The sequence below is a fragment of the Wolbachia endosymbiont of Tribolium confusum genome (genome assembly GCF_020405475.1).
In the GTDB taxonomy this organism is placed as follows: Bacteria; Pseudomonadota; Alphaproteobacteria; order Rickettsiales; family Anaplasmataceae; genus Wolbachia.
Map to the genome: position 1 here is coordinate 57,672 of NZ_JAIZNT010000004.1, position 57,671 is coordinate 115,342.

Genomic DNA, 57,671 nt, shown 5'->3' on the forward strand with positions numbered 1-57,671 from the left:
TATCAAATTTTATTCAACAAGAATGCCATAGAAGCTAACCATTATTTGACAATAGAGCAAAATAATTTAAAATAAATAGTCATATTAATATAAAAACAATGAAAAGAACATTTCAACCAAAAAATTTAAAAAGAAAGCACAGACATGGATTTCGTTCACGTATGTCAACAAAAGCTGGAAGAAAAATTCTTAATAAGCGTCGTTCATTAGGGTGTAAAAAATTATGCGCATAGTAAGCATAAAAAAAAAGAGTTTTCCTTTGCTTTTAAAAACAGATTAGCACCTGACAGTCTTTTTTATCGAGGGGTATATATATCACTATATGCTATAAAAGAAAGAGAACCTGAAAAGTATATTCATGTTATTAGAGTAGGTCTGGCTATCAGTAAAAAAGTCGGAAAAGCAGCAAAAAGAAATAAAATAAAAAGGCAATTACGAATGCTAACTAAAGTTAGCATTTCTAATATAAGTAATGTAGGATACTATTACATAATACTAACCCATAAAAACATTATGCAAGCAGGCTATAAAAATTTACAAAAAGACCTCAATATTTGCTTAAAGAAAGATAAAATAAGAAGAAATTTTCACTAAAGTATTTACAGCTATATTTTTTATGATAAGATAAGTAAAGTTTTTAAAATAAATTAATAGGTGTGGGTGCTTGATGGTAGAGAGTATAAGAAAACAAGATAAAAAGCTCGATACAAATAATGCTAAGGAGAGTTTTTATAAATATAGAGAGTCTAGCTATCGTACACAATGGGGAATGGCATTTGAACAAAGCCTATACTTAGAACAAAATAAGGATAATCCTAGAGGGAAATTGCTAAATTTGAATATAGAAGCAACTTATTACAATAAAAGAATAGTTTGATAGAAGTAAAAGTACCCGTTCAGGAGAGTGGTTCAAGAAACGATAGGCAAGGGATTGTATAGTTCTCTTTGTTTCCATGTTAAGTAATAATGAAATTATCTTTTCAAGTTCCTAGGGGAGTGTTAAATAAACTGTGTCAAACCACATTTTTAGCTCAACTGAATTTTCAATCTGTTGGGAAAGAAAATATCGAGCTGAGATATAGTTAATGCCCAATTAGGCAAAGCCATTACCCATTTTTGCTCTACTTTTTTTATAGCACAATATACCTGTTTGTACAAGGCGTTTGTGTTGGTAAATGAGCCCTTGGTTTTGGTGAATTTCCTAATTTGCCTATGTAGCCCCTCTATGGGATTAGTAGTATAGATTATCCTCCTAACTGGATCGGAATACTTAAAATAACCAGATAGGTTTTCCCAATTATTCTGCCAAGATTTTATAACCATAGGGTACTTTGTGCCCCATTTTTCATCTAATTCCAACAGATAATTCTCGGCAATTTCCTTACTTGAAGCTTGATATACCTTCTTTAAATCACTCAAAAAACTCTTTGCATCTTTACTAGCTACATACTTCAGTGAGTTACGTATCTGATGCACTATACACATCTGCACTTCTGCATTAGGGAACACACCGTTTATTGCTGCAGGAAAGCTTTTTAGCCCATCTACACATGCAATTAGAATATCTTCCACTCCTCTCTCTTTGAGATCATTTAGTACTCCCAACCAGAAGTTAGCTCCTTCACTTTCAGCTAAATAAAAACCTAATACTTCTTTTCTGCCATTTTGATCTATACCTAATATATTATACATACATTTACTTACACAATGCCCGTCCTCCTTGACTTTAAAAAATATTCCGTCCATGAAAACTATCGGATATACAGACTGCAGCGGACGACTACGCCATTCGTTGATTACTGGTAGCAGTTTGTCAGTAATACTTGATATCTCTGCCGCCGATATTTTGTGATCGTAAATTTCCTCAATATGTGACGCTATATCTCTGTATCCCATGCCACTGGCAAATGTGCTTAAGACCTTTGCTTCAAGTTCTGGATGTAGGCTTGTTTGTCTTTTTCTAACTATTTGGGGTTCAAAGCTTCCTTCCCTGTCTCTAGGTGTTAACAACTCAAATGAGCCTCCACTCGTGCGTAAAGTTTTTGCGTTTCTCCCATTTCTTCGGTTATTTTCTTCACTTTTAGCTGACATGTGGCTTTCTATTTCACCTTCCAGACTTGCCTCTAGCAACCTTTTTATAAACGGTGTTAATGCTCCATCTCTTCCCGTCAGCGGCCTTCCTTCTCTTATCGATGATAGAATATTTGCTTCCAGTTCTTTATAGTCTACCAAACCGGTAGTTCTGTTTACTTGACTCATGTCAAACCTCCATTTTTTTATATCAATTATATTTTTATTTCTTGGTTTGACACAGTTTATTTAACACTCCCATATAAAAAAATGGAGGTTTGACACAGTTTATTTAACACTCCCCAGTTTGAAAGTAATTATAAGAAAAAGTGATTGTGAACAAACCCTATAATATCCTTGATCTCTTTTATATTGTTATTTGCAATCTCTGCTGCTTTTTCTGTACCTTTCTTTAACATTTCATGTAAATGGAATTGGTCTTTTAAAAGATCATTCATCCTCTCACGTATAGGTGATATAACGCTGATGATTAAGTCAGCTAACTCTTTTTTAAAGTTCTTCATGTCATGTTTATCCACTTTTTCACACACTTTTTCTACATTTAAATCACTAAGCACTGAATAAATATTTATCAAATTGCTTATTTCTGGACGACATTTTAAAGTAGAAAAATCAAAGCCTAGAATTGAATCTGTTTTTGCTTTTTCTATTTTCTTGACAATTAAGTCATTTGTATCGTTAAGGTTAATGCATGAATATTCTGAAGGATCAGATTTGCTCATCTTGCTTGCTCCATCTCTTAAGCTCATTATCCTTGATGTACAATCCAAAGTTAAGATTTCAGGTATGATGAAATGACTACATTTATAATGATTGTTAAAAGCTGATGCAATATCACGTGCAAGTTCTAAATGCTGTTTTTGATCATCGCCAACAGGAACATATTTAGTTTGATACAGCAATATATCCGCAGCCATAAGTACTGGGTAGCTATATAACCCAAGAGAAGCTTTTTGTTTATCGCTTCCAGCCTTATCTTTGAATTGAGTCATACGATTAAGCCAACCAATTGGTGTATAGCACCCTAGCAGCCAGCCCAATTCTGCATGACCACTAACTGCGGATTGATTGAAAATAATCGACTTTTCCGGATCTATTCCACATGCAATATAAGTTGCTGCTGCTTTAAAAATATTATTTTTTAATTCATTTGCGGGAAGCTTATTTGCTGTGATTGCATGCAGATCAACAACACAAAAAAGAGATTTATATTTATCCTGCAAGCCTATCCACTGCTTAATTGCACCAAGATAATTGCCCAAGTGTAATACTCCACTTGGCTGAATACCTGAGAAGACAACTTCTGTCATACCTTGAGTGTTTTATTAGTTACTTTCGCAATCAGCAGATTTTTTAGAAAGAATAACCATTGCAGGACGAAGCAACCTATTTTTAATGGTATAACCAGTTTGTAGTACTTCTACAATAGTGCCAGGCTCTTTTTCATTATCTTCTCTTTCCACAACAGCTTGATGTAAATTGCTGTCAAAAGAGTTACCTATTGGATCTATTTCTTCTATTCCATGTTTTTTTAGATCACTCACAATCTTTTGGTGCGCCACTTTTATTCCTTCATGAATAGGATCATCATCTTTCAAGTTTTCCATTGCTTTTTTTAAATTGTCACAAGAGTCGATCATATCACGTGCAAATTTTGTGACTGCATAATCACTTGCATCGCTAATTTGCTTTTGCATTATACGTTTAACGTTTTCATTATCCGCAACAGCGCGACGTAAATGATCTTCAAGCTGAACTGCACGTTCTTTTAATATATTAAGCTCTTCACTTAAATCACCTGTTTGCTGATCTTCTTGGTCATCCCCTTTTCGTTTACTGACCATATCTGCAAATTTCTTTTTTTTCTCTTTATTACTATCTGACATATCATTCACCCTTACAAACTTAATAAATATATAACAATCAATCTAAAAATATCAAGCGTTAGCTATCCTTGTCTTTCTATGCTTGCATTTAAAAAGTCAATCAAAGCAGTTTTATAAAGAGAATCAGAAAAAGTATCAATATTACTTTGCGCCATATTAATATAGTGTTTAGCTTCTTCCATAGAAACATGAATGGCATTATGATGATTAATATATTGTAATGCTTGGTCAAAATTGTGTCTAGCTGAAGAAAAAGATTTCTCCCAGAATTTTTGTTCTGATGGGCTGCCTTTTTCATATGCTATAATAGAAGGTAAAGTAACTTTACCTTCAAAGAAATCTTTTCCAAGTTGCTTTCCTAAAGTGCCTTGATTAGCAGTATAATCTAGCACGTCATCAATTATTTGGAATGCCATACCAAAATTAAACCCGAAATTCCTTAGCCTCTCTGTTTCGTCACTTGTGGCTCCAGATACTACTGATGCAGCCTCGCAGCATGCAGAAAATAAAGATGCTGTCTTTTCTCCAATGATATTAAAATAATTTTTCCTAATTGTGTTAGGGTCAAAACGCGTTGTCATCTGCTTTATCTCACCCTTGACAAGCAAATTAGATGCCTTAGATAAAATAGAGAGAACACTTAAATTCCCACATTCTATAAGCCATCTAAATGCTAAGGTCAATAATAGATCACCAACTAAAATGCTTGATTTATTCCCCCAAATTTTATTTGCTGTTGCAACTCCATGGCGTGCCTTACTTTCATCAAGCACATCATCATGAAGTAAAGTAGCGTTGTGTATAAATTCTACCGATGCAGCAATGTTGACCCTACTCTCTCCAGAGTAATTCAGCATTTTACACATAATAAAAATGAGCTTAGGCCTTATCTTTTTTCCTCCTGAATTAATAAGATGAGATGTAATATCGGTAGCAAGCTTAGTACCTTCATCATTGACATTTTTGAAGATAAAGTCATTCATAGCCAATAAATCAGAAGATATAATATCATCTAATTTACTACTTTTTGTTAAATCAGTGTTTAGCATTTAAGAGGACTTATGCTTCTTGCCCTTGTACTTTCTCAACTTTTTTCTTTTCTATTTTTTTCGATTCTGTTTCTAAATCTACTATGCCTTTTTTAATGAACCACATTACCCTTTCAGTTACTTGCGCTCCTACACTTAGCCAATGTTTTAATCTATCAGCTTTTACCACAACACGATTTTTATTGTCTTTTGGCAACATTGGATCATATTGTCCTATTCTCTCAATAAAGCGCCCATCTCTTGGTGCTCGTGAGTCGGCTACAACTATCCTATAAAAAGGACGTTTCTTTGCCCCAAACCTTGCTAACCTTATTTTAACTGCCATGTCAACCTTTATTCATATATTAATTACAATTTAAATACAATAAACAGCTCAAGTCAAACTAATTGTACCTCTTTTACCTAAAAATACAATATAGCCCCCTCCAATCACTCATAAAAGAAAGATAATAAACTTTTTTATATATCATCAATCATAGCATGATTAATTTCTACTCTATACTTTGATTTTAGATAGCTAATTAACTGTTCCTTTAGCGATATCATCACACGTTTTCCGGTGTCAAGCATGTTTAATTTACCATTTGATGAATGCATTTCTTTTAGAACGCCTATTATAATTTCATTATTGTATTGAATAGGATCTGTTACCGAATTAGTTGTTTTCATATTGAAAATCTCTTCTATGAAAGAAAAAGGGTAGTTTTGTTCATTGCGTTGTATTTGCTGGCCTTTAACCAATTTTATACCTTGTATTTCTTCCAAATCTGTCTTTTCTCTTAGTTGAACTGCTACTTCTTGTCCCATTTTAAACATTCTTTCTTTTATAAATTCACTACGCCAAAGCTTTATGGCTGATTCCCTACTTTCTTCAAAATTTTGTAATTTAGGAGGAACGATATCACTGATTTTTACACCAACAACAGTATCTCCAACACCCTTAAAATAACTCTTCTGATCTTTCTCGCGTGAAAAAATGAAAGAAATGAAATCACTGGAATTTCCTACTTCATTACCACTTTGGTCTTTTCCACTAGCATCTACTGGACCAATGGTTTGTATAGGTAAATTGTAATTATTGGAGATTTCTTCAATCGTTGCACCATTGTATATCTTATAATTCACTTGGTTTATGAAATCATTGACTTTTTCAAAAGACTTTTGATTGGTTAAAACTGACCTTATGTCTTTTTTTAAATCAACCAAGTCTTCATCAGAGATTTGATGTATGCTTTCTACCTTTATTACGTGCCATCCAAAATTGCTTGTTAAAACTTCACTTACTTCACCTGTTTTGAGAGCAAATACCTTTTCTCTCATATTTTCAGGTAAGAAATCCTTAGTTATATTATTTACTCTGGTTTCATCGAGTTTCACTTTATTAAACTCTTCTATTATTTGTTCAAAGCTTGCTTTACTTTCTTCAAGTGCTCTTCTTGCTATTTCAGCTTTTTCTTTGGTAGGAAATATCACATTGAATATGTCTCTTTGATTTTTAAGTTCCTGATGTTCTATTATACTATCAACCTCTTCATCTGAAATTCTGATTTGATCTTCAAAATATTTTTGATCCAGAGAAATGTATTGCGCAGTTCGATACTCAGGGTAATAAAAATTGGACTTATTTCTTTCATACAAATCAAGTAAGGCTTGATCATCTGGTTCAGGAACGTCTGTAATTGCATCCTCAGTTATTTTAACAACATCAACTACTCTAGTTTGGTAGCGATTTTTGTATATCTGCTCATCAACACTCTCACCAAAAGTTACCGGATAACTATCTTTAAATAACGAAGTCATGAACATCATTGCAGGCAGGATTTTCTCTAGTTTTTCTATATATTCCTTTTCTGTTATATGCAGGCTATTTAGAGTTTGATGGAATTTATTATGGTCAAATTCTCCTTGATCGTCCTGAAAGTACTTGGTATTTTTTATATGGCTTTTGATAGATTCTTCTCCAACTTTTAATCCAAGTTCGCTAATTAGGTTAAACAATAGTTTTTGCTCTATAAGTGCGTTAAGTAAATCATATTTCAGCTTTTTTACTTGTTCTTTACTTACATCAGATCCAGAAATTTGCTTTTCATAATTTTGATATAGTAATTTATATTCATCTGATGTTATAACTTCCTTTCCTACTTTAGCTAATTCTTTCCTTTCATCATCATTTGATAAAAGATTGCCAATCCCCATAAAGATTAATAAGCAAACTAAAAGGAGAACGATTGCCTTGGTAAAAAAATTTCTAATACTCATTGTAAACTCAATTAACTAACACTTAAATTTAGAATAGCAATAATTTAATATTTGTAAATCTATTAACAAATTAGCTAATATATGTAATATTGTAATGTATTAAATTGAATGGAAGCTTATATTAACCTAAGAGCCTGTAAGTGATCTCTGAATATGGTAAGATGAGGTATATGAGGTATATGAGGTAAAGTATGAGGAATACATATCCAAGTGACATAAGTTGTGAAAAATTCGAAAAGATTAGACTAATTTTAGAAAGCGTGCGAAAGAAAACAAAGCCAAGAAGATTAGGTTTATATGAGTTATTTTGTGGTGTGCTTTATGTACTAAAAAGTGGCTGTCAATGGCGAATGCTTCCAAAAGAGTTTCCAAGATGGCGAAATTTTTACGATTACTTCAAGAAATGGAGTAAAAAAACGAATGAAGATAGAGAAAGTGTTCTAGAAATTGTCTTAAAAAAAATTGGTTGGAGAGAACAGTGGTCGGAATACCAAAACAAGCTTCTGCATCATTGATGCCCAAAGTGTAAAAATACCGATACTGCTGAAGAAAAAGGTTATGATGCTGGCAAGAAAATTTCAGTAATAAAGCGTCATATCGCAGTTGATACACAAGGTTTGACACATGCAACTCATATAACAACGGCAGAAATAACTGATCGTAGCAGTGCTTTGACAATGGTTAAAAATGCTAAAGAAAGTCTCTCTGAAGTTAAAAACATACTGGTTGATGCAGGCTACACTGGAGAAAATTTTGCAACACAGATGAAAGTAACTATTGGTGCAACTGTTGAGGTGAAGCACCTTTGCTGTATTGCCAAAAAGATGGGTTATTGAGAGATCTTCTTTTGCCTGGTTGGAAAAATGTAGGCGACTTTGGAAAAAGTGCGAGTGTAAACTTAATACTAGCCTACAAATTTGCTTTTACTTCTTTCCTCCTCAAAAGATTATGAACAGGTTCTAAGAGATAAGAAATATAAACCAAAAAGCCATTGGATAACAAAGTTAATGCTTTTTTAGTTTTAATGGTTTATATTTTATTTCTATAACAGTAAAGGAATATTAAAATGGGAGATGTTTTTTTGATGTCAATGGAATCTTCTAAAGACAATAAAGATAGAAATGAACAATTTCTCATGCAAGTAGCTGCTTGGTTGGTTGATAACACTAGCTTAACTTTTGATCAAATAGCACAATGTTGCAAGTTACCCCTTGAAAAAGTACAAGACATAGCTGATGAGGAAATAGAAGTTGAAAAGTATGACCCTATTATTTCTGAAATAATTACTGAAAAAGAAATCGATAATTGCAAAAAAAATCCAAATCGTGTACCAAATTTAATTATAAAAAATATAAAAAAAAGGGCAAAGACGATTAGCTTTCTTGCCTTTGCTTCCACAGCAAGGCGTAGAGATAAACCTAATGCGATTTATTATTTGGTAAAAAAATTTCCTATCCTGAGCAATAATGTGATAGCTAAGCTAGTTAGTACAACAAATTACACAGTTGAGCAGGTAAGAAATAGATCTCATCATAACATACTCAATATCAAACCTCAAGATCCTGTACTGCTTGGTTTATGTAGCCAGGAAGATTTAGAAGCAGAAGTGGAAAGAGCAAAAGTAGAAGAAGAGAAGAAACAAAGATTAAAAAATATAAATAATAGCTATTGATGATTTTCAAGCTTTTGTACTTTGTTGATATTAAATTAATTTGACTTGTTAGTTTTTATCAGTATAATGTTAAGTAAAGTATCTAGTTTAATAATAATTAAGTCTAAATACGCACTAAAAACTAGCTCAGCCTAATTTATTGTTTTATATTCACATTTTAGGTTAGTAAGCATCAATTAAAATTTTTGGAGGATTATGACAACAATCAATGAAGATGTCTTAGCAAAAGGAGAGGTTGTAGGTCAACCTGAAAAAAGCGAACAAATTCATAATGCTGACGCAGTAAAACAAATGACCAGTGAAGGTGCTGAAAAAAACAAGAAAACATTGGACCTGAGAGAATTGAAAGAGAAAACAGCAGAAGAATTGTTAGAGCTAGCTGAAGAAAGAAAAATTTCAACTAGTGGTAAAGGCAATGGCAGGATGCTAAAACAGGAAATGATATTCAGTTTAATGAAGAAAATGAGTGAAGAAGGAGGCATAACCACAGGAAGTGGAGTAGTGGAAATATTGCCTGATGGTTTTGGTTTCTTACGTTCATCAAGTGCAAATTATGCCCCAAGTACCGATGATGTTTATATTTCCAATGGCCAAATAAAGAAGTTTAATTTACGTACAGGAGATATGGTATGTGGAGAAATAAGGCCACCTGGTGATAAAGAAAGATATTTTACTTTAACTAAGGTTCAAAGTATAAACTCTACTGAGATCAGTGAATTAAGAAAGTACGTCCATTTTGATAATTTGCTTCCGCTTTATCCTGAAAAAAGCCTCATCCTTGAAAACAATAGTAGCGGAGATAATAAAAAAGATATAAACATGCGTGCTGTAGATATAGTTACACCTCTTGGAAAAGGACAAAGAGCATTGATAGTTGCTCCACCTCGTACAGGAAAAACGATATTGCTTCAGCAAATGGCTCACTCTATAGCTACAAATCATCCTGAAATAGAACTAATAGTATTACTTATAGATGAAAGACCCGAAGAGGTGACAGATATGATACGCTCTGTAAAGGGTGAAGTGGTAAGCTCTACATTTGATGAACCTGCCTACCGTCATGTCCAACTTGCCGAAATAGTAATAGAAAAAGCTAAAAGAATGGTTGAACACAAAAAAGATGTAGTGATTTTGCTTGATTCTATAACTCGCCTTGCGCGTGCTTATAATGCAGTCATTCCTTCGTCTGGAAAGGTTCTAACCGGTGGTGTAGATTCAAATGCGCTGCAAAGACCAAAACGCTTTTTTGGAGCAGCTCGTAATATTGAAAATGGTGGCTCTTTGACAATCATCGCTACAGCCCTTATAGAAACTGGTTCAAAAATGGATGATGTTATTTTTGAAGAGTTTAAAGGCACAGGTAATGCTGAAATTATACTAGATAGAAAACTTGCTGATAAACGTATATTCCCTGCTATTGATATTACAAAATCCGGAACAAGGAAGGAAGAGCTATTAGTTGATAAGGCCATACTAAATAAAATATGGGTATTGCGTAGGATACTTAACCCTATGGGATCTGTTGAAGCAATGGAGTTTTTACGTGACAAACTACTTTTAACAAAGAGCAATGCTGACTTTTTTAACTCCATGAATCACTAAAAGTAAGCCAATTCTGATGGAGCAAAAAAGCAAAGCTCTCTTATAGCTAAAATAATTTGGATTTATCAAAATATATTAAGCTGGCAATCTACCTTAAGTTGCTATTCCAACTTATAGCACTGATTTTGATCAAAAATTTTATGTATTCAGTTTATTTACAATCGATTTTCCAGTGTCAGCCACTTAGATGACATCTTTTTGACTCTTAATATTAATATCAATTGTGTACCAGTGTTGAAATGACACACTCAAAAGGGGGATTGTATTTACTCTGAATCAGGTGATAAATTAGATGCTTGGTAAGCGTAATTTGGAGCTTCCTGTGTAATGATTATATCATGAGCATGACTTTCTCTTAATCCTGATGAAGTAATAGTGACAAATTTGCAGTTTTTTTTCATCTCTTCTATATTACGGTTGCCAGTGTAACCCATTGCAGCTTGCAACCCACCAATTAACTGACAGATCACTCCTGAAGCTGGACCTTTAAAAGGAACTCTTGCTTCTACTCCCTGTGGAACTAAATCAAGTTTTGAATCTTGAAAATAACGGCTAGCTGACCCTCGTTTCATTGCACTAATAGATCCCATTCCTCGATATTCCTTATATGCTCTACCCTTATACATGATAATCTCACCTGGGCTTTCCTCAGTACCAGCAAAGATTGAACCTATCATCACAGTATCAGCACCAGCTGCAATAGCTTTTGCAACATCTCCCGAATATTTTATTCCACCATCAGCAATTAGTCTGACATCCTTTGCTCTACACACCTCTGCAACATTCTTGATCGCAGAGAATTGTGGCATACCAACGCCTGTAACTATTCTGGTAGTACAAATTGATCCTGGCCCTATTCCAACTTTCACTGCATCAACACCAGCATCAATCAACGCTTCAGCAGCCTCTGTTGTTGTGATATTTCCGCCGATTAATTGAGTATTCGGATACATCTTTTTTATTTCCTTAATAGTGCTGATAACGTTCTGGGAATGACCGTGAGCGGTATCTACAATAACCACATCAACTTCTTCTTCGACCAAAGCTTCACATCTTTCTATACCGTCTTTTTTACCAGTACCAATTGCAGCGGCAACTCTGAGTCGACCTTTACTGTCTTTACATGAATTTGGATATCTATTGTATTTTTCGATGTCTTTAACTGTGATTAGACCTATGCAACAAGAATTTTCATCAACAACCAAAAGCTTCTCTATTCTATTTGCATGCAACAATTTCATTGCTGAGGCACTGTTTACTGCCTGCTCTCGAACTGTTACTAATTTATCTTTTGTCATTACCTCGGAAACTTTTATATTCATGTTCTGGTCTTCAATAAACCTCACATCTCGATTAGTTAAAATTCCCACTAACTTGCGTTGATCAACTACAGGAATGCCGGAATAATTATACTCTCTCATTAATGAAACTGCTTCTGCAACTGTTTTATCTGGGGAAATTGTAATTGGGTTATACACGATCCAGCTTTCATATTTTTTCACCCTTCTTACTTCTAACACTTGTTCATCTATTGATAAATTCTTATGTATGCAACCTATTCCACCATGTTGGGCAATAGCTATTGCAAAGCCTGATTCAGTGACAGTGTCCATTGCAGAGGATATGAGAGGGATATTTAGTTCTATATTATTTGTTAGATAAGTTCTTGTGTTTGCATCACGAGGCAATACATCAGAATAGGCTGGTAAGAGAAGTACATCGTCAAACGAATAACAAGCTTCCATTTTTTTCATATGCTTTATTTAAAGCTTATACGCCAATTAATGAAATTGCAATAGAGCTTTTGCAAAATTAGCCTGGCTCCAGCTATTTTTAGATCGAAATAGGATAGAAGATGGATGTAGCTCCTAATATATTTATCGCAAAATTACATTATTTGCTAGCAAACAGAACTGCTCAATAGTTAAGCTTTCTGGACGTTCGTCTCCACTCAGTTTAGCATTCTCAAGAATAGTTGAGACATCACTAGTTATACTTTGCAAGCTATTTCTCAGCATCTTTCTTCTTTGAGCGAACACAGCACGTGTTAGCTTTGTTAAGGTTTCTAAATTTACTGCAAATCTTGGAGTGGGTAAAGGTTTTACTGTAATTACTGAAGAATATACTTTTGGTCTTGGAAAAAATTCCTTAGGTTCAATATCAAATTCCTTTTTTATGTCGCATAGTAACTGGCTTAGCACTGATAGGGAACCATAATCTTTAGAATTAGGTTCTGCTGTAATACGCTCTGCTACCTCCTTTTGGAACATTAACGTCAAATTCGTAAAAAATTTTATATTATTTAACCACTTTAAAAATAACGCTACTGAGATATTGTAAGGCAAGTTAGCAATGACTTTGACTGGACATTCTACCAGCTCTTTTTCTACAACATTAAGTGCATCTGCTTCTATAATTCTATATTTTCCCTGATGCTCATTTAGCAATTGTTCGTGATGTTTCACTAAACTACTATCTTTTTCTATAGAAAGCAGAAACTTTGGATTATACGCCAATATTTCTCTTGTTAACGCACCATACCCAGGACCAATTTCAATAACATTAAAATCTTTCAGGCTACCAGCTAAGGCAACTATTCTTTTTGTTATCTCATTCGATAAAATAAAATTTTGCCCTAGACTCTTTTTTGGCTTCAGTGAAAATTTTTTCATATGATCTTAGTATGCAGTATTTTAAAAATTAGTTGACGAAAATTCATCAATAATTGTATATTGTCAGTGTATTTAATGCCGGCTTAGCTCAATTGGTAGAGCAACTGACTTGTAATCAGTAGGTTGTCAGTTCAAGTCCGACAGCCGGCACTCTCATTCATATAAGAAAAATTGATGTCTTTTTTAATAGTAGCAAATTGGAAAATGAATGGAACACGTTCTTCATTTGTTGACTTTATGAACAAACTCAATAACAAGAGTAACGGGATTACCTCTAAATTAGTAATTTGCCCTCCTTTTACATCATTTCCAAGTAATATAGAGTTGAACAACAATATTAAAATAGGAGGACAGAATTGCCATCATAAAGAGTTCGGTTCTTACACAGGTGAAATTAGTGCAGGAATGTTGAAGGAACTAGGATGTAGTTACGTAATACTTGGACATTCTGAAAGGGCTCATGAAAAAGATAGTGAAATAAAACTTAAATCGAAAGCAGCAATAGAATCAGGATTACACCCAATCATCTGTGTAGGTGAAAACTCAGAAGATTATAAAAATAAAAAAACAAAAGAAGTAATAGAATATCAATGCAAAAACCGTTTGCCAACACAAGGTGAATATACCATAGCATACGAACCGATATGGGCAATAGGGACAGGAAATGTGCCAAATAATGACGCAATTGCTGAGGTGATAGAGATAATAAAATTGTGTACTGGTAAAAAACACATTATATATGGTGGCTCAGTCAGCTCAGAAAATATAGGAAACTTGCTCAGTATTCCAAATCTATTGGGAGTTTTAATTGGTAGTGCAAGCTTAGATTTTGATCACTTTTATCAAATTATACAACAAGTCAAGAAAAAATTTTCTCTTAATTAATTCTAAAGGATAAATACTCTTATTGTCATGACGTCCAGTACAATGTTGCAAATTAAAAATCTCTCCATCCTGTGCTGGTTCTTCGATTCTAAACGCCACTTCTACCTGGTCATAACCAATCTGAATTCGTTCTACTAATGCTTTAATGATGCCACGCTTAGTTTGCCAATCTAGCTGTTCCAAATTAGATTTTACACTGGAATAAAGACTCTTTATACTGTTGATGATAAGGTTCATTCCCTTCTCTATTGCTTTTTGATCAACTACCTTTTTCTTCTCTTCTTCTATCCCTCTTAAGCGTTCCCTCATTCTTTTCATCGTCTGTTTAAATTCTTCCTCACTTATATATCCTTTATCTCCTACATTTTCTTGACTATAATAGTCTTCCATTAACTTTTCGATGCCTTGTTTTATTTGGTTTTCCCTTCTTGCAAGCTTCTTATCTGATGATTCATCATTTTTATTTTCTGCAATTCTACGGTGATACTCATTTTTTATTATCTCTGGGTTTTTTAGTAAATTTTTCACCTTTTCCCATATAGCTGTTTCTAACATATCTGTACGGACCAATTTATTAGTACACTTCTCCCTACCATCAGTAATACGTATAGTACTACTACAGCGATAATAGCTAAACTTTTTTCCCTCAACTCCACATTGTGCACCACTATACGCATATCCACAGTTTTGACACACAACTAGACCTTGTAATAGATATTTCTTTTTTCCTCCCTCTCTCTGCATCCTTGCTCTTTTTCTATTTTCATCCAGTTGCTTTTGTACTTTATTAAATAACCCTTCATCAACTATTTTTGGTACTGGTATATAAATCCAGCTGTCCTCATCTGTGCGACAGATAGAAACCTTTTGTTTATTTCTTTCTCTTTTTTCAACCCTCTTTAATTTACCAAACGCTGCTTGTCCTTTATATGCTGGATTTCTTAACACCTTCCAAATTATTATTGGACACCACACCTTCTTTCCAGTTCTTGTTCTAATTGACTTATCTCTTAGTCTACGTATCACTTCCCTTATACTTATTCTCTCTTGCCCTACCCACATGAATATCTGCTTTACTATTTTTGCTTCCTCTTCATTTATTTCAAACTTTGTCTTTTCTCTATCTACATGCTTTATACGATTATAACCAAAAGGTGCAATGCCAATTACACTTACACAGCCTTTTTTTGCTCTATGGAGTTTTCCCCTACGACTACGTTCCATAATCTTTGTACACTCATATTCTGCCACTAATCCTTGCATTCCCAATAACAATTTAGACTCTGGATTATTTTCAGTCTTATGATTTAAGAATATTACTTCTACTCCTGCTTTTTCAAATTCATCAAGTAATATCATTTGATGTGCAGATTTTCTTGATAGTCGGTCAGGTGAATGAATATAAATTTTATCAATTTGATCTTCTCCTACTTTATCACGTAATGCATCTAAACCTTCACGTTCTAAACTCCACCCACTAAGCCCATCATCCTTAAATTCATACTCATTCAATAACTCATGCTTATCTGCAGCAATTCTATGCTTGAGCTCGGCAATTTGACTCTCTATTGTATTGTTCTGCGCTTGACTCTTCGATGAAACTCTTGCATATAAGGCCACTGTTATCATTTTTCTTTATCTCCTTTTCATTGTTTCTTTTTACCGCATACCTTAGTAACAGCTCATAGGCGTCTGCTAGATGTTGTTCCGCTAATTCATCTGGCTCGTATCGGCAAGTTAATGTTCTTTTTCGTTTGGTAGAAGTCATAGTTTTAAATCCTCCTGATTAAGTTTTATCGCTATGACTCCCCCACCAGAACCGTGCATGCAGCTTTCCCGCACACGGCTCCACAATGTAGTATTCACAGCATTTCCTATTTTGTATATAATGAGTAGCATATTCTTGGTTTTGGTAATGGATTCACTTGTAGATAGTGTGTAAATTGCTTTAAATTCAAACTCTTCTTCTGACTACGTCGGTTTATCCACTTATACGCTAGCTTGATTACCCGCCAGAAGAATTTATTCAACCACCGGTAATTTCCGCTAACTCCGAAGTAGTTATAGTGTCCTGTTAGTTTTGCTTTAAGTATTGACCACCAATCTTTAAGGTGAACTTTATTTCGGATCTTTTTCACCCATTCTTTGATTTCTTTAAGTTTTCTAGATAGATTTTCTTTCGAGGTTTTATGACCTACCATTACTCTACCTTTACGACTCCTTGTACCATAATGGGTGAATCCTAGAAAGTTGAAACTTTCCGTCTTTCGTTTTTCCCTTATCCCTTGTTGCCATTCCTTTTTGCCAAACTTTACTATTCTTGTTTTGTCTTCAGATATTTCCAGTCCAAATTTTCCTAGCCTTTGTTTTAGTGACTTTAAGAGTTCTTTAGCATCTTCTTCTCTTTCACAGCAAAACAGGTGATCATCTGCATACCTAACTAGTTCCATATAACCTTTAGATCTTGGCTTGAATTTCTTTCCAAACCACAAATCCAGTACATAATGCAAGTATATATTAGCTAGTATAGGACTTACTATTCCCCCCTGAGGTGTGCCTAGTTCAGTTGCTTCATAATGTCCTGCTTCGACTACTCCTGCCTTAAGAAATCGCTTTACTAACCACAGTATGTTTGGGTCTGTTATCCGTTCCTTCAAGCATCTCATTAGCCATTTGTGCTGGACATTATCAAAGAATTTCTTGATATCAACTTCTACTACATAGTTAGTTGGTCTGTACATAACTGCTTTATTTAGTGCATTTACCGCTTGATGACAGCTTCTACCAGGACGAAAACCATATGAGTTATCCAGAAAGTTAGCTTCATAAATATTTTCTAATATCTTCTTCAGCATGATCTGGACCAACTTATCTTCTGTTGATGGTACCCCGAGACCGCGTTTCTCTTTGCTTCCAGCTTTTGCTATATATGCTCTTTTCACTGGTTGCGGTTGATATTGCTTTCTCTTCATACTATCTACCAGAGTTCTAAGCTTCTCTTCAAGATTTTCTCCATAAGCTTCTACTGTCACCTGGTCTATACCACATGCCTTATTATGCTTTAGTTCTTTATAACATTCAGCAAGATTCTCTGCGTTTATTAGATGAATTAACGATGTAAATTTCAATCGTTTATCTTGCCTGGCTCTTACTGCTATCTGATTTAGTTTTCTTTGCACGTTACTCCAACCTCCGTTGTATTGGCATAGCAATCCCTAAACCAGTCACTATATTGCTGACCGCTTCCCCTTGTATGTGGCTTTCCCACACTCTGAGTACTATCAGTCAGTCCGACTTCCTTTGCATCTTCCGTTAGTCCTCGCCTTTGTTGACTTGTTCCAACGTACCTTAATAGGAATGCAAAGGATCTCCCAAGTTTACGTAAACTCCATCTCAACACGTGGTACGGCCTCAGATCCCGATAGAGTGAGTGATAACTTGCCTTATCGTTACCCTTCTTGCTGTCTTCCACTATATGAAAAGTGTCGACCTCTATGACATCGAGAATTTCGGGACTCAATACCTTCACTTTCGTTGTACCCTGTGTTGTCCATTCTACTAGCTTTACTACGCTCATTACCTTACGCAGCATAGTAGTTTGTTCCAGCCTGCTGGCTAGGCTTTGCCTGGATTGGATTTTCACCAACTGGACTTTACGCACTTTGCTTGGCGCACTCATAGTTTCTCCTGCAAATGTTTTTGTAGTGCAAGGAGCCTTACCACTCCTTTTTTCCATCAATCCATTTACTCTTATGAAAAAGACCAACTTTTATCAGCTACAGCCTTCAAATTTGGTCTAGCCCTTCCTTTACCAACTGCTGTTGCGCTTTCTGATACGACTCTTATTTTTTTAACAAACTTTCCATTTTCTCTGTTTCTTTCTTTAATACCTCGGCTATTTCTTTGCTATTTTTCGCATAATCCATCGCTGTTATTCCAAATTTATCTGCTTGCTCTATTTCAGCCCCTGCTTTTACTAGCTCCTCCACTATTTCTTTTTCTCCTACCATACATGCAAGATGCAGCGGAGTGCATTTATTGCCATACTCTTCAGCATTTACATTCCCTCCTGATTTTATCAATTCCCTCACGATTTCTAGACGTTTCTCCGTTACCGCTAGGTGCAGTGCTGTGTATCCTTCTACATCTTTAGCATTCACATTCGCTCCTTTTTCTACTAATAATCTCACTGTTTTTGCGTCTACTGCATAATGTAGTTCCCTTTTCGTCTCTTTCTTTTTAAATGAGCTCTCTAATAGAGATTTCTCTTTCTTACCAAGCTTTATCATAATCTACCCCTACCTTTCTTTAAACCTAAGCCTTCCTTTTCACCACCTCATCTATCATCTCATTTACTTGGCTCATTATCTTGCTTGCTAAATTTTGACATTCCTCCTTTATTAGTGATTTGTCTCTTTTCCTTATTTCTCCTATCTCTATTATTTTTAGCTCCGGCATGTAGCTTCCATTCAACATGTCTGCTATTTCTCCCACTAGCCCCTCTATTCCATAGCACGTCAGTTCTCTACTTTTTGTTATTCCTCCTTTTTCTCTCAAAAATTTACTCGCCTTTTCACTCTCTTTGCTATCACATAGACGATACTTTTCACTTTCCCAGATATAGTACATTGGTGTTGCACCGTACTTATTCAGTTGATTAACTTCAGCTCCGGCCTTTACCAGCTCTTTTATTATTTCAACTCCTGCTCCTCCTATTTTGCACGCAGAGTGCAGTGGCGTACATCCAGTGACATATTGAGTGGCATTTACTTCTGCTCCTTCTCTTAGCAGCACTTTTACATTTTCTAAACTTTTTGCAAATACTGCACAGTGCAGAGGTGTATAACCATTTTTATCTCTTGCATTAACATCTGCTCCTTTTTTTATTAATAACCTCACTGTTTTATAATCAGAGATTTCTACTGCTTGATGCAAGATCGTCTCTCCTTCTTCATTTCTTTTATTAATGTTTTTAAACCCGTTACTTGATACTTCTTTAAAAAACTTGCTAAAACTCATTTCATACCTCACAAAATTAGCTTTTCTAGCGCCAGACAAATTTCTTATATTTACCTGCCGCTATTCAAGTCATGTCCGTTTTAGCATAAGAAAGCAAGTCTTTTTCTTTTTATTTCATACACTTTTACCTATTATTAATATAATATATGAGGATCTAAATATAAGTACTTAGCTTATTATACATATTACTTGACTATTTTTCCAACTTCTGTGCAAATGTCGATGTTCGTGCCACTTCAGTACTCCTGGATAAAATACTAAAATGTGCTTTTCTAATTCGTGTATTGAGTCTTTTTGCTCTGAATCTGAGTCATTTTTATAGTAAACGTTGTGTTCTGCTAAAACATATTTTCTGACCTTCTGATCTGTATAATTTTCTAATTTGTAACGATGGATAATGCTGAATCTTTCTAAAATTGGCTTGTGTTTTAAACTCCAATGTTGCCCTGAAAGTTTATCGCTTCCCAATACAAATTTATTCCCTCTTTCCTCTACACTACTTACTGGAAAACATGCGTTTATTTCTCCTAAGCTCCAACTGTCCGATAATATAACTTGCGCTTTCGCAAACTTTATTTCTGGTAATAAACTTTGTGGTAATGGATATAGTGCTTTTAAATTGTACCACTGATGACTCCTTTCATAGATGCCTTTGTAATCCTTTGTGTGAGGCTCTGTTTCTCCAAGTACTGCTACATCTAATCGATATATGTCATTACTAAATGTTTGTTCATAATGCTCTCTTAAATAGTTGTCTACAATCTCTACTAACGGACCTCTAGAACTGAAAAAATTTATTCTTCCAAACGATAACACTGGTCCATCTTTTTCTATTTTTACCCCTGAATAGTCAGAAAGAAGATCTCCAAATAAACTCTCATCTAATATAAATCTCTGCGCATTATAATAATCGTTAAAAATTCTCATCAATCTGGATCTTGCAGGCAATGATAGTTTTGCCAGCTCTACTACTGCATCAACAAAGAAATCATTTGGAACATCCCTTATCCCTATCTGCAGTTCAAAAAAATGTTTACCAGGTGGTTCTTCGATAATTGTAATATCTTCTATATTTGCCCATTTTAGTGCTATTTTGAGTGATGCTGGGGTTCCTCTTAAACGCTGAAATTTTACTCCTTCTACTATGGCTTTTCTTCTATCTTTTACCCAGCGTAATATTTCCCCCAATTCATATTCCTCAATTAGCCAAGGTAATATTCTTTCTTCTAATCTAAATTTAAACCCTCTTTGGATATCTACTTTATAATCTATCGCATCTACTAGCGCTCTTTCCTGCTTTGTTGCATTTGGTGGCAATAACATTACTCAACCTTTAACTTTCTTAATGCAGCGCACTCATTTCCTAGTACTACAACGTCCTCTTTTGGCTCTATTAATTCCACATTTTCTACACCATCTACAAATAGATTCGCTATTATCCATGATTTTGTAACATTCCATCCCAACCTTCTACTTGCTTCAAACTTCTTGATGAACTGCTTCTTGATTTCTTCCTCTGATATTATAGGACTTATGCTCATTCTGCTGTGAATATCTATTTCCGTAATATTGCAACCTATCACTGTTACTGTATCGGTTAAAACCCTTATATCATCTCTAGTAACCTGCTTTTTTACAATTTCTAGTAGCTCTTCTGACACTATGCCAGTTGTGGATAATTGTGTTGATAAGATTGAAATTTGTACTTTCCCTGGTATAGTTGATTCCACTAGTGCATCTTTTACTCTACTATCTGCTGACAGTGCATGATATTTATAATATTCCTTACTTCCTCCTGTTGACCAACCTGCTATCTTTGCTTTAATTCTTTTTCTAAATCGTTCGTCCTCTTCTTCTTTCTGCCTCTCCACTCCATAAAACTCAGCTAAATTATCAAGATCTTCTCCCGTTGCAAATTTTAGTAAATTGCTCTTTACTGCTTCGTTCATCCTTTGTCTGAGTAAAAGTTCTCGCCATGCTGCTACCTCCAGAATCTTTATTGCTGGATCGGATTCTACTAACGCTGAAAAGGTTTCATCTCTACACACTAACTCCTCCTTCATTCTGGAAAATATTTCCTCGAAACTTAGCTTTTCTACAATATTTGGCAACTGCATACTTATATAACCATTCCATCAAAGCGAATGTTTTTCCCACTTGGTACGTATAATCCTTCTAGGTCAAGCGTTACTTTTCCTTCTTTCACCTCTGTCATTTTTACTTTTTCTAACTTAAACCTCTTTTCCCATTTTTCCAAAGCTTCTGCAGTTGCCGCATATATCTCAAGTGTTAAATCTTTATTTATTGGCTTATCTACTAATTCAAATAGCCTTGAACCATAACTTCTCCTCATAATTCTACTGTTAATAGGAGTGGTCAGTATATCAATTATCGATTGCTTTAAGTGCTCTATTCCTTCTAACGCTTTGCCTGTTTTAGAATCCGTTCCTTTCATTTTTAGCCTGCAAACACGGTTTCACTGCCTTTTATTACTTTAAACCCACATGAAACTATATCTCCTACTCTTCCTATACCAAGACCATTTGCAAACACTGTTTTTGATCCTTCTATTAATATTTTTCCTTCACTAAAACTATCTCCTTGCCGGCAAACTGGCTTACCATTTACAAAAACATTATTACTGCCGCTAATGCAGAAATGTGGTATAGCTTCTCCACAGTAGTCTCCTAACCTCACTATTCCTTTGTTCAATTTAAGTCGATCCTTTCTGCTTTCAGTTTTATTCCACTTTTTGTCATTTCTATCTCTGATTTTCCTACTTTAAAATTTAATTTATCCACTACAGAAATTTCAAGATTCTTGCTCTCTTTGTCATACAATAACTTTGTTCCATCTTGAAATACTAAACTGTTAATCATTTCACTATTCTCTGGAGCAGAATAATTTTGCTGATATATTCCAGCTAGTACTACTCCTAATGATAACTCTCCCAATGGTGACAATATTACTACCTGTTCATTTATGCTTGGTGGTAGCCAGCTTCTTTCCTCTCCTGCTCTAGAAGTTATCCATGGAAGAAAATCTGTTAAAAGTTCTCCTATCTTCACTCTTACTTTTGCTTTCTCATAATCTACTTCTTTTACAACTCCTATTCGTACAATGTTTGCTAACTTTCTTTGCAGCTCTGAAATAGCAAAATTACTCTCTAACATTTTCTTCTATTATAATCGTATGTGGCTTAATCTTATTTTCTGTCCATATCGATTTACCTAAATGAAGCTGATGACTCCAATCAACCATCCACACCAAATATGCATCTAATTCGGGTCTAAATCCGTCAATTTCTGCAGAGATAAATTCTCCTGGTGAAACATTTTTTATATTCCATGTATTTTTGTTTACTACTCTTGCTACTTCTGCTGCTAATGACCTTACAACTACCGAGGAATCCTCGACTGTTCCATCAACTACAATTCGTGCTTCAAATTTTGCTCTCAACGCTAATTCTTCTGTTCCTGGATCATGTCCTTTTTCAAAGCCACTAAGTTCCACAAATACTGCCGGTGCTATCAATTCTTTCCTTATTGTTGGATAAATTTCGCACGTCTGTATTGCTGGTATTTCTCTCTTCAGCGTGGTACAAATTTTATCATGTAAATCTTTCAAATTCATCCTTTATAGCTCAATTGACGTTCAAAAAACTTTGTAAAGACTTCTTCAACTTCATAATTAACAAGATTACCTATTATCCTTGAAGCCTCTGGTTCTAGTGGCAACTTAATTTCCTTTATTGGCAATGCTGTTCTTCCTTCACGCTTAAAAATACCGCTATTTCCTTTTGGCATAACTGCTGCAAATCCTCCTATAAACTCATGCTTTCCTACTTTCGATCCTCTTCTTGTTTTTTGTATTTTACCAATTGTCGATGCTCTAATGTCATAGAGATTTGCTCTAATTAACACTTCTAATCTGCTAGTTTTCGCCTTAAAAATTCTTAGCCTTCTTCTCATTAACGTCAATTTTATCTTCTTTTCCTCACTAATTTCCTTAGCTGCTTTTGATTTTAGCCATAGTGCTGTTCTGTTTAACGCTCTCACTATTGCTAATTCTATTTTTTTTCTTTTAGCATCTATACTTTGTATAATACTACCGGTACGCATTTATACTCCTGACGCTCGAATTTTCCATATCATTCCTGAATTATCTTGCAGCGGTGGAGAATATACTTTATATTTACGGTCACCTATAACAAAAACATCTCCTACTATTGGCCTTAACACATCAAACGCACTTACTTCTAACGCTAAAGTTTCTTCCACAAATTGTCCTTCACCAATCTCGTATAATTTATCTGGCTGTTGCTTTAATACTTGTACCATGTATGACTTATCCTTTGATTTATACAAAGCCACTTCTCCTAAATGGGCAAAACAATCTTCTAATAATCGCTTAATATTCTCTTGCATATTTCTTTTTGATATACTAACCTTTACATGCTAAGAAAGCGCATACTGGTAGAGTCGTTCTGTGCCTCACCACCTTGTAGTTACTCTACCAGTATGTTATGCTATAGCAACTTTTACTAATACGCCAGGTCTATGGCACATTGGCAATGGATTTGACTGCGTATGTAAATCTGTTCCTCTATCAAATCTTCTTGGCTCTTGTTTTGCATAAAGTGGTTGTCCTAGTGTGTTTACCGTTTCATTAAAATCTGCTGGTGCAAAATATGTTGTAAATGTGCTCGCTGTTCCTACTGGAAAACAGTTTCCACTTTCTCTTTCTATAAACCTTCTTACATTTCCCTCAGGATCAGTTGCTTGCCCTCTATATTCCTCAAATGTGATTCCGCAGAATGTAAATCCTGACCTCATATCATTCCTTAGCGCTGCTCCTTCTTGCCATCTCTCATATGCCTCTTTCACCTTACTATGGGAAGTTAATGCATCAAAAAACTCAGGGCTTACCAGTGCATGAATTCCTGTCATATATTCACCACTTAAGTTATCCTCAATATGTCGCAATACCTCCAAGCACTTACGCTTTACATCAGTTGTTGCTGTTCCAAGGGCAAAATTTACTACTTTTGGTGTTATTTCAAATTCGTTGTACAGATTTAATAATTCCGACCCATCAGCATCTAAAATTATTCCCTTCAGCGCTCCCATACGCAAATGCTCCAACGTTATTGCATGTTTATTTCTCATTAGCTGCAAATGGTCAGTTATTACATCTGCCAGCGCTTTAAGTTCACTCTCTGATCCAAATGCCCTTATTCCTTGTACTTCCTCTGGCAGCACTACATCATCATGCGGAATGTGCGGAATCGTAAATGTTCTTACCTTTCTTTTTCCTCTTTTTCCTACTGTTGCTGGTGCTCCGGGTACTTGCGTTGGTAGTAAACTTAACACTCCGTTGTGTTCTTCTATCGTAATATGTCTAAATCTTACTGACCTACTTGGAAACAAATTTAAATTTTCAACACGTCCATAATTTATCGGCAATATATTCATCGCATTTGTTAGTGCCGTCATGCTAAATGCTGTATTCGTAAATGGATTTTGCATTCTTTTTCCCCCTTATTAATTTAAGTTACACTCCCTTGCGGACAATGATCCCTCGTCCTTCAAGTTGCTTTATTGCTGCAGCTTTTTGCTCTTCAGTGATACCTGTTGGCCACACAATTGCATGATCTGCTAGCATTGCTATACGTGTAATGATTACTGCTTTGGCATTTTCTGTCGCATTTACATCACTTACTATCGCACCTATTGCTGTTTGTGTACCATCTGTTGCAGTTGGATTTATTATCTTAATCATGTTATCCTTATCACTACCAACAACTGTACCAAGTTTAAGATTTTGTCCCTTGGCTACCGTTATTTGGTCTCTTGAATATAGACTTGATGCCTCATACTTTAATAAGTCACCTAGATTATTTTGTTCGATTATACAACTCATAAAATTTCCTCATTTATTTTCCCCTTTAGTTTTACCGCCATGTTTGTAATTGTTGTACGCGGCGGTTATAAAAAAACTTAAATACTTGATTGCGCTCTAGTCCTTGCTACCTCCATCATCAACTCTTCTCCTGAATTCTGTGGTATTGCACTCAGTATCTCTGTCTTCTTTGTTCTTTCTGCAAGTAATTCCATTAAAACTTCCCTAGCTTGCTCAACACTTACACTTTGCTCAATAAATTCTCCTATCTTTTCTGGCATCTTCGATAAATTACATAAACGTATTAATTCAAGAACTTCAGTACGATACTTGGTTAAATTATCAGTTTCTAGGTCAGTTGTAGTTTGTTCATTCATAGTAATACTCCTGTTTTTATTAATAGATGAAAGAATTGTCATTCCGTCTGCAAGGCCTATTTCTACTGCTTTCTCCCCAAAATATAGCCCTGCCTCTGTTAATCGAATCTTTTCAATTGAAAGACCTCTGTTCCTTGCTATTAGCTGCAAAAACATTTCATATAGTCGGTCTACTTCTTTTTGTAAGCTTTCCAGACTTTCAGACGTCATTGGCTCATGTGGATTTAAATCATTTTTTCTACTTCCTGCAAATACTGTGGTATATTTTATTCCACATTTTTCATTAAATCCACTTTGATCTATATGACTTGCTATTACCCCTATGCTTCCTACTCCTGAAGTTCTGCTCACAAATACCTTTTCAGCACTTGACGCTATAGCATATGCAGCAGAGTAAGCATCATCATTTGCTAATGCCACAATTCTCTTTTTTGCTCTTGATTCGTAAATAAAATCAGCCAGGTCAAACACTCCATTGACCTCTCCTCCTGGACTATCTATATCCAAAAGAATTATTTCCACTTTTTCATCCTCTAAAGCTTCTTCTATTTCCTCTTGTATCTTCTCGTACGATGTCATACCTAGAAAATCATCAAAAGCTTCTGGTTTTTTAGTTAAAATGCCATGTATTGGTATTATTGCTGTCTTTTCTATATTGTTCTTTACATAGTGTTTTACGTTTTTAAAGATAGGTTGTTTTTGACTATGAAGCGATAGTAGTTCAAAACTTTTTGCTTCAAGCATTAATGGTCTACTTAGAAACATTGTTTCCCCCAACATCAGAATCAAATATTAAATTGAGACTATTTGCTCGCTTTTGATCCTCTGCTATTTCTTGATCAATTTCTTCTACATCGTAACCCATTTCTGATACTACTTCTGATCGACTTTTAAAGCCATTTCTTACTGCCATTTGTTGTGCTTGCTGGTCTTTTAAAGGATCAACCCAATCAAACCCTTGTGGTATCCATTTTACTTCTTTCAATGACTCACTTGTTAAATCTTTAGCTATAGAAAGTTTTCCAGATACTAACGCTAATTCTAGCCATCTATTCCATACTGGTCTGCAAAATTGAAATACCATAATGTTGTGTTGCAGCATAGCACATCTACGACGAAACTCTATTAATCCAGCTCTGATTGATGAATAATTAACGCCTGTTAAATCTCCTGTTAGCTGCTCATATGTTATCCCTGTACCAATCGCTATTGCCCTCAGTTGCTGTCTCATGAATGCTTCATAACTTCCTCCAACATCAGACGGCTCTGAAAATTTTATATCTTCTCCTGGGTCTAAAAGCTGCATTGTTCCAGGTTCTAGGCCAGATAATGCTACTCCTTGCTCACTTGCTTCACCTTCTCCCATGATATTTGCTTCTGGATCGAGTCTTGTAATAAATCCAGCAAACATTGCTGCAGTTTTCTTTCTCACCAGCTCTGCATCATCATATTGATCAAGCTCATAAAGCTTCAGCAGTATATTAGAAAGCCATGGCTCTCCTCTAATTTGCCCAGGTCTTAGTGGTCTATATATATGTAAAACATCGTTTGCTGGTACTCTCACTGATTCTCCAAAGGTACTTTCACCAGGGTGTTCTCTAAATAAGTAATATGCTTCTCTTTGCCCAAGTCTATTGAACTCAATCCCGTTTCTTATTACATTACCATTGGCTAGTGTTTGATTGCTCTTATTGTCCAAATGCTCTGATTCCAATACTTGAAGTTGCAATGGTACAGAAAATCCATCTTCGAGTTTACGATGTCGGAGGCGTACAAAACACTCTCCACCTTCTATCATGCTCCTACATACCAGAGCTTGTAATCCATAAAAATCACTTATTCCACAGCTATCTGCTTCATCTGTCCATTTTAGCCATAATTCTTGCACTTTCTTTCGAAATTCTGCATTCTTTGCTTTTGATTGTGGTTTTATTCCTGTTCCAATAGAGTTACTTACTATTGTATCAATAATATTTGCTGCATATGGATTTTTTCTCACCATATCACGTGATCTACTACGTAAAGTTTCAAGGCTTTGAGACAGCAAATTGTTTATACTTCCTAACTCTGGTTGAAAGTGAAAAAATCTTCTTCCTGAGCCTGCTGCATCCCACGCTGAGCTTTTGATTTTTGGCTTACTAAATAGTTGTTTGAATGATTTGAGTAACATTTAGATTGTTAACTACGCAACAGATTGTTGCACTATTTGTAACTACAGTGAACTGCTAGAAAATCCAGTCAACAAGCTATCAACACCTGTTATTTATTCAAGCAGTTCCTATACAAGCACATCTCTATTTAATTTTTACCAGAAGTACACTTAAATTTAAGATAGACTCCTTTCTTCTATATTAGGTTGCACAGTGGCGTTTTCTAAATTCATAAAAGGTTGTCTCTCCTGTTGACCAAGAGTGAGCTCTCTTAAACAACTCATGATCTGTGATACTTGCAACATAGTAAAAACTCCTATTCCAAATATACCTGTTAAATACCTAGACATTGAAAACTCTTCATCATTATAATTTCCAGATGTATAGACTAGGTAGAGCGAACCTGCAAATAGGGCAGAATGAGCCAAATTACGAATTGTTTCTTTTACTATTCGACCATTTGAATCTCTCTGTACCTCTTCAAGAATTTGTAATGCTCGTTCTGAAGCACTTAAAAATTCTTCTCGACTATAGGGGACATTTCGTACCAGCCCTAGCTCCTCTGATGTTTTTCCTCCAATATTTCTAATAGCATCTTCTAGCTCTTTTAATGCTCTATTACCTATTCTTGGCCTTTCACTTATTTTTGGATTACTACCTTGGCTGTCAGCAATAATCACATAATCTAAAGCTGTAAGCCGCTGATCACCAAAAACAATGATATCGTTAATATGATCTTTTACCTCATTGACAATCTCTAGTGCTCTTTTAACACTAGCTCTATCATTTTCCGTAGGAATCAACGCAATTTTTCCAACTAGTTCTTCTTGTAATTCTTTAATATTCATGTAACTCCTATAGTTATAAAATTTCTACTATATAGTATTACATTTTTAATTAATTTTGTCAATTCCCTTACTCGTTGAAAAAACAATCTTTCTCTTCGGTTTCATTCCAACAATCTTTAGCTCAGCTTTAATACGTTGTCTTAAGTTTAGTAAATCATTTATCTGAACTTCAGCATATCTCACCACATGGTCACCATATGCAATTGAGACAACTCTTTCTCCGCTTTGCAGTTTTTGAATTGCTTTCTCAACTTGAGTTAAATATTCTTCACTGTACATTTTGATTACCAAGCCACTTACTCTGTCTTACTTTTTTAGGTTTTTTACTTTCTGGTTTTTCACTTAAACTATTCCATTTACTCTCTGGCCATCTATCTATTCCCAGTGCTATCGATGCTGCTCTCGCGTAAATTCGGCAATCTAGTACTTCATTTCTTTCTCTTACCTTTTGCCACTCTTGTTTGGTGTATCCTTTTACTACCTTGCTAACTAATTGCTCTGCCGTTAGCTGCTTAAAATACTCAGGTGCATACTCGGGAAAATGACAATATCCAGGTAGAGCTTTTCCTTCTTCTCCTTTTGAAATATTAAGTAATTGAAAAAGCTCTGACTTTAATATCGATACTCCTACTGGCCATAGCTTTATTCCTCTCTTTAGCTTTTGACCACCAACTGTTATATCTACTCTACTTGGGCTGCTCAGTGGCACTAGGGCTTTATTTACACCTTTGACTGCCATTACTCTTCCAGATCCTTGATGACCTCTTACCCAGTTGTATACTTCCTGTGTTGCATATCCAGCATCAACCGCCATCATGCTTATCATATATTCAAGCCCATTTTCACCGATAAAATGATGATTGAGGAGCTCCGAAAGCTTTCCCCATACTTCTCCTCTTCCAGTATCACCTTCAAATACTCGGTAATCTATTGACCAATTTTCTCTGCCTTTTCCCCATGCTACAACTTCTACTTCTAAGCGGTCTTTTTGTACATCTACTCCTGCTGTCAAAACTACTTCGCCCCTTGGTACTGTACCAATCTGAAAAAATTCTCTCCTGTTAAATAATTGCTTCCAGTCTGGTACTTCTCCTTTATCTACCCAGGTTTCTCCAAGCGTAGTATTTATCCAAACCTTCAGTAATTGTTCACTTTCTTTTGCATGGAGAAAATCTTCTACTGCTTGTTGCCAACTATACCAGCCAACTGGACTATAAAGACTTGAAAGATGAAATCCTTTTTTCTCACCTTTCATTGGATTAGTAGCTCTCCATTCTCCACGTTCAAGCATCTCTGTCTTTTGATGATTTTCTATCTTTTCACCACATTCTATACATATATAGTGTGCTGTACTTGGATTTTTATCTTCCCATTTTATTTGTGACCATTTTAATATTTGGTAATAATTACAATGCGGACATGGTACAAAAAAATATCTCTTATCTGTTGCTTCAAATTCCTTCTCAATTCTGCTTATTCCATGAATCGTTGGTGTTGACACTAAAAAAATCTTTCGCCTTGCAAATGTATTAGTTCGGGCAATACTAAGCAGTACTGGATCTCCTTCTCCTCCTGAGTCTCCTGGATATGCATCTATTTCATCAAGAAAGAGGTATTTTACTGGCATAGAGCGAAGTCCTACACTGCTATTTGCACCTGTTATTACTACAATTCCACCTGGAAATTCCTTACTTTGTACAGTGTTGCCTGAGTCTCTTGACCTTGGGTCTTTTACTTTACTCTTTAAACATGGCGTACTCTCTATTAACGGCGCAAATCTTCCTTTTGACCAACGCTTTCCCATTTCAACTGTTGGCTGTACTACCAGCATTGGACCAGGAGTCTGATCTATGATGTAGCCAATCCAATTGTTACCAGCTTCTGTTCCTCCAATCTGGGCTCCTTTCATGAATACTACTTTTTCTGCTGGTGAGGACGGAGAAAGTGAATCCATGATTTCTTTTAAATAAGGAGTTCTTTCTGTTCTCCATTTACCTGGCTCTGATGCTGCAGTTGGCGCTAAAACTCGATACTCATTTGCCCACTCTGATACTTTAAGCTCTGGATCTGGTTTTAAACCTTCAGAAAAAGATGTGGCGTATATCATTGTCTGCATCTACTCATAATTGGTTCTATTTCAACATCATTAACAGTAGAACTACACTCTTCCAGTTCCATAAACATCTTTTTCTGAAACTCTTTTTCTATATATCTTTTGCTCATCTCACTTATCATTATTGCTATAACAAGCGCAAATACCCCTGTTATTGTTGCAAAAATGATTGCACTGCTTATTGCTGTTACCGTTAAACCTATATATGCTGCCATTGCTACTGCGCTAACTGTAATACAGATGCAGATAATATTATTATGTTTTTTCATCCTTTTATCTGCTATTTCTCTCTGTGCTATATATTTATTATGAAGGGTTGGAAAATTAATAACGGTATCTCTGCAGATCAATGCACCATTTTTTTCAGTAAATAAAACTTTAAGTAACTCTAAATTGTTTGATTTAATTGCTAAATGTAAAACAGGTGTATAATTTGCTCCTTTTTTCAGCAATAACTTTACTACATGTAAATGCCCTTTTTCCGCAGCAAGGTAAACTGGTGATAGACCTTTATTATTTACAATATTAATATCGATTTCTTCCTTTAAAATAGATTCTACAATCTCAATTTCTCCTCTTTGTGCAGCTAAATGGAGTAGACTATTCTTTTCAGAACCGTATTTATTACTCATCAAAGCCTTCTTTATCTCAGGTTTAGCGTAATCAAATGGTGTCTTGCCGCTATCGTCTTTTACCAATGGATCTATATCTTCTCGCGTTAGTAAAACTTCTATTGTTTTAAGTCTTTCAGCGTAATGTAGTGGTGTTTTATTTTCGTAGTCTTGCAAATTGACTTGAGCATTAGGCTCCTTTATTAAGCATTTGAGGATATCAAGACATAAGTCTCTTTCATCGTAATTAGTATTACTTACAGCTATATGAACAGGCGACAATTTCATTGAGTTTTGTCCCATGCGTGCGCTATTTACATCTGCTCCTAGCTTCAGCAGTAACTTTACTATCTCCAACTTTTTATTATTAACTGCATAGTGCATTGGTGTCTGATTTCGTGCATCAAAGACATCTATTTCAGCTTTTCCTTCTTTTACTAAAATTTTGACAACATTTCCATGTCCTATCCCTGCTGCTAGATGTAATGGCGTATGATGCAAAGCATTTCGTACATTAACGTCAATACCTTTTCCTATCAAATATCTCACTGCATTAATTTCACCTATCATTGCAGCTAAATGAAGTAAACTATCTTGCTCTGATCCATATTTATTGTTGATTAGCGCTTGTAATATTTCTGCTTTTTTCTCTTCTTTGGCGTAATCAAGAGATGTTTTACCATCATTATCTTCTACAAAAGGATTGATATTCTTTTTTGTGAGTAGCAGATCTACCATGCTTAATTCGTCAAACTCTATAGCGCAATGTAGTGGTGTCTTTCCATTTAATCCTCTGACATTAACATCTAATCCAGGTTGATTGATGAGGCACTTTATTAACTCCAAACTTAGGTTATCAGCCATTTTATATTCAAAATCTTTTTTATATTTGAAATTTAGTATTAGATAATTCTTGTAATGAGTTTGTAATCTCTTCGGTTAGCGCCATATGAATCTTTTCAGTGTCACTCAGTGATGCAAGCAGTGCTGAAACTCTATTTGGAATATTAAGCAAATTATTACGGACAACTCTTGCTACATTAAACGCATCGCGCTTTACTTCCTCTATTGCTACAAGTTCACCAATCTCAGCTTTTGCTTTTGCCTCAAGCAGTTTACCTCGTTCCATCTCATTTTTTATTCGCGTTTTTAGCAACATTGTAGAAAGATTACTTGTATTTTCTGGATTTTTCCTCCTCAGTGGCTGACTTGGATCTCTTATTGCTGCCACCGCTTCATTTGCCTGTTCTCTATTGATCAAACCATCCTCCAACTCAACTATTCCTTTCTTTACTAAATAACAGACATATTGCTTTGATACTCCTATCTCTCTTGCCCATTCTGTTTGTGTTATCTTTTCCACTTTTTTTTCTCTTCTCTCTTTTGTGTCTCTTTATCTACGAATTTTCTTCTTGAGTCTCTGAAAAGGTTTTACCAGTACCAGAAAGAATTGCCTCCCTACCTGTGTATATTTGCCAACGTTTTATGGTGACATCTACAAATTTTGAATCTAGTTCTATTGTTCTGCAAATTCTTCCTGTTCTCTCACATGCAATCATCGTGCTGCCAGAACCGCTAAATGGATCAAGTACTATGTCTCCTGATCTGCTGCTGTTTACTATTGCTCTCTCCATTAGCTCTACTGGCTTCATTGTTGGGTGCAGTGAGTTATGTATTGGCTTATCATAAAACCACAGATCACTTTGATTTCTACCTCCATGCCACTCACGTTTATTGCCGCTTTTCCATCCATAGAGCATTGCTTCGTATTGTCTTTGATAATCTGATCTTCCTAGCGTAAAGTGATTCTTTGCCCAAATGATAAATGTTGACCATTTTCCTCCTGCCTCCTCAAATGCTTTTTGCAACGTTGAAAACTCTGATGATGATATGCAGATGTAAATTGCACCTTTCGTATATGCTAAAATGTGGGAACAGATGTCGTAGAGAAAAAGCTCATACTTTTCACCTTGATTATCATTTAATATTTTTTTATCTTCTCTTTCCTGACTGCTACCGTAATCAACGTTATATGGAGGATCACATACGGTAATATCTGCCATTTTATCGTCTAATACCGCTTTATATGATTCAACTACAGAGCTATCACCACAATAGATTCTATGATCACCTAAAATCCAAAGATCACCTGGTTTTGTTACCTTTTTGTCATCAATAGCTAAGTCAGAAAGGTCTTCTTTTTCACCATCAAAATCATCGAGAAACCGTTGAACTTTTTCCAATTCAAATCCTGTCATTTTAAGGTCAAACTGCAAATCTTCTAGCTCTTGAATTTCTACCTTTAAAAGATCATCATCCCACTTTGCCCAATTAGCTGATTGATTGGCAAGTAACCGAAAAGCTTTAGTTTGTGGTTCATTTAAATTATCACTTAAAACCACAGGAATACTTTCTATACCAAGTTTTCTTGCTGCTTTAAGTCTTAAATGACCATCAACCACAGTACCATCGCTTTTTGCAACTATTGGAATACGAAAGCCGAATTCTCGAATAGAAGCACACATTCTGTTGACTACATCGTCATTTTTACGTGGATTACGCTCATATTCGACCAGATTTCGAGTAGGATAGTAGTGGATTGCTAAATTCATATCTTAATAATTAAAAAGTTAATATTCAAAATATATCTGACGCTAGAGAAGGCCTGGGGTTGAACCCACCAAACCCGCCATTATGGCCGAAAGGACCCACTTTTTATGGGTTTTTTGTCTTATTAATATCTTTACTAATATAGAACATTAATGCCAAAGCATCGGCCTCATTATCATCTCTAGGTGAAAAACTTTTTTCACGTATCGCTTCAATAACTTCACTCTTACTTGCATTGCCTTTGCCTGTTATAAAGCGTTTTATAGTTTTAACATTAACACCTTGGTAGGGAATATTGTTCTCTTCACACCAAGCAGACAGAACTGCGAGAAAACCGCCATAGCAATGCGCTGCATCAGTTCCTAGATGTCTTCTTACTTCCTCAAAATACACTGCAGTGAACTCATGTTTCAAAGAATTAAGCCAATTGTGAAAACTTAAAAAACACATTCCACCTCCACTGAAACGGCTACCATGAAAGCTTTTGCTTCCACTTTCAATTACTCCATCTGTTAGAATTGCCCAGCCCGTTTGTTTGCCAAGATCTAATGTTAAAATCGACGTACAAAAACTCCTTTGTGTAATTAAAGTTCAATGCCCTGTATAATATATATGTACAATGACTCGCAAATTCGTCCGCAATTTTGAAAAAAAACTAAAAAAAATTTTCATATTCCTTTTCCTACCATTTAAGTTTTTACTTATCTCAATAGCTATTTTACATAACTTATATTACACCAATATTTATATTATTATATTATCATATATTATATTTTACCTTTATTTAAATATATATATAATATATATAAGACTTCAGTAATCCGTAAGTCCTCTTCACTGGCCGATTTTAGCCACTTAACTTTAGAAACGGCTTTTAGGAATAGAACATAAAAAAGACAATATTATCAATAATTTAACGATTACTGCTTTCTGAAATACTAATTAGTAATTCAGAAATTAGGTACGAAATTGGTAGTTTTTTACCTATGAAAAAGTAGCTTCAGCAGTGTATCAAAACGTTTAAATCTTATTTTAACTTTTAAAGATTTTATTCTTTTAGATAAAAAAATTATTACTACTTTTTTATAATAAATTAGTCATACAAGATCTTGGTAAAAATCTCTATTCATGAAACTTTTGGAGTTTTTATGAAGAATTCTTATCAAGGAATCGATTCTACAATTGTTAAACATGTGAGATTTCAAGCTTCGCGCCTTAAATCCAAAAGCTGTTTTATTAACGAAAGTCTCGAAGATATAGAACAAGAGCTTTTTTGTCAGGTTTGGCAATATCTTAACCAGCACGATGAGAAAAGAAGTAGTTTTAGTACTTTCGTTGCTAGATTAGCTAATTATTGTGCTCGCAATATGTTACGCAATCAGTTGTGTCTAAAACGTAATATAACTTTTGATGATATAAACGACGATATTCCAGATCATAGGAACTCGGAAATCGAAGCGATAATTCGCACTGATATAAATAATATAATTTCAACTTTGTCTGAAAAAGATAGTAATTTATGTCAATTACTTAAGGTATTTACTATTACTGAAGTTTCTGTAATAACCAAAATACCAAAGACAACTATCTATCGCACACTAGAACGAATACGCAATAAATTCTCAGTTTTAGAGTAAGTTATAAGCTCTCGATTATATTTGCTCAAAATTTTTTTTTGCAAATTGCGGACGAATTGCCTAGGTCATCGTACATATATATTTAGGTACTGGGAGAAAAATGAAAATAATGAACAGCAATGAACGGCTAAAAGTTCAAACAGGTATAAAAATGGTCATCTTTGGTCCTTATGGTATAGGTAAAACTAGTCTCTTAAAGACCATAAATGAACCAACACTTTGTCTTGATTTTGAGGCAGGTTTACTTGCTGTTCAAGATTGGCAAGGGGATTCTGTAAGTATTCGTACTTGGAATGAGGCAAGAGATATTGCATGTCTCATAGGTGGTCCTAATCCTGCGTTAAAATCTGACTCAGCATATAGCCAAAGACACTATGAGCATGTATCCAGTAAATACAAAGAGCTTGCTTCGGAGTTTCTCAAGTATCGATGTGTTTTTATCGATAGTATTACAGTAGCCTCGCGTTTATGTCTTTTATGGGCAAAAATGCAACCTGAAGCTTTTTCTGAAAGATCAGGAAAACAAGATATGAGAGCTGCTTACGGGTTACTTGCTCAAGAAATGATGGCTTGGCTCAATCAGTTTCAACATATTCCAAATAAAGACATCATTACAGTTGGAACTCTTGGACAATACCTCGATGATTTCAATCGCTCAACTTGGCTACCTCAATGTGAAGGAGCTAAAACTGCAAGTGAAATTCCAGGTATTGTTGATGAGGTAATCAGTATGGTTGGAATCAAGAAAGATGATGGTACAGAGGTTCGTTCATTTGTCTGTCAGACGATTAATTCTTGGGGATATCCTGCTAAAGATCGAAGTGGTTGCCTTAATATGGTTGAAGAACCGCATCTAGGAAAACTTCTTACAAAAATTAAAACTAAAGCTTTTGCAATTCAACCTGTCACGCCCAACATATAGGAGGTTATTATATGCTACAAAACTTTTTAACTATTGGTCAAAAAATTCCTTTTTTCAGTGTGAAAGAATACTTGGACGATCGATCGCCAATACCAGAGGATATAATCTCACCAAGAATTCTAACTAAAAGAGGTTTGTTAGTATTTGGTGGCCCTCCTAAGATTGGCAAAAGCGACTTTTTGATCTCTTGGCTTGTTTACATGGCTGCTGGTAGATCATTTCTCGGTATGACACCAAATAGACCTTTGAAAATCTTCTACATGCAAACTGAAATTGAATATGAATATATGAAAGAACGTTTGCAACAACTTGATAATGAACTTTTGAATGTAGCTGCTAACAACTTAATCATTACGCCAAAAGTGCACTTATCATTTAATCATGATGAAATAAGTGAAATTAAGGAGATTGTAAATGAACGCTTTAAACCTGATGTTTTGGCCATAGATCCATTACGTAACATCTTTAGCAGTGAATATGGAAATGAAAATGACAATAGTGCTATGCTGTTTTTTCTGCAAAAGACTCTTGAAAAGCTACGCAGTGCTGTCAATCCAGATGCTTGTATTGTACTTACTCATCATACAAAAAAATTATCAAAAAAGATGCTCGAAGAAGATCCATTCCAAGGCCTAAGTGGTGCTGGATCTTTACGTGGATTTTACAGTACTGGTATGGTGATGTTTGCTCATGATGAAGAAAGTAGTGTACGCCAGATAGTATTTGAGCTTCGTAATGGTGAACGCGTGCAAAATAAACTTGTCGATAAGATAAATGGTCATTGGCAGCTAATGGAATAGCTAATTTTCACTTTAAAGTCAACTTATAGGAGAGCGTATGCTACAAGATTTTTTAACTGATTTTAATAACGCGAAACTGCAAAGCAGTTTAATACCAAAAGGTACAATAGTCAAGGTAAAAATGGCAATAAAGCCTGGAGGTTATGAAAATTGGTTCACTAAAAACTACACTACTGGCAGTATCTATTTAAATGTAGAATTTACCGTCACTGAAGGCCCATATGCAAAACGCAAGATTTTTCAGATTATAGGTATCAAAAATGGCAAAGCAGAAGGTGAAGAAGACATCTGGGGAGAATCTGGACGTTCTATGCTGCGTAGTATTTTGGAATCATCCAGAAATATTCATGCAAATGACACTTCAGAGAAAGCAGTTACCGCTAGAAGAATAAACTCTATAGCTGATTTCAACGATTTAGAGTTTACAGTAAAAGTAGGCGTTGAAACTAATAATACATACGGAAATAGAAATAGGATTACTACAGTTATTACTCCAGAATTACAAAAAAGTTTTCAAGATGATTGGTTGCCATTTTGAAGTATGACGAAGGAAAGTTGTGGGCTGCTGTTATTACTAGAGCTATTCAGGATGCAGCAGGAAAAAACCCTAAACTTAAAAAAGAGGCTTGTCAATGGATTCGCTCACGATCTTTTGAAACTGTTTGTGAGCTGGCTAATCTTGACTTTAAACGTCTAAAAAATATGTTGAACAAATTTGGAATAAACAAGGAGAATTTTATGGATTTTTCATCTAAAAATGCTTTGAAAATAAAATCATTATTAATTAATAACATCAAAGATTGTTTATCTTATTTGTTACCTGAAGGCAAATCTTACCAAGATAAATTCTATATTGGCAGTAGAAATGGAAATAAGATAATAGTTGAAATGGAAGGAGAAAATGCAGGAAATTGGTACAACCTGATCGAAGAAAAGAAAGGAAATATAATAGACCTTTGGACTTTAGTTAAAGGTAATATAGATTCTGCTGAAACATGGTTGAACAGTAAAGATGAAAGAAGTTCCATATTACAAGAAAAACAAAACGAAGAAAAAGCATTTTCTGTAAACCATTACTTAAACGATAAATCACCAATGCCAAAAGATATAATAGGCCCAAGAATTTTGACACCAGGTGGTCTTTTGGTCATAGGTGGTACTCCAAAGATTGGCAAAAGTCATTTTCTTCTTTCTCTATTAGTACATCTGGCAGCAGGAAGATCATTTCTTGGCATGAAGCCTACAAGACCACTAAAAATATTCTATCTACAAAACGAAATGGAATATGATTACATTAGAGAACGTATACAACAACTCAACAAACTTCCTCATTTAGCAACAGAAAACTTAGTTGTGACGAACAAGATGAATTTGACCTTAAATGAAGAAGGTATAGAAAAAATAAAAAATATGGTAGAGGAAAAGTTTGATTTAGTTGTGATTGATTCTCCTTATAATTCCGTTAACTATGGTCTGCAGCATGCAATAGAAAAACTACGTTCCAAGATTAATCCTATGGCTGGAATAATCATCACAAATCACACCAAAAAAGTATCTACCTCTACATTGGAAAAGAATCCATTTCAAGCTCTCGTTGGTGCTAACGCTTTAAGAAGTTTTTATACATCTGGAATAGTAATATTTCAACCCAATAAACGTACAAATATCTTACAAGTAGTATATGAACTTAGAAACGGTAGATCTATACCAACAAAATTCATCAATAAGATTAATGGATGTTGGAAAACTGCTAACGTTATAGCTAGAACATAAAAATTCTTCAGGTAGGTATGGATATTTATTGTTCACAAAGAAATGGACATTATAAATTATTAGGGAAGAAAGAACAGTTAAGAACTCAACTCCTATCAAATATAAGGTCATGTCTTTCTTATTTACTGCCAAGAGGAACTTTTCGTGGTGATAAGTTCTATGTAGGTGATCTACAAGGCAATAAAGGACAAAGTATGATAGTGGAGTTAACTGGCAGTAAAGCCGGATTATGGCATGATTTTTCTACCGAAGAAGGAGGAGATATTTTTGATCTTTGGGCTGCTGTTACTGGAAAAAATCAATTTACTGATACGATAGAAGATATTGCTAAGTGGATTGGTTATTCGGAAAAAAATAACACTCTGGGGCAACCAACGGCATCATGGAACTATTACGATGAAAGTGATCAAGTGATTGTTACAGTTTATCGTTATAACACTGATTCAGGAAAAAGATATCTTCCTTTTGATGTAAAAAGGTCTAGTTTTACTCTACCAGAGACCAGGCCTTTATATAATATTCCAGGTATCATGAAATCTGATAAGGTGATTTTAGTTGAAGGTGAAAAGTGTGCAGATGCTCTGATAGAGCAAGGTATGACTGCCACAACTGCAATGTTAGGAGCAAATGCACCAATAGAAAAAACAGACTGGTCACCACTTAAGGGTAAACATGTTATTATTTGGCCAGACAATGATGAGCCAGGTAAACAATATGCTGAGAAAGTTGTGAAAAAGCTTACTTTTCTTGGTGTTTTATCACTTACTCTTCTTGAAATACCGGAGAATAAACCAAAAGGATGGGATTCAGCTGATGGTATAGAAGAAAAGATGAATATTCCTGAATTCATTGAAAATAACTCGAAAAAAATCATCGTTAAGCAATTTCTTAATATTCAAGAATGGAGTGTGGAACGTTTTATAGGTCCAGTACCAGAGCAAAAGTTTCTTGTTGAAGGGTTATTTCCTTTAGGAGTGACATCTATTCTAGCTGCAATGGGAGATACTGGTAAAGGTATGCTTCTGCTTGATTTAGCACTGAAAGTTGCGAGTAGAAAAGATCAGCCATGTGGTTTTGGTCCTTTAGTTACTGAACATGGATCTGTGGTAATTTTCTCAGCAGAAGATGATATGAGTGAAATACATCGTCGTTTAGAGCGTCTTGATTCGCAATGCGAAAGATTAAAATATAAAGATAGGCTCTTTATTGTACCATTACCAAATGTTAGTGGATCACTTACAATCATAAAGAGTGTTTCAGGTAAAGTTATAGAGACTTCTCCTGAATTTGAATCGATAACAAAACAACTTAATAAAATAAAAGACTTAAAATTAATCGTATTTGATCCACTTGCATCATTCGTGCATGCTGATTTAAATACTGACCCAGCCGTAGGCGATTATTTGATGTCTTTATTATCTGATTTAGCAGGTAGCACTGGAGCATCAATAATTACTGCCCATCATATGAGAAAGCCAAAAAGTGAAAAACCTATATCGACTGTTGAGCAAGCACGTGATGCTATTAGAGGTACATCTGCTCTTGTTAATGGTGTTAGGTGTTCATACGCTTTTTGGTCTGTGGAAGATACAGCTAAACTGACAATTTTTAAATCAATAGGAGAATCTGTAAGACAGAACGCATTATTTTATGGAGCAATTGTTAAAGCAAACGGTTTGGCTGATCGCACTTTACGCACTTATTTAAGAAATGAAGAAACAGGATTGTTAGAGGACATAACTGAAAGATTAAGAATAAAAAATATGAACGAAAAAGATTCAAAGCAGCATCTTATAACTGCAATTACACGAGCAGCAATTTCTGGACATCCATTTACCCATACAGGAAGTACAGGAGTGTATAAACAGCGGCATAGACTACCTGAGGAGTTTCACAGTATAGGAAGAGATAGAATGGAGCGTATAGTTCAAGAGCTGTTACAAGCACGGAAGCTGGTTAAGGGAATGGCTACTGGTTCAAAAGAAGATAAATGGCTTGACATTCCTAGCGGACCATTTGCTCGTGGTGTTGGAAAGTTTAGCTGTGGAGCTGAGCTATTCTCCTAAAAAATTTTTCTGATATAAAAAAATATTTTGATTTTTGCGGACGAATTTTGAAGTCATCGTACATATATAATATAGGAGACTTAATTAAAAATGTCAATTCTCACACAGTCAGGAAGAGCAGCAATAGCAGCAAGTATAAAAGAGCAGTCTCTACATCTTGCCTGGGGCAGTGGTGACTCAAATTGGGAAAGTAGCCATCAGGTCGAAAAAGTTTTTGTTGAGGGTGAAATAGCTCTAGATCACCACACTATTAAAGATGTAAGGGTTTTTACAGGACAAATAATTTATCAGCCAAGTATAGACTATACAGTTGATAGCAGTACTGGTGTAATAAAACTTACGGAAAATAGCTCTATCACGGCAAATAGTGCAGTTACTGTAGAATATACTCAAAGCACACCACCTGAACCTATAAATTCTATAAAGCTCTTGAATGAACTTGGCAGACGTACTGCAGATGAGGTTCTCTTTTGCACAGGTGATGAGAATGGAGAGCTTTTGACTCCAACAGGGAGGTTTAGGTCCTCAAATGTACCAACCAATAATTTGTACCTTAAATTTACTTTCGATTTCACGGATGCAGCAAATCAAGTGATAAGGGAACTAGGAGTTATGGTTGGTACAAGGGTAAAAGAAAAATTGCCTCCTGGACAAAGGTATTTTGAACCACAAGATATAGAAGACCCAGGGATCTTATTAGTTTTAGAACATACAGTACCGCTCATTAGGACTTCAGCAACCAGGGAAACTTTTTCGTTTGTAGTGACATTTTAGAAAAAGAGAAAAAAGATGACCTTAAATAGCTATTATAACCGCTTTAATCCTGACAAAGAATACGAAAAAAGCTTGTTTCTAGCAGGAAGAGGTCTACAGTCAGCAGAATTAAACGAGACGCAAGAATATGCTCTCTCTAAGCTTAAAGGCATAGGCGATGCAATATTTCGTGATGGCGATGTTATAACAGGAAGCAATTGTATTATAGATAGAGAAACTGGTAAAGTTACACTTGAGTCAGGAAAAATCTATCTTCGTGGAGCGGTGAGAAAAGTAGAGGCAAAAGAGTTTGTTATTCCACTGAGTACCACAGTTCGCATAGGTGTTTATTATGTAGAATCTACGATTACAGAACTTGAGGATGAAAACCTTCGTGATCCTGCTATTGGTACAAGAAACTATCAGGAAGTAGGAGCTGCAAGGCTTAGAGCTACTATCACTTGGGGTTATCAAGCAGAAGGTCTTTCTCCACGTTTTTCTGGAGGAGAGTTTTATCCAATCTATAACATTGAAAATGGAGTATTAATAGAACATTCACCACCTCCACAAGCAAACATAGTAACCACAGCTCTTGCTCGTTATGACAAAGAAGCAAATGGTTCCTACGTCGTAAATGGTCTTGAAGTAATGTTCCTGCAAAAGGAAGAGGGAGAAGGAGGAAAAAAAATATTTGTGATTAATGAGGGCAAAGCTCATGTTGATGGCTATGAGATTGAGCTACCTCACAGTATTCGTGTTTCTTTTGATGAAGATCCGGATATAAAATCAGTTGAATCAGAGCCACATACTTTTCAGCCAAATAGCCAAAGAGTAATGGAACTTAAAGTTAATGATTTTCCAATCAGTGAAATTAAAAAAGTAGATATCACTATTCAAAAAACTATTACCATTACTCACGGTTCATACTCAGGAGCTGTTGATCCAATACCTGACTCTGCGGTACTTGAGATTATTCAAATTAAACAAGGCAATGTTATTTATGAAAATAGTATAGACTATAAGTTAAATGCAGGAAACGTTGATTGGTCATTACCAGGTAAAGAGCCAGCTCCTGGAAGTAGTTATCAAATAACTTACCGCTGTCGTACTCATGTAAGCCCTGAAGATATAAGTGAACAGGGATGCAAAGTAAAAGGAGCAGTTGATAACAGCTTGGTTCTGATTGATTACACCTGGAAAATGCCCCGCTATGATTTAATTACTATCGATAGCAAAGGAGCAGTAAGGAGAATAAAAGGTATAGCTCACCCTTGGCGACCATCGATGCCTAAAGCGCCCTCTGGACAACTTTTGCTCTGCTACATTCATCAGACGTGGAAAAACGGAGAAAAAGAAGGGGTAAAAATAGTGAATAATGCTATTCATGCTGTACCGATGAATGAGCTTGAAGCAATGAAAAAAGGAATAAATGATCTTTATGCGCTGGTTGCAGAGGAACGTCTACGCAGTGATGCAAATTCAAGAGAACCTACCACCAAAAAAGGAGTATTTGTTGATTCATTCTTTGATGATGATATGCGCGATCAAGGAATTTCGCAGTCTGCAGCGATAGTAAATAGAGAGCTAGTTCTGCCAATAGATGTAGAAGTTGCAGATATTGAAAAAGGTGGGGAAAGATATCTTTTGCCTTATAAACTTGAACCGGTACTGGAGCAGCTTTTACAGACTAAAGGAGAAAAGATCAATCCATATCAAGCTTTTGATCCAGTCCCGGCGCAAATTACTCTAAATAAAAACATTGACCACTGGACAGAGGTTACCACGAATTGGAAAAGTCCAGTAACTAGAGTGTTTAATACTAGAGAAACAACAGAGCTATTGTCAAGTAATTCTTATGAAACTGAATTTATGCGAGAAGCAGTACAGAATTTTGAGATCGAAGGTTTTGAGCCAAATGAAAAGCTTAAAGAGATAAAATTCGATGGCATCGTCATTCAACCCGTGGCATAGGGGGAAAAAAAGTGGAAAAAAGAGCTAACAACCAGGGAAAATTAAAGGGAAAGGTGAAAGTACCAGCAAATATTCCAGCAGGTACTAAATTAGTACAGTTCTTCGGTGATAAAGGCAGTTATGGAGAAGCAACTTATACTGGTAAAAAAACAATTACCATAGAGGAAAGAAGAAGAGTGATCGCAGCAAGAAGAGTTGATCCTTTAGCGCAAACATTTACGCTAAATGAAAGTAGGCACATAGGAGGCGTGGAACTATGGTTTGTAAATAAAGGCAAAAAACGTGTTGTTGTGCAGATTAGAGAAACAGCAGTGGGAATGCCATCGCAGACTGTTATTGCTGAAAGCTATATTGAGCCGAAAGATATAAAAGTAGATGGCACAGCAACACGTATAGAATGGTCGCCAGTGTTTTGCCATGCAGGAGAGGAGTATGCAATAGTACTGCTTACTGATGATCCTGGTACTGCAGTCAAAATAGCAGAACTTGGCAAATATGATGCAGTAAATAGCCGCTGGGTAACAAGCCAGCCATATCAAGTAGGAGTATTACTGTCATCAAGCAATGCAAGCACCTGGACTCCACATCAAAATTTAGATTTAACGTTTCGACTACTAGCTGCAAAATTTAGCGAAAATTCTCACGTTATTGATCTGGGAAAAGTTACAGCAACCAATACTTCAGATTTAATTGTTTTGACGAACGTCGAAAAAGTAGCATTTGATACCAATGTAGAATTTATCTTAACAGATGAAGAGGGAAAAGAAAATTTTCTATCTGATAACTTGCCGCTCGCGCTGCGTGAAAGACTATCTGGAGAGTTAACAGTAAAGGCAAATTTAAAAGGGTCAAAAGAAAAAAGTCCAGTGCTATATCCTGGGTTACAGCTAGTTATGGGTAATATAGGGGAAAAAGGAGATTATGTTACAAGAAGTATTACAGCAGGAGCTAACACCAAGATCACCATAACATATGATGCGCTAATACCTGGCACTGCAGATGTAAAAGCATATGTACAAAAAAACGTGGATTGGCAATTAGTAAATTTAACATCAGGAAAACCAATTGGAGAAAATTGGGTAGAGAGAACTCATGTGCTGACAAATTTTAATGCTAATGAGACAAGGATAAAATTAGTTTTAAGTGGAACGGTTATTTATCGTCCTAAAGTCAAAAATCTCAGAGTAATAGTAACATAAAATTTAAATGACTTTTGATCAAACCAAACGAGGATATCCTTTGCCGCATCCAGAGAACATAGCTGTAGAAGATGTAGTACGTATTCGCAGAGCCATAGAAAAGATAGATGAAGATATGAGTGAAAGAGAAGATGAACTTAAAAATAATTTTGAACGATTTAGATTTGAAACTTTTTTGAATTTTTGGGAATGAAAGAAGCAATAGAAGCATTACAGCAAAGGATAAAGGATTTAGCAGCAAATAGCACGGCTGATCAACTGGCATATCTTGCAAAATCGCTGGAATTGATAGCAGATAAAAAAGCGATTGCTGACATTGTACAAATAACTGAAGTAAAAGAGATAATTGATGCACTACAGAGAAGGCTTAAAGATTTAGCAGGAAGTAGTACACCAGATCAACTAGCATATCTTGCTAAAGCACTGGAATCAATAATCGACAAAAGTGCGGTTTCTGAAATTGTACAGATGACAGATGGTAAGTTAAAAGAACTCTTGAGCGCTGCAAGGACGCACTTAAGTGACATAAATAGCAATAAGGAAAATTCAATATCTGCAATAACTGAAGCGAAAACAGATTCTGTCAATGAAATTAACAAGCTTAGGGATAATTCCTTAAATACTTTAAAAGCATCATCAGATTCTCATATATCGCTACTTGATACGAGAAAGAATGCCAATATTGCAGCAATAAATAGCATTAGTAATAGTCATAAAGATGGTCTTAAAGGTTTAGTAGAAGATTTTCGTGCTGTTAATAATGTACCATCTGGCTCATCAATTATTGGGGAAATAGAAACTCGTGATAACCAATTAAAAACATCCCTGATAAATGAGGTAAAAACTCGGAATGAACAGTTAAAAGTGTCGCTTACACAAGAAATAAGAAAGCGCAACATGGTTGAACCAGGGTCATTACCTTTCTTATTTGGTGTACTTGGCAGAAAAAATAATTATTTTGGCCACGGAACTTTTACGACAGAGCTTGGAAAGTGGAGTAGTGATATAACAAAAACCGACTATATGTTGCAATTACTAGCAGGTAGCCATACATACGATACAGATTACGTTAGTTTTTATCGGCCAAGACAACTAAGTTTTATAGAGGGAAGTAAAGGAACATTTATTTACGGAGAGTTATGCACAAAAAGTTTTTCGGGTAGTTATGATGAGATATACTATTACCCGTATGCTGCACTTGGAGTAGTATTTGTAAAAAATACAACCAATGTGAACATAAATAAAGCAATAGAATTTGTTGGATCATCGTATTCGAGTACGGAGTATGGGGGAGCAGGATTATTTGTGGGAACTCCTGATAACACTAATTCTAATAAATCAAGTATTTCAAAAATAGTATGGAAAAATGTTTACCAATACACGAGTTCTGATAGCAAGTTAGCCGGATCTGGTAATGTGGAGATTCCAGCAGGAAAAACAGTTGCAATATTACTTTACACATCATCTTATCTGTATTCCAGAACACAAGTTAGTCAAGGTATGCTTGCATCAAATTATGTACACAACTATGGTCAATTTATTCAGTGGGGGATTTATAACATACGTAGCAATGTTCTAACTACAGGACTTGAAGTAGATGTGGAGAGAACGCTAAAAGCTTGGCAATGTCCAGGATTATCTAACACGTATGAGATTTGGAGGTAACAAACAATGTCTATCTACATTAGATTTGAAAATGATAAACAAGTAGAAACAACAACACTTGAAAGCAAGCCAACTGAAAATGATTGGTATGAAGCACCAGAAGATTTTGATTGGCAAAAAAGCTATTGTTTAACAGAAGGAGGCAAAATTGCTCAGCGGAATCAAGAAGATATTGAATTGGAGTTACTACAAAATGCGAAGTTTTCTGCACTTTCTAATCTTCATGCTTATTATGATAACTATACTCACCAATACTCAGGATATTCTCATCAGAAGTCTAAGTCGTACGAAATACAAGCAAAAGCCGCAGAGAACATTTTAGCAGCACCAGAATCTATAGACAAAAAAGATGCAGAAATTATAGAGCCATTAGCAAAAGTCCGAGGAATTTCAGTAGTAGAAATGGCAAGAATAATTCAGGAAAAAGCAAAAAGAGCGAAAAAAGCAATAATCAAGTGCGAAGAATTGGTGGATATAGCTGAAAGGGAAATCGGTGAAGCTAAAAGTAAGGAAGAGCTGCAAACTTTGCTAGATAATTGTAAACAAAAAATGCAAGAAAGTTGAAAAGGGGAAAAAGAAATGACAGAACAGTTTCTACATGGAGTAAATGTTATCGAGGTTACCTCAGGAGCGAGGACAGTACGAACAGCTAAATCATCGGTAATTGGAGTAATTGGTACTGCACCTGATGCTGACGGGCAAAAGTTTCCACTAAATAAACCAATATTAATAGCAGGAAGCTTAAAAGAAGCAGCAAAACTTGGTCAATCTGGGACTTTGCCTTCAGCTATTAATGCAATTTTTTCCCAAATTGGTGCAACAGTAGTAGTTATTCGAGTTGAAGAAAGTGAAAACAGTGATACAAAGCTCAAAGAAAGTGAAGCTATTCAAAATATAATTGGTGGAGTTGATGAAGAGACTGGAAAATATCAGGGAATTCAAGCATTCCTCAGCAGTGAAAGCATAATACATGTTGCCCCAAGAATACTAATTGCACCTCAGTTTACTCATCAATTGCCTGAATCTGAAAATCCTAAAAACCCAGTAGTAGCAGCTTTGATAGGAGTAGCAGAAAAGCTAAGGGCAATAATAGTTGCAGATGGACCAAATACCAATGATGAAGAAGCCATAAAATGGAGAAAAAGTGTAGGTAGCTCAAGGGTTTATGTTGTTGACCCATGGATTAAGTTATTTATTGAAGGAAAAGAAGAAATCTTGCCAGCAAGCCCATTTGTAGCTGGTTTAATAGCAAAAGTAGATAGTGAACAAGGCTTTTGGCATTCACCTTCAAATAAAGAGATAAATGGTATTGTTGGAACAAACAGGCCTATTGATTTTACCCTTGGTGATGTAAATTGTAGAGCAAACCACTTAAATGAAAATGAAGTAACAACGATAATTCATCAAAATGGCTATAGGCTTTGGGGAAATAGAACATGTTCAAATGACTCGAAATGGGCTTTTCTATCAGTAAGGCGTACTGCAGATCTAATCAATGATAGTCTACTTCGGGCTCATCTATGGGCAGTTGATCGAAATATCACCAAAACTTATATAGATGATGTGATAGAGGGGGTGAATTCTTATCTTGCAAATTTAAAAGCACAAGGAGCGATTATCAGTGGAAAATGTTATGCAACTCCAGACTCGGCAAACATTGCAAGCGGGAAAGTGTACTTTGATTTTGAGTTTACGCCACCATATCCGGCTGAGCAAATAATATTCAGATCTCATCTTGTAAATAATAGTGTAATAAGTTAGGAGAAAGCGAAGTGTTACCAAAAATACTGAGAAATTTTAACGTATTTGTTGATGGTAGAGGCTATGCAGGAAAAATAGACGAAATAACCTTGCCGAAGCTTACCATAAAAACCGAAGAGTATCGTGCTGGTGGTATGGATATTCCAGTAAATATCGATATGGGGATGGAGAAACTTGAAGCAGATTTCACTTTTTCTGAATACGATACAGAGCTCTTTCGGCTATTTGGGTTGATAAATGGAAATTCGGTTTCTTTGACGCTAAGGGGCGGATTACAAGGCAGTGGTAGCAATGATATTGAAGGAGTAATTATCAACCTTAGGGGAATATTTAAAGAGTTTGATTTTGGTAGCTGGAAACCTGCTGAAAAAGCCACTCTCAAATGCACTGTAGCTGCCCATTATTATAAACTTACGATAGGTGGCAATGAGCTGATAGAGATCGACGCTGAAAATATGATTAGAAAGATAAATGGTATTGATCAGATGGCCTTGCTACAAACGATTTTAGGGATTTAATTTATTTATAGGAGAAAAAAAATATGAAAACAGTAAAACTTGATAACCCAATAACAGTAGAAGGAATTGAGGTTTCGGAATTAACTTTTAGACCAGTCAAAGTAAGGGACTGCCTTGCAATGGAACGTGGTGGTAGTAGTGATTTTGAAAAAGAAGTTGGATTAATAGCAAACCTTGCATCTGTGACAAAGGAAACAATTTGGGAGTTATATTTTGCAGACTACATGAAAATACAGGAAGCGTTGAAAGATTTTTTTCCATCGGTTACACAAAGAACTTAAGGCTAAATGTACTAATGCTCGGTTCTGTCGTAGGTGGCGGGATTGAGCATATTCTTGAAATGGAAATAGACGAATTTATTTTATGGGCCAAAGCTGCGGGAGAGTTTAAATGTCAACATTATCAGTAAAAATAGGAGCTATACTAGATGGTAGCTTTAATAGCGCAATGGCAGGAAGTAGTGCTCAACTTTCCCGTCTTGGGGGTACAATAAGGCAACTTGATGCATCGATGAAATCGGTATCAAAATTTAAGGAGTTAAGTAGTAACACATTGGTTGCCAAGAGATCCTGGAAAGGCTTAGAAGTGCAAGTAACGTCCTTGGCTAAGCAAATGAAAACAACAGAAAAGCCAAGTAAAGATTTAAAGGCTCAGTTTGATAAGGCTAAGGAATCGGCAATAAAGGCCAAAACAGCGTACTTACAGAAGAGAGACACTTTACATATGCTCAGTGAAGAATTTAAGAAAAGTGGAAAGAATATACAGTCTTTGATAAGAGATCAAGATAAACTTGGTGCTTCTGCAAACAGGCTGAGAAGTCAATATAGTAAATTAAACTCCGCCATCAAAAAACGGGACATGTTTTTGGGAAGAAAAGCGCACTTTAAATCGCAAATATTGGAGACGGCTGGACTTGCATTAACGCTTGCAGCGCCAATTAAAGTTGCGATTGATTATGAAAGTGTTATGGCTGATATCAGGGCAGTGATGAAATTTTCTAAAGAGAAGGAAGCCAATGATAGAGGATTTATGGAACTTGGCCAAGGAATAAAGGAGTTATCCCGTACAATACCACTATCGGCTGCAGAGTTAGCACAAATAACTACAAGTGGTGCTCGACTTGGTATTGAAGAAAAAAAAGATCTTCTAGAATTTACAGAAATAGTATCGAAAATGGCAGTAAATTTTGGTATGAGTGTAGAAGAAATAGGAAGTGCTGCTAGTAAACTTTATAGCATTTATGGAATGAGCTTAGAAGATCTAAAGGATCTGGGAAACCTGGCAAACCATATTGCAAGTAATACTACTGTTGAAGCAAAAGATCTGATGGCAGGAATGAATATAGCTAGTGGGGCGGCAAAACAGTTTGGTTTGAAGATTGAACAGACGGCTGGCTTAGTAAGTGCTTTCATTAGCTTAGGAAAGCAACCAAAAAAAGCAGCGGAAATGATAAATGCTGTGCTGGTTAAACTTCAAACAGCAAGGGAGCAAGGGGATGAATTTATAGGAACACTAGATGAAATCGGGATAGATATAGAAGAGCTTGAAGAGAACATCAAGAAAGACCCTCAAAAAGCACTACTAAGCTTTTTTGAAACTTTGGAAAAAATAGATAAAGATGAACGTCCTAATATTCTGTTAAAACTTTTTGGTCTTGGATCTCAAGATGAGGTAGCACTGATGCTTGGAAGCTTAGGTGAATGGAGAAATAAGATGAAGTTGTTAGCTAATGAAGAAGAACGTCAAAACTCATTGCAAGAGGAATTTAATGATCGTGTGAGTACAACAGCTAACCAATTGCGATTGCTGAAAAATTCAGTAGCAGAAGTAAGTATGAATCTGGGTTCAGTGATGTTACCTATTTTAAAACCTATAGCTGAAAAGTTGAAATGGGCAAGTGAAAATGTAGCTTCATTTGCAGAAAAATATCCTACTGTAACTAAAGTAATCATGGGTACCATAGCAGCACTAATAGGTCTTAAAGTTCTAGCAGTAGCTGGTGGTTATGCATTTTATTTGGCTAGAAGTAGCATGTCAACTTTCTCGATTATTTTGCATGGGGTACTGAAGCCTGCACTAATATCACTAGCGACATATGCTATTCCAGCAGTAATTACTGGACTGAGTGTTTTAAAAGCTACAACTTTGAGCTTAGCAACAAAAGCTTTTCCTTTACTATCATCAGTTCTACCTGCAGTGGTAACAGGACTCAGAGCAATAACACTTGCTGTAATCAGTAACCCTATAGGACTCTTAATTGCCGGACTTATCACAGGTGCAGCATTTATTATAACTAACTGGCAAAAGGTAAAAAACTTCTTCTCTAGCATCTGGGAGTACATAAAATCAATAATAAAGCCCATCGGAGAAATGTTTTCATGGCTGGGAAATACTGTTGGTAGCATATTTGGAAAGGTTGCCGAAAATAGCCCATTGAAAGAATTTGAAAAAAGAAAAAGTATTGTTGCTGAAATAAAAACAGTCCATACTCCGCTTAAGAGTGGCATTTTGAGCAATGGAAATCCTTTGTTGAATAATAGTATAATTAAAGAAATCTCCAAGAGAAACAAAAGCTTTATTGAGGAAAAGAAGTCTATAGAAGGTAATCAAGTTAATGAAATATTTGAAAAAAACAGATTTGAAAAGAAAGAGTCAAAAACATATAGCCAAATATTTCATCAAACATTCAATATAAATGTTAAAGCAGAGCCTAATCAAGACGCTCGTAGCATTGCAGATGCAGTGATGGAAAGGTTCAGAGAGCAAGCAAGAGGTGCTCTTTTTGACACGGTAGAGGAAATGTATTAAGTGTTACTTGGGCAATTTAAATTTGATCCAGTGAGCCTTAGGTATAGTAAAGAGCATAGGTGGCATACAATTGAATGTATCGAGAAAACATCACTGCAGAATATCGGCTCAGGTATTGAGAATATTGATTTAACAGGAGTGATTTATCCGCATCGTCAAAATGGCAGTTTAGAACAACTAAGGAATATGCGTGAGCCAAATGTTTTAGTCGATGGTTCAGGAAAGGTGTTAGGAAATTTTGTCGTTACTAATGTAGAAGAAAAACAAACATCATACTTTCCTTGTGGATTACCAAGAAAGGTAGAGTTTCAATTAAAGTTAAAAAGCTACAACAAGTGATTTACTATTTTACCAAGGATAAAGAAATGCTGGATTATATTTGTTGGAAGCATTATGGTTACAGTAGTGGAGCAGTGGAGGTGGTCTTAGAAAAAAATCCTGGACTTGCAGAGTATGGGAGCTTTCTACCAGCAGGACTGAAAATTAAGTTGCCTGAGATTCAAAAGATATCACAAAAGTCTGTCGTAAAAATTTTAGATTAATGAGGCCTGATTTTGATATAATAGCTGAGGATAACTCCATTGTAGAGAGGAGCAGCTTAATATCTCTGCGTATCATTGACGAATCTGGTACAATGAGTGATGAAGTTGAAATATGTCTTGAGCATGGAAATAATGAACTCCGGGGTAAGTTGGAAGTTTTTCTAGGATATAAAGAGACTGGGCTATTATCTATGGGTGTTTATATCGCAAGTGAAATCACAATACAAAGTCCACCACAAATCTTAAGAGTCAAGTGCTGTGCAGCAAATTTCAAAGGATCGCTGAAAGAAAAAACATCAAAAGAATGGAAAGAAATTACTTTAGGTGACTTAGTAAGAAAGATAGCAGAAAAGCACGGATATGAGGTGAAAATAGCACAAAAATTTGAAGATATATTTATATCGCATATTACCCAAACCGACGAAAGTGATATGAATTTTTTGAAAAGGATAGGAGATGAGCATGAAGCAACGGTAAAACCTATAGGAGGCCATATAATTTTTATTCCCAAAGGAGGAGGAAAATCAGCAACAGGAAAGGTTTTAGGCACAACATTACTGACACCCAAAGATGTGATAAATTGGAAAGTAAATTTTAATGTACGTAGTAAATATGGATCAGTTATAGCAAAATGGCACAGCTATGAAAGTGGAGAAACCATAGAAGAAAAAGTAGGCAATGAAGAACCAAGTTATCCGATATATAAGCTTTATCCTACTGCAGAATTAGCGATCAATGCAGCAAGTGCTAAGCTCAGACGATTAAAGCAAAATGAAGCAAAATTAAACATGACAATACCTGGCAATCCAGAGTTATTTGCAGAAGCTAAAATTAACTTATTAGGTTTTTGTCAAGAAATAGATGGAGAATGGGTAATAGAAAGGGCAGAGCATATTCTAGATAATAGGGGATATCAAACTATGATAGAAACGGTAATAAGCAGAATTAATTAAGAAAAATTCAACAAACAATTGCTATATGCGGTGTAAAGTATTGCAACAAAATATGCCAAGAAGAAATCACCGTTACCGTTATCAGCAGGACTACTATCATCATCAGGATTACTATTATCAACCATGTTGGATAGATTGGATAATTGTATCACTGATGCTTGGTGTTATTGCTATATTTATCATAGGTTACTTTATCTTTAACAGTGATAGAAAGGCTGAATTAGCAAATGCTGAAGCCACTAAGAACTATGAAAAAATAATATCGATTGCTGTTAAAAGTTGTGATTTCGAGGTTGTAAAATTTTTGATGGAAAGAAACTTAGTAAATATTCATCGAGGTTCCGGAAAAAGGTTATTGGGGTATGCTACAGAAAAAGAGTGCTTGGAAGTTGTGCAATTTTTAGTAGGAGGGAAAGTTAATATTAATTCTACAAGTGTCATTGAAATAGATAAAAGAACAGTTTTGCACTATGCTGCAGAACAAGGTAATTTAGAAATTGTCAAATTCTTGTTACAAAATGGTGCAAATCCAAATGCCAAAGAATTTAGGGAAAAAAAGCCAAGGGATTTAGCTGTTATAATGTTACGGCACAATAAAAATAATAAGCCTTACAGAGAAATCATAGACCTATTAACCGAAGCAGAAAAAAACTATAAGTTAGAAAAATAACAGCTAGCTTTATTTACAAAATTTCACCTAAAGATTTCATAATAAATTCACACTTTATGCAAAATCAAAAAATCCCAATTACAGTAATACTAACGATGTTAATACAGACGGTAGCGGCGATATGGTGGCTTGCCAAGCTAGATTTACGAGTACACATGCATGATAAATTTGTAGAACAAAACCAAGGACTAACAGAGATGGTTTATCGACTTGAAGAGAGAGTAAAAAACCTCACTGAAGAAGTCAACGAACTTGAAGCTATTCACAAACACAAATAACGACTGAATTTCACAATGACTAGATATATCTTGTCCGTTGACGGCGGAGGCATAAGGGGCATAATACCATCCATCATTCTAGCAGAAATAGAAAAAAGAGCAAAAAAACCGATAGCTGAAATCTTTGATCTTATGGCAGGAACCTCAACCGGTGGAATTGTTGTGGCTGGGTTATGCAAGAAAGATGATCAAGGAAAACATCAGTACTCTGCAAATGATTTAGTTGAGCTTTACCAGGAGTACGGAGCATATATTTTCAAGTCTTCATTTTTTAGGCGATCAATATTATCGTGGTTTAACTGTGCACAATACCCATATGAAAACATCGAGTCGATATTGGAGAAGTATTTTGGTGACGATATTCTAGAAAACACTTTAAGTAAGGTGTTGATTACAAGTTATGATATTCACAATAACTGTCCATTTTTTTTCAAAAGCTGGAAAGAAGACAGGAATTTTATCAAGTTGAAAGATGCACTCAGAGCCACAACAGCAGCCCCAACATACTTTGCACCTAAGTATTTAGAAATTAAGCAAGAGAAAAGAGTGTTAGTAGATGGAGGGGTGTTTGCCAATAACCCAGCGGCTTGTGCGTATGCAAATAGTAAAAAACTTTTCCCTAATGAAGAAATCGTTCTGGTGTCAATTGGTACAGGTAAACTCTCTAATCGAATAAAGTACAGGAAATTAGGGAAGATAGCTTGGATAAAGCCTTTACTAAATGTGATGTTTGCATCGAGCCTTGATGTAGTAAATTATCAGATGAGTAATGTAATGGACGACAGATACATCAGAATTCAATCACAACTGACAATAGCGTCGGCTGAGATGGATAATGTAACACCTAAAAATATTAAATTTCTACAGCAGGAGGCAAATGCAATGATAGAGGACAACCAGGAAGTAATAGATAGATTTTGCAATATTGAACTATAAACGATGCCAAGCAAACTAAAAAAATTATACCACAAAGCAAAGAAAGGTTTAAAAAACATAGTTTCGTCCAAAAAACATACTAAGGGGCAAGAAGCTAAAATTTCAAACGATAAGCCAAAACCGCTCTCTGAAATTGTGGCACTAGAACAGAAGACCTCTAAAGTAAAAAAAGATAAAAAAGGAATAAAAGAAAAAATAAAAAGCTTTAAAATAAAACCCGTAGAAAAAGAGCTGAAAAAGGGCAACGTGTTCAAAAAAGGCTTCAAAAAGCTAAAAGGAAAACTAAAAAAATTAAATCCCATAAAGGTTAAAAAAAATAAGATCATTGGAAGCAAGAAGTTAGCATTTTTACTAACATCTGCTACAATTGTGGCAATTTTACCAACATTCAGTCTAGCTCCTCTGCCAGCACTAGCAATAACTTCTGCATGTGTTTTCAGTATTAATTTTATAGCTGTGAAGACGTTAAAGAAAGTTATCAAACAACGCAAATTAGCAGTAAGATCAGAAGCTGAGCCAGAAAAACTAGAAGAGGTATCTGTTGAACAACCGAAATCTAAGCAAATTTTCAGAGGTGGTAAATAGATTTATTAAGTAAACAACTATCTTTACTTATATCTTAATACATTATTTCTGAGTACCTCTGTTTTTAATCCAGAATTCAAGTCAATTCATTTTTGGACACTCACCCAACTCATCAGCAGTTAGACCACTTGCTCGCACAATAATCTCAATCGCAATACCGGCCTTAACTAGATCTTTTGCAATCTTGATTTTCTCTGCTTTTTTAACCTTTTCTTTGTTAGTCTGCATACCTTCAGACAAAGGTCTAACTACCGCACCCACTATATCACGGGATTCCTGATCTTTGCATTCATCTATAAATCTCAATAGCTTGTTTTCTGCTTTACCATCCTCATCTTCATATTCTGTTAGTCCAAGAAATAGAGCTTTAATGTTAACTGACAATGCCTTTGCTATCTTATCTAATATTTCAATCTGAACGTCTGTGTATCCTTTTTCACAGTCGTGTATTTCCTTAGGTGTTGAACCGATTTTATTTGCCAAGTCCTCCTGAGTGTATCCCCGTATTAATCTCTGCTCTCTTATCCTTTTTCCCACTTTGTAGAGTGTAGAATCAGTACAAATTTCTTTCTCTGCATCATCATATTCGTAAATAGATAAGTGAGTCGCTTGAGAAATAATATCAACTGAAACTCCTTCTTTAACTAGGTTCTTTGCAACTTCTATTCTTACTTCTTCTTGACTAGTTTTTTCGCTAACATATATAAATCTTATTAATGGATAAAGCTTCTTGCGTAATTCCTGGTCCTTAATTTCTATATGTATTTTCGTTAGATAGACTATTTCTTCATCCTCATCTTCATACCAACTGTCTTCTTTTAGTTCTGTTGGTCCTGGAAGTAGATCTATGATACTAATTGATAATGCCCCTGCTATTCTATATAATTCTTCAATTGGAATAGGGCTATACCCCAGCTCATAGTTGTTTATTTCTTGGTACGTTGACCCAATCTTACTTGCTAACTCTCTCTGATTGTACCCTTGTATTAACCTGCAACTTTCTACTTTTTGTCCTATCTCGTAGTTTATAGAACCAACCGGGTTAAAATCGCTTTTTCTTACAGAAGTAAACATATATCCTCATCTACAGAAACAAACCTACATATACAGCACGCTAGACTATTTTACTATAAAAATTTTAACAGATAAACCAGCCGTTTGCGAGATCAGAAACCCCTTCTTTAACTAGACTCTTTGCAATTTTTTGCTTCTCTAACCTTTTCTTCGCAAACCCTTATGCCTTCAAATAAAGATTCTATTAGTATGCTGCGTAATTCTTGACTCTCAATCTTTTTGTATTCTTCTATTAAATTTGATAGCTCTACCTCACCTTCTGTCGATTCGGGAAGTAGATCTATGATACTAATTGATAATGCCTTTGCTATTTCATCTAATGTTTCAAGTGAAACAGCAGCTCGTCCTTGTTCATATTCGTATATTCCTTGGTTTGTTATCACCCCGATTTTATTCGCTAAATCTTCTTGGGTGTATCCTCGTCTCAACCTCCACTCTTTTATCCTTTGCCCTACCTTGTATGGAATTTTTTTCTCCTCATATTCACCAATAGATAAGCGCGAAACAGAAACTCCTTCTTTAACTAAACCCTTTGCCACTTTCACTGCTTTTCCACTACTTTCTTCATTAACCCGGATAAATTTTGTTAATAAGTAAAATATTTTGCGTAATTCTTGACTCTTAATCTCTTTATATCTTCTTGCTATCTCTTCTCCTTCAAGATAACTTTTTGATACTGCTTGTCCGGAAACTAGATCTTTAACACTAACTGATAATGCTTCTGCTATGGCATATAATTTTTTAATTGGAATTCTACGTCCACCTTTTTCGTATTGTAGTATTAGCCAGTACTTTACACCGATTTTATTCGCTAGATCCTTCTGAGTATATCCTTGCTTTAACCTACAATTTCTTACTTCTTGCCTTACTCTGTAGTTTATAGAATCAGGAGCCACTCTTTTTCACACGAACTTTAAAACAAATATATATCCTGTTCTAAAATTTTATTAAAGTTCTTCCTTAATTTTTAACTGCAAAAACTTCAAATCGTCCAAAAAAAGGTAAAGCAGGGAGG

Annotated in this window: 61 protein-coding genes, 1 tRNA gene and 3 pseudogenes; 31 read left to right on the forward strand and 34 right to left on the reverse strand. The window is 35.3% G+C overall.

Features of this window, described 5'->3' with window-relative positions; all coding sequences use genetic code 11:
* Positions 1-98 precede the first annotated feature (98 nt).
* The 3 genes and pseudogenes from rpmH (at position 99) to LEM02_RS03505 (ending at position 877) form a co-directional block, all read left to right on the forward strand.
* Positions 99-233 (forward strand): 50S ribosomal protein L34, encoded by a 135-nt coding sequence (rpmH, locus tag LEM02_RS03495; protein ID WP_226079770.1) that lies wholly within the window; start codon positions 99-101, stop codon positions 231-233.
* Between the two features lie 19 nt (positions 234-252).
* A pseudogene (gene rnpA / locus LEM02_RS03500) lies at positions 253-594 on the forward strand (ribonuclease P protein component); the annotation flags it as partial.
* Between the two features lie 73 nt (positions 595-667).
* Positions 668-877, forward strand: coding sequence for a hypothetical protein (locus tag LEM02_RS03505; protein ID WP_143689147.1), 210 nt, complete (start codon positions 668-670; stop codon positions 875-877).
* Positions 878-1,026: 149 nt separating this feature from the next.
* Here the strand turns inward: LEM02_RS03505 and LEM02_RS03510 are convergent, their stop codons facing one another.
* The 6 genes from LEM02_RS03510 to LEM02_RS03535 all read right to left on the reverse strand — a co-directional run bounded on the left by LEM02_RS03510 (position 1,027) and on the right by LEM02_RS03535 (position 7,285).
* On the reverse strand, positions 1,027-2,259 hold the full coding sequence (locus LEM02_RS03510) for an IS256 family transposase (RefSeq protein ID WP_226079221.1): 1,233 nt from the start codon (positions 2,257-2,259) through the stop codon (positions 1,027-1,029).
* Between the two features lie 128 nt (positions 2,260-2,387).
* Positions 2,388-3,401 (reverse strand): tryptophan--tRNA ligase, encoded by a 1,014-nt coding sequence (gene trpS / locus LEM02_RS03515; protein ID WP_226079772.1) that lies wholly within the window; start codon positions 3,399-3,401, stop codon positions 2,388-2,390.
* 15 nt (positions 3,402-3,416) lie between these two features.
* Entirely contained in the window at positions 3,417-3,977 is a 561-nt protein-coding gene (locus tag LEM02_RS03520) for a nucleotide exchange factor GrpE (protein WP_010402249.1), read from the reverse strand.
* Positions 3,978-4,039: 62 nt separating this feature from the next.
* The gene (locus LEM02_RS03525; RefSeq protein WP_226079774.1) at positions 4,040-5,026 is read right to left on the reverse strand and encodes a polyprenyl synthetase family protein; all 987 of its coding nucleotides are present in this window, start codon (positions 5,024-5,026) and stop codon (positions 4,040-4,042) included.
* A 10-nt stretch (positions 5,027-5,036) separates the two neighbouring features.
* Positions 5,037-5,351 carry a 30S ribosomal protein S16 gene (gene rpsP, locus LEM02_RS03530; RefSeq protein WP_226079776.1) on the reverse strand — a complete coding sequence of 105 codons (315 nt, stop codon included), beginning with the start codon at positions 5,349-5,351 and terminating at the stop codon, positions 5,037-5,039.
* 134 nt (positions 5,352-5,485) lie between these two features.
* Positions 5,486-7,285 (reverse strand): peptidylprolyl isomerase, encoded by a 1,800-nt coding sequence (locus LEM02_RS03535; protein WP_226079778.1) that lies wholly within the window; start codon positions 7,283-7,285, stop codon positions 5,486-5,488.
* A gap of 191 nt (positions 7,286-7,476) precedes the next feature.
* On the opposite strand from LEM02_RS03535, the pseudogene LEM02_RS03540 reads away from it, so the two are divergent.
* The 3 genes and pseudogenes from LEM02_RS03540 (at position 7,477) to rho (ending at position 10,559) form a co-directional block, all read left to right on the forward strand.
* Positions 7,477-8,237: pseudogene (locus LEM02_RS03540) on the forward strand (IS5 family transposase).
* Between the two features lie 114 nt (positions 8,238-8,351).
* Positions 8,352-8,957 (forward strand): cell cycle transcriptional regulator TrcR, encoded by a 606-nt coding sequence (locus LEM02_RS03545; protein WP_226079780.1) that lies wholly within the window; start codon positions 8,352-8,354, stop codon positions 8,955-8,957.
* A gap of 195 nt (positions 8,958-9,152) precedes the next feature.
* The gene (rho, locus tag LEM02_RS03550; protein ID WP_226079782.1) at positions 9,153-10,559 is read left to right on the forward strand and encodes a transcription termination factor Rho; all 1,407 of its coding nucleotides are present in this window, start codon (positions 9,153-9,155) and stop codon (positions 10,557-10,559) included.
* 266 nt (positions 10,560-10,825) lie between these two features.
* Here the strand turns inward: rho and guaB are convergent, their stop codons facing one another.
* Together guaB and rsmA are read right to left on the reverse strand one after the other, a co-directional pair.
* Positions 10,826-12,313 carry an IMP dehydrogenase gene (gene guaB, locus LEM02_RS03555; RefSeq protein ID WP_226079783.1) on the reverse strand — a complete coding sequence of 496 codons (1,488 nt, stop codon included), beginning with the start codon at positions 12,311-12,313 and terminating at the stop codon, positions 10,826-10,828.
* Positions 12,314-12,436: 123 nt separating this feature from the next.
* Positions 12,437-13,231, reverse strand: a complete 795-nt coding sequence (rsmA, locus tag LEM02_RS03560; RefSeq protein WP_226079784.1) for a 16S rRNA (adenine(1518)-N(6)/adenine(1519)-N(6))-dimethyltransferase RsmA — start codon at positions 13,229-13,231, stop codon at positions 12,437-12,439.
* A gap of 77 nt (positions 13,232-13,308) precedes the next feature.
* Here rsmA and LEM02_RS03565 point away from each other — a divergent pair.
* Positions 13,309-13,381: transfer RNA gene (locus tag LEM02_RS03565), tRNA-Thr, on the forward strand.
* Positions 13,382-13,405: 24 nt separating this feature from the next.
* Positions 13,406-14,116, forward strand: coding sequence for a triosephosphate isomerase (locus tag LEM02_RS03570; RefSeq protein ID WP_226079785.1), 711 nt, complete (start codon positions 13,406-13,408; stop codon positions 14,114-14,116).
* Here the strand turns inward: LEM02_RS03570 and LEM02_RS03575 are convergent.
* From LEM02_RS03575 to LEM02_RS03690, 24 genes are all read right to left on the reverse strand, one after another.
* A complete protein-coding gene (locus LEM02_RS03575; RefSeq protein ID WP_213863784.1) occupies positions 14,054-15,745 on the reverse strand; it encodes a recombinase family protein in 1,692 nt (563 codons plus the stop codon). The two genes, LEM02_RS03570 and LEM02_RS03575, sit on opposite strands and share 63 nt — an antisense overlap.
* 245 nt (positions 15,746-15,990) lie before the next feature.
* A complete protein-coding gene (gene ltrA, locus LEM02_RS03580) occupies positions 15,991-17,295 on the reverse strand; it encodes a group II intron reverse transcriptase/maturase (protein ID WP_226079786.1) in 1,305 nt (434 codons plus the stop codon).
* Positions 17,280-17,852: a hypothetical protein gene (locus tag LEM02_RS03585; protein ID WP_226079787.1), complete on the reverse strand. Its 573-nt coding sequence runs from the start codon at positions 17,850-17,852 to the stop codon at positions 17,280-17,282. The genes ltrA and LEM02_RS03585 overlap by 16 nt, the downstream gene beginning before the upstream one ends.
* Positions 17,853-17,958: 106 nt before the next feature.
* Positions 17,959-18,405, reverse strand: a complete 447-nt coding sequence (locus LEM02_RS03590) for an ankyrin repeat domain-containing protein (protein ID WP_226079788.1) — start codon at positions 18,403-18,405, stop codon at positions 17,959-17,961.
* A gap of 25 nt (positions 18,406-18,430) precedes the next feature.
* Positions 18,431-19,135, reverse strand: coding sequence for an ankyrin repeat domain-containing protein (locus LEM02_RS03595; RefSeq protein WP_226079789.1), 705 nt, complete (start codon positions 19,133-19,135; stop codon positions 18,431-18,433).
* Between the two features lie 168 nt (positions 19,136-19,303).
* Positions 19,304-20,458, reverse strand: a complete 1,155-nt coding sequence (locus LEM02_RS03600; protein WP_226079791.1) for a phage tail protein — start codon at positions 20,456-20,458, stop codon at positions 19,304-19,306.
* On the reverse strand, positions 20,458-21,252 hold the full coding sequence (locus LEM02_RS03605) for a baseplate assembly protein (protein WP_226079793.1): 795 nt from the start codon (positions 21,250-21,252) through the stop codon (positions 20,458-20,460). Before LEM02_RS03605 ends, LEM02_RS03600 begins: the two co-directional genes overlap by 1 nt.
* 2 nt (positions 21,253-21,254) lie before the next feature.
* Entirely contained in the window at positions 21,255-21,590 is a 336-nt protein-coding gene (locus tag LEM02_RS03610; protein WP_226079795.1) for a GPW/gp25 family protein, read from the reverse strand.
* Between the two features lie 2 nt (positions 21,591-21,592).
* Entirely contained in the window at positions 21,593-21,847 is a 255-nt protein-coding gene (locus LEM02_RS03615; protein ID WP_226079796.1) for a PAAR domain-containing protein, read from the reverse strand.
* On the reverse strand, positions 21,844-22,308 hold the full coding sequence (locus LEM02_RS03620; RefSeq protein ID WP_047759504.1) for a phage baseplate assembly protein V: 465 nt from the start codon (positions 22,306-22,308) through the stop codon (positions 21,844-21,846). Before LEM02_RS03620 ends, LEM02_RS03615 begins: the two co-directional genes overlap by 4 nt.
* The gene (locus tag LEM02_RS03625) at positions 22,295-22,768 is read right to left on the reverse strand and encodes a hypothetical protein (RefSeq protein WP_226079797.1); all 474 of its coding nucleotides are present in this window, start codon (positions 22,766-22,768) and stop codon (positions 22,295-22,297) included. Before LEM02_RS03625 ends, LEM02_RS03620 begins: the two co-directional genes overlap by 14 nt.
* Positions 22,765-23,256, reverse strand: a complete 492-nt coding sequence (locus LEM02_RS03630; RefSeq protein WP_226079798.1) for a phage tail protein — start codon at positions 23,254-23,256, stop codon at positions 22,765-22,767. Before LEM02_RS03630 ends, LEM02_RS03625 begins: the two co-directional genes overlap by 4 nt.
* Entirely contained in the window at positions 23,257-23,562 is a 306-nt protein-coding gene (locus tag LEM02_RS03635; RefSeq protein WP_226079799.1) for a head-tail joining protein, read from the reverse strand.
* Between the two features lie 96 nt (positions 23,563-23,658).
* Positions 23,659-24,663: a major capsid protein gene (locus LEM02_RS03640; protein ID WP_226079800.1), complete on the reverse strand. Its 1,005-nt coding sequence runs from the start codon at positions 24,661-24,663 to the stop codon at positions 23,659-23,661.
* Between the two features lie 25 nt (positions 24,664-24,688).
* A complete protein-coding gene (locus LEM02_RS03645; protein ID WP_077188124.1) occupies positions 24,689-25,057 on the reverse strand; it encodes a head decoration protein in 369 nt (122 codons plus the stop codon).
* A gap of 77 nt (positions 25,058-25,134) precedes the next feature.
* Entirely contained in the window at positions 25,135-26,178 is a 1,044-nt protein-coding gene (locus tag LEM02_RS03650) for a S49 family peptidase (RefSeq protein ID WP_226079801.1), read from the reverse strand.
* Positions 26,165-27,583: a phage portal protein gene (locus LEM02_RS03655; RefSeq protein WP_143688827.1), complete on the reverse strand. Its 1,419-nt coding sequence runs from the start codon at positions 27,581-27,583 to the stop codon at positions 26,165-26,167. The genes LEM02_RS03650 and LEM02_RS03655 overlap by 14 nt, the downstream gene beginning before the upstream one ends.
* Before the next feature lie 156 nt (positions 27,584-27,739).
* Complete coding sequence (locus LEM02_RS03660) at positions 27,740-28,411, reverse strand: hypothetical protein (protein WP_226079802.1); 672 nt, start codon at positions 28,409-28,411, stop codon at positions 27,740-27,742.
* A gap of 45 nt (positions 28,412-28,456) precedes the next feature.
* Complete coding sequence (locus LEM02_RS03665; RefSeq protein ID WP_226079804.1) at positions 28,457-28,690, reverse strand: gpW family protein; 234 nt, start codon at positions 28,688-28,690, stop codon at positions 28,457-28,459.
* Complete coding sequence (locus tag LEM02_RS03670) at positions 28,680-30,518, reverse strand: phage terminase large subunit family protein (RefSeq protein WP_226079806.1); 1,839 nt, start codon at positions 30,516-30,518, stop codon at positions 28,680-28,682. The genes LEM02_RS03665 and LEM02_RS03670 overlap by 11 nt, the downstream gene beginning before the upstream one ends.
* Positions 30,515-31,999, reverse strand: a complete 1,485-nt coding sequence (locus tag LEM02_RS03675; RefSeq protein WP_226079808.1) for an ankyrin repeat domain-containing protein — start codon at positions 31,997-31,999, stop codon at positions 30,515-30,517. Before LEM02_RS03675 ends, LEM02_RS03670 begins: the two co-directional genes overlap by 4 nt.
* 19 nt (positions 32,000-32,018) lie before the next feature.
* Positions 32,019-32,498, reverse strand: a complete 480-nt coding sequence (locus LEM02_RS03680) for a hypothetical protein (RefSeq protein ID WP_226079810.1) — start codon at positions 32,496-32,498, stop codon at positions 32,019-32,021.
* Between the two features lie 34 nt (positions 32,499-32,532).
* Positions 32,533-33,747: a DNA modification methylase gene (locus LEM02_RS03685; protein ID WP_226079812.1), complete on the reverse strand. Its 1,215-nt coding sequence runs from the start codon at positions 33,745-33,747 to the stop codon at positions 32,533-32,535.
* A gap of 103 nt (positions 33,748-33,850) precedes the next feature.
* Entirely contained in the window at positions 33,851-34,303 is a 453-nt protein-coding gene (locus LEM02_RS03690; RefSeq protein ID WP_226079873.1) for a crossover junction endodeoxyribonuclease RuvC, read from the reverse strand.
* Positions 34,304-34,893: 590 nt separating this feature from the next.
* Here LEM02_RS03690 and LEM02_RS03695 point away from each other — a divergent pair.
* From LEM02_RS03695 to LEM02_RS03805, 23 genes are all read left to right on the forward strand, one after another.
* Positions 34,894-35,382 carry a sigma-70 family RNA polymerase sigma factor gene (locus tag LEM02_RS03695; RefSeq protein ID WP_226079814.1) on the forward strand — a complete coding sequence of 163 codons (489 nt, stop codon included), beginning with the start codon at positions 34,894-34,896 and terminating at the stop codon, positions 35,380-35,382.
* 100 nt (positions 35,383-35,482) lie between these two features.
* Positions 35,483-36,304 (forward strand): ATP-binding protein, encoded by an 822-nt coding sequence (locus tag LEM02_RS03700; RefSeq protein WP_226079815.1) that lies wholly within the window; start codon positions 35,483-35,485, stop codon positions 36,302-36,304.
* A gap of 11 nt (positions 36,305-36,315) precedes the next feature.
* Positions 36,316-37,104: an AAA family ATPase gene (locus LEM02_RS03705; RefSeq protein WP_226079816.1), complete on the forward strand. Its 789-nt coding sequence runs from the start codon at positions 36,316-36,318 to the stop codon at positions 37,102-37,104.
* 37 nt (positions 37,105-37,141) lie between these two features.
* A complete protein-coding gene (locus LEM02_RS03710; RefSeq protein WP_226079817.1) occupies positions 37,142-37,642 on the forward strand; it encodes a hypothetical protein in 501 nt (166 codons plus the stop codon).
* The gene (locus LEM02_RS03715; protein ID WP_226079818.1) at positions 37,639-38,877 is read left to right on the forward strand and encodes an AAA family ATPase; all 1,239 of its coding nucleotides are present in this window, start codon (positions 37,639-37,641) and stop codon (positions 38,875-38,877) included. The genes LEM02_RS03710 and LEM02_RS03715 overlap by 4 nt, the downstream gene beginning before the upstream one ends.
* 17 nt (positions 38,878-38,894) lie before the next feature.
* Positions 38,895-40,943 (forward strand): AAA family ATPase, encoded by a 2,049-nt coding sequence (locus LEM02_RS03720; protein ID WP_226079819.1) that lies wholly within the window; start codon positions 38,895-38,897, stop codon positions 40,941-40,943.
* A 90-nt stretch (positions 40,944-41,033) separates the two neighbouring features.
* On the forward strand, positions 41,034-41,717 hold the full coding sequence (locus LEM02_RS03725; RefSeq protein WP_108784542.1) for a hypothetical protein: 684 nt from the start codon (positions 41,034-41,036) through the stop codon (positions 41,715-41,717).
* A gap of 15 nt (positions 41,718-41,732) precedes the next feature.
* On the forward strand, positions 41,733-43,667 hold the full coding sequence (locus LEM02_RS03730; protein ID WP_226079820.1) for a DUF4815 domain-containing protein: 1,935 nt from the start codon (positions 41,733-41,735) through the stop codon (positions 43,665-43,667).
* 11 nt (positions 43,668-43,678) lie between these two features.
* Positions 43,679-44,866, forward strand: a complete 1,188-nt coding sequence (locus tag LEM02_RS03735) for a hypothetical protein (protein ID WP_226079823.1) — start codon at positions 43,679-43,681, stop codon at positions 44,864-44,866.
* Positions 44,867-44,873: 7 nt separating this feature from the next.
* Positions 44,874-45,059, forward strand: a complete 186-nt coding sequence (locus tag LEM02_RS03740) for a hypothetical protein (RefSeq protein ID WP_174517025.1) — start codon at positions 44,874-44,876, stop codon at positions 45,057-45,059.
* Complete coding sequence (locus LEM02_RS03745) at positions 45,056-46,531, forward strand: coiled-coil domain-containing protein (protein WP_226079825.1); 1,476 nt, start codon at positions 45,056-45,058, stop codon at positions 46,529-46,531. Before LEM02_RS03740 ends, LEM02_RS03745 begins: the two co-directional genes overlap by 4 nt.
* A gap of 6 nt (positions 46,532-46,537) precedes the next feature.
* The gene (locus LEM02_RS03750; protein ID WP_226079826.1) at positions 46,538-47,095 is read left to right on the forward strand and encodes a hypothetical protein; all 558 of its coding nucleotides are present in this window, start codon (positions 46,538-46,540) and stop codon (positions 47,093-47,095) included.
* 15 nt (positions 47,096-47,110) lie between these two features.
* Positions 47,111-48,292: a phage tail sheath subtilisin-like domain-containing protein gene (locus tag LEM02_RS03755; RefSeq protein ID WP_226079827.1), complete on the forward strand. Its 1,182-nt coding sequence runs from the start codon at positions 47,111-47,113 to the stop codon at positions 48,290-48,292.
* Positions 48,293-48,303: 11 nt separating this feature from the next.
* Positions 48,304-48,810, forward strand: coding sequence for a phage major tail tube protein (locus tag LEM02_RS03760; RefSeq protein ID WP_226079828.1), 507 nt, complete (start codon positions 48,304-48,306; stop codon positions 48,808-48,810).
* Between the two features lie 23 nt (positions 48,811-48,833).
* Positions 48,834-49,091: a phage tail assembly protein gene (locus LEM02_RS03765; RefSeq protein ID WP_226079829.1), complete on the forward strand. Its 258-nt coding sequence runs from the start codon at positions 48,834-48,836 to the stop codon at positions 49,089-49,091.
* 109 nt (positions 49,092-49,200) lie between these two features.
* Positions 49,201-51,618: a phage tail tape measure protein gene (locus LEM02_RS03770; protein ID WP_226079830.1), complete on the forward strand. Its 2,418-nt coding sequence runs from the start codon at positions 49,201-49,203 to the stop codon at positions 51,616-51,618.
* Entirely contained in the window at positions 51,619-51,957 is a 339-nt protein-coding gene (locus LEM02_RS03775; protein ID WP_226079831.1) for a phage tail protein, read from the forward strand. It begins immediately after the preceding gene.
* A complete protein-coding gene (locus LEM02_RS03780) occupies positions 51,954-52,160 on the forward strand; it encodes a tail protein X (RefSeq protein WP_226079832.1) in 207 nt (68 codons plus the stop codon). The genes LEM02_RS03775 and LEM02_RS03780 overlap by 4 nt, the downstream gene beginning before the upstream one ends.
* A complete protein-coding gene (locus LEM02_RS03785) occupies positions 52,160-53,113 on the forward strand; it encodes a phage late control D family protein (protein WP_226079834.1) in 954 nt (317 codons plus the stop codon). Before LEM02_RS03780 ends, LEM02_RS03785 begins: the two co-directional genes overlap by 1 nt.
* Before the next feature lie 25 nt (positions 53,114-53,138).
* Complete coding sequence (locus LEM02_RS03790; protein WP_226079836.1) at positions 53,139-53,783, forward strand: ankyrin repeat domain-containing protein; 645 nt, start codon at positions 53,139-53,141, stop codon at positions 53,781-53,783.
* A 56-nt stretch (positions 53,784-53,839) separates the two neighbouring features.
* Positions 53,840-54,061, forward strand: coding sequence for a hypothetical protein (locus LEM02_RS03795; protein ID WP_226079838.1), 222 nt, complete (start codon positions 53,840-53,842; stop codon positions 54,059-54,061).
* Positions 54,062-54,076: 15 nt separating this feature from the next.
* Positions 54,077-54,997, forward strand: coding sequence for a patatin-like phospholipase family protein (locus LEM02_RS03800; protein ID WP_226079840.1), 921 nt, complete (start codon positions 54,077-54,079; stop codon positions 54,995-54,997).
* A gap of 3 nt (positions 54,998-55,000) precedes the next feature.
* On the forward strand, positions 55,001-55,582 hold the full coding sequence (locus tag LEM02_RS03805) for a hypothetical protein (protein WP_226079842.1): 582 nt from the start codon (positions 55,001-55,003) through the stop codon (positions 55,580-55,582).
* Between the two features lie 81 nt (positions 55,583-55,663).
* On the opposite strand, the gene wmk (LEM02_RS03810) is transcribed toward LEM02_RS03805, so the two are convergent.
* Positions 55,664-56,656 carry a WO male-killing family protein Wmk gene (gene wmk, locus LEM02_RS03810; RefSeq protein ID WP_226079844.1) on the reverse strand — a complete coding sequence of 331 codons (993 nt, stop codon included), beginning with the start codon at positions 56,654-56,656 and terminating at the stop codon, positions 55,664-55,666.
* A 64-nt stretch (positions 56,657-56,720) separates the two neighbouring features.
* Positions 56,721-57,552, reverse strand: a pseudogene (gene wmk / locus LEM02_RS03815) (WO male-killing family protein Wmk).
* Between the last annotated feature and the right edge of the window lie 119 nt (positions 57,553-57,671).

What these genes read in the sequence shown, in the direction of transcription:
- rpmH (WP_226079770.1), top strand. Translation starts at nt 99, where the DNA reads ATGAAAAGAACATTTCAACCAAAAAATTTAAAAAGAAAGCACAGACAT.
- LEM02_RS03505 (WP_143689147.1), top strand. Translation starts at nt 668, where the DNA reads ATGGTAGAGAGTATAAGAAAACAAGATAAAAAGCTCGATACAAATAAT.
- LEM02_RS03510 (WP_226079221.1), bottom strand. Translation starts at nt 2,259, where the DNA reads ATGAGTCAAGTAAACAGAACTACCGGTTTGGTAGACTATAAAGAACTG.
- trpS (WP_226079772.1), bottom strand. Translation starts at nt 3,401, where the DNA reads ATGACAGAAGTTGTCTTCTCAGGTATTCAGCCAAGTGGAGTATTACAC.
- LEM02_RS03520 (WP_010402249.1), bottom strand. Translation starts at nt 3,977, where the DNA reads ATGTCAGATAGTAATAAAGAGAAAAAAAAGAAATTTGCAGATATGGTC.
- LEM02_RS03525 (WP_226079774.1), bottom strand. Translation starts at nt 5,026, where the DNA reads ATGCTAAACACTGATTTAACAAAAAGTAGTAAATTAGATGATATTATA.
- rpsP (WP_226079776.1), bottom strand. Translation starts at nt 5,351, where the DNA reads ATGGCAGTTAAAATAAGGTTAGCAAGGTTTGGGGCAAAGAAACGTCCT.
- LEM02_RS03535 (WP_226079778.1), bottom strand. Translation starts at nt 7,285, where the DNA reads ATGAGTATTAGAAATTTTTTTACCAAGGCAATCGTTCTCCTTTTAGTT.
- LEM02_RS03545 (WP_226079780.1), top strand. Translation starts at nt 8,352, where the DNA reads ATGGGAGATGTTTTTTTGATGTCAATGGAATCTTCTAAAGACAATAAA.
- rho (WP_226079782.1), top strand. Translation starts at nt 9,153, where the DNA reads ATGACAACAATCAATGAAGATGTCTTAGCAAAAGGAGAGGTTGTAGGT.
- guaB (WP_226079783.1), bottom strand. Translation starts at nt 12,313, where the DNA reads ATGAAAAAAATGGAAGCTTGTTATTCGTTTGACGATGTACTTCTCTTA.
- rsmA (WP_226079784.1), bottom strand. Translation starts at nt 13,231, where the DNA reads ATGAAAAAATTTTCACTGAAGCCAAAAAAGAGTCTAGGGCAAAATTTT.
- LEM02_RS03570 (WP_226079785.1), top strand. Translation starts at nt 13,406, where the DNA reads ATGTCTTTTTTAATAGTAGCAAATTGGAAAATGAATGGAACACGTTCT.
- LEM02_RS03575 (WP_213863784.1), bottom strand. Translation starts at nt 15,745, where the DNA reads ATGATAACAGTGGCCTTATATGCAAGAGTTTCATCGAAGAGTCAAGCG.
- LEM02_RS03585 (WP_226079787.1), bottom strand. Translation starts at nt 17,852, where the DNA reads ATGGAAAAAAGGAGTGGTAAGGCTCCTTGCACTACAAAAACATTTGCA.
- LEM02_RS03590 (WP_226079788.1), bottom strand. Translation starts at nt 18,405, where the DNA reads ATGATAAAGCTTGGTAAGAAAGAGAAATCTCTATTAGAGAGCTCATTT.
- LEM02_RS03595 (WP_226079789.1), bottom strand. Translation starts at nt 19,135, where the DNA reads ATGAGTTTTAGCAAGTTTTTTAAAGAAGTATCAAGTAACGGGTTTAAA.
- LEM02_RS03600 (WP_226079791.1), bottom strand. Translation starts at nt 20,458, where the DNA reads ATGTTATTGCCACCAAATGCAACAAAGCAGGAAAGAGCGCTAGTAGAT.
- LEM02_RS03605 (WP_226079793.1), bottom strand. Translation starts at nt 21,252, where the DNA reads ATGCAGTTGCCAAATATTGTAGAAAAGCTAAGTTTCGAGGAAATATTT.
- LEM02_RS03610 (WP_226079795.1), bottom strand. Translation starts at nt 21,590, where the DNA reads ATGAAAGGAACGGATTCTAAAACAGGCAAAGCGTTAGAAGGAATAGAG.
- LEM02_RS03620 (WP_047759504.1), bottom strand. Translation starts at nt 22,308, where the DNA reads ATGTTAGAGAGTAATTTTGCTATTTCAGAGCTGCAAAGAAAGTTAGCA.
- LEM02_RS03625 (WP_226079797.1), bottom strand. Translation starts at nt 22,768, where the DNA reads ATGAATTTGAAAGATTTACATGATAAAATTTGTACCACGCTGAAGAGA.
- LEM02_RS03630 (WP_226079798.1), bottom strand. Translation starts at nt 23,256, where the DNA reads ATGCGTACCGGTAGTATTATACAAAGTATAGATGCTAAAAGAAAAAAA.
- LEM02_RS03635 (WP_226079799.1), bottom strand. Translation starts at nt 23,562, where the DNA reads ATGCAAGAGAATATTAAGCGATTATTAGAAGATTGTTTTGCCCATTTA.
- LEM02_RS03640 (WP_226079800.1), bottom strand. Translation starts at nt 24,663, where the DNA reads ATGCAAAATCCATTTACGAATACAGCATTTAGCATGACGGCACTAACA.
- LEM02_RS03645 (WP_077188124.1), bottom strand. Translation starts at nt 25,057, where the DNA reads ATGAGTTGTATAATCGAACAAAATAATCTAGGTGACTTATTAAAGTAT.
- LEM02_RS03650 (WP_226079801.1), bottom strand. Translation starts at nt 26,178, where the DNA reads ATGTTTCTAAGTAGACCATTAATGCTTGAAGCAAAAAGTTTTGAACTA.
- LEM02_RS03655 (WP_143688827.1), bottom strand. Translation starts at nt 27,583, where the DNA reads ATGTTACTCAAATCATTCAAACAACTATTTAGTAAGCCAAAAATCAAA.
- LEM02_RS03660 (WP_226079802.1), bottom strand. Translation starts at nt 28,411, where the DNA reads ATGAATATTAAAGAATTACAAGAAGAACTAGTTGGAAAAATTGCGTTG.
- LEM02_RS03665 (WP_226079804.1), bottom strand. Translation starts at nt 28,690, where the DNA reads ATGTACAGTGAAGAATATTTAACTCAAGTTGAGAAAGCAATTCAAAAA.
- LEM02_RS03670 (WP_226079806.1), bottom strand. Translation starts at nt 30,518, where the DNA reads ATGATATACGCCACATCTTTTTCTGAAGGTTTAAAACCAGATCCAGAG.
- LEM02_RS03675 (WP_226079808.1), bottom strand. Translation starts at nt 31,999, where the DNA reads ATGGCTGATAACCTAAGTTTGGAGTTAATAAAGTGCCTCATCAATCAA.
- LEM02_RS03685 (WP_226079812.1), bottom strand. Translation starts at nt 33,747, where the DNA reads ATGAATTTAGCAATCCACTACTATCCTACTCGAAATCTGGTCGAATAT.
- LEM02_RS03695 (WP_226079814.1), top strand. Translation starts at nt 34,894, where the DNA reads ATGAAGAATTCTTATCAAGGAATCGATTCTACAATTGTTAAACATGTG.
- LEM02_RS03700 (WP_226079815.1), top strand. Translation starts at nt 35,483, where the DNA reads ATGAAAATAATGAACAGCAATGAACGGCTAAAAGTTCAAACAGGTATA.
- LEM02_RS03705 (WP_226079816.1), top strand. Translation starts at nt 36,316, where the DNA reads ATGCTACAAAACTTTTTAACTATTGGTCAAAAAATTCCTTTTTTCAGT.
- LEM02_RS03710 (WP_226079817.1), top strand. Translation starts at nt 37,142, where the DNA reads ATGCTACAAGATTTTTTAACTGATTTTAATAACGCGAAACTGCAAAGC.
- LEM02_RS03720 (WP_226079819.1), top strand. Translation starts at nt 38,895, where the DNA reads ATGGATATTTATTGTTCACAAAGAAATGGACATTATAAATTATTAGGG.
- LEM02_RS03725 (WP_108784542.1), top strand. Translation starts at nt 41,034, where the DNA reads ATGTCAATTCTCACACAGTCAGGAAGAGCAGCAATAGCAGCAAGTATA.
- LEM02_RS03730 (WP_226079820.1), top strand. Translation starts at nt 41,733, where the DNA reads ATGACCTTAAATAGCTATTATAACCGCTTTAATCCTGACAAAGAATAC.
- LEM02_RS03740 (WP_174517025.1), top strand. Translation starts at nt 44,874, where the DNA reads ATGACTTTTGATCAAACCAAACGAGGATATCCTTTGCCGCATCCAGAG.
- LEM02_RS03745 (WP_226079825.1), top strand. Translation starts at nt 45,056, where the DNA reads ATGAAAGAAGCAATAGAAGCATTACAGCAAAGGATAAAGGATTTAGCA.
- LEM02_RS03750 (WP_226079826.1), top strand. Translation starts at nt 46,538, where the DNA reads ATGTCTATCTACATTAGATTTGAAAATGATAAACAAGTAGAAACAACA.
- LEM02_RS03755 (WP_226079827.1), top strand. Translation starts at nt 47,111, where the DNA reads ATGACAGAACAGTTTCTACATGGAGTAAATGTTATCGAGGTTACCTCA.
- LEM02_RS03765 (WP_226079829.1), top strand. Translation starts at nt 48,834, where the DNA reads ATGAAAACAGTAAAACTTGATAACCCAATAACAGTAGAAGGAATTGAG.
- LEM02_RS03770 (WP_226079830.1), top strand. Translation starts at nt 49,201, where the DNA reads ATGTCAACATTATCAGTAAAAATAGGAGCTATACTAGATGGTAGCTTT.
- LEM02_RS03785 (WP_226079834.1), top strand. Translation starts at nt 52,160, where the DNA reads ATGAGGCCTGATTTTGATATAATAGCTGAGGATAACTCCATTGTAGAG.
- LEM02_RS03790 (WP_226079836.1), top strand. Translation starts at nt 53,139, where the DNA reads ATGCGGTGTAAAGTATTGCAACAAAATATGCCAAGAAGAAATCACCGT.
- LEM02_RS03795 (WP_226079838.1), top strand. Translation starts at nt 53,840, where the DNA reads ATGCAAAATCAAAAAATCCCAATTACAGTAATACTAACGATGTTAATA.
- LEM02_RS03800 (WP_226079840.1), top strand. Translation starts at nt 54,077, where the DNA reads ATGACTAGATATATCTTGTCCGTTGACGGCGGAGGCATAAGGGGCATA.
- LEM02_RS03805 (WP_226079842.1), top strand. Translation starts at nt 55,001, where the DNA reads ATGCCAAGCAAACTAAAAAAATTATACCACAAAGCAAAGAAAGGTTTA.
- wmk (WP_226079844.1), bottom strand. Translation starts at nt 56,656, where the DNA reads ATGTTTACTTCTGTAAGAAAAAGCGATTTTAACCCGGTTGGTTCTATA.